The sequence below is a fragment of the Sphingomonas sp. P3_C6 genome (assembly GCF_056402595.1).
On sequence record NZ_JBFUHB010000020.1, the window covers coordinates 1 to 57069 of the forward strand.

Here is a 57069-nt window from a genome sequence, read left to right on the forward strand (position 1 = left end):
ATAAAATACACTAGCTATTTCAACAACTTGGTGGTGCGGACGGCGGGACTCGAACCCGCATACCCAATGGGCGAGGGATTTTAAGTCCCGTGCGTCTACCAATTTCGCCACGTCCGCGTGACCTGCGACGAAGCGCATGGGCGGGCAGGCGTCAAGCCCCAGGAGTCAGGAAAACGCCGGCGCTCAGACGTTCAATCGAACGCGCATTTCCTTGCCGGGCTTGAAATAGGGGACGCGCTTCGCGTCGACCTCGACCACTTCGCCGGTGCGCGGGTTGCGGCCGACGCGGGCATCTCGGGCCCGGGTGGAGAAGGCACCAAAGCCGCGCAGTTCGACCCGGCCGCCTGTCGCCAGGCGTTTCGAAATTTCGTCGAAGAACGTCGTGACGATCGCCTCGACGTCGCGCATCGCGAGATCGGGATTGTCCGCAGCTAGCATTTCGACAAGTTCGGAACGGATCATGGCGTCGTCGACTCCTTAAGACCGATACCTCGAGCGCCCCGCAGGATGCTCGATATTCCCCCCAATTACGATCATTTTCAGGCTTTTATCGCGCCATGGGTAAATGACCGCCTCGGACCTTTTATCTATATCAAGCGCCGGGCGCCGAATAGGATCGAATCGACGCTAAATTGTAAAAAATCGTCATTTTGGGGCAGGCGAGAGGATCCCGCCTGCCCGAAATGCTGTTTTTACTTCTTGGTCTCGTTGCTGCGCGCCTTGAGCGCCTCACCGAGAATGTCGCCCAGCGACGCGCCCGAATCGGACGAGCCATACTGCGCAACGGCCTGCTTCTCTTCGGAGATCTGCATCGCCTTGATCGAGAAGGTCGGCTTCTTGGAACGGTCGAAACCGGTCACCATCGCATCGAACTTCTGGCCGACCTGGAAACGCTCCGGACGCTGCTCGTCGCGGTCGCGGCCGAGATCGGTGCGCTTGATGAAGCCGGTCGCGCCATCGTCGCCGACCTGGACCTCGAGGCCCGCGTCGCGGACTTCGAGAACGGTGACCGTGACGATCGCGTTCTTGTTGAGGCCGCCCGAACCGCCGCCGCTCGACGCGGTCGCAGCACCACCAGCTGCCGGAGCACCGCGCTCGAGCTGCTTCATGCCGAGCGAGATACGCTCCTTCTCGGCATCGATGTCGAGCACGATGGCCTGAACCACCTCGCCCTTGCGGTGCAGGTTGAGCGCGTCCTCGCCCGAAACGCCCCAGGCGATGTCGGACATGTGGACCATGCCGTCGACGTCGTTGTCGAGGCCGATGAACAGGCCGAACTCGGTGGCGTTCTTGACTTCACCCTCGACGGTCGAGCCGATCGGATGCGCTTCGGCGAAGGCCTCCCACGGGTTCGACTGGGCCTGCTTGAGGCCGAGCGAGATGCGGCGCTTGTCGGGATCGACCTCGAGCACGACGACATCGACTTCCTGCGAGGTCGAGACGATCTTGCCCGGATGGACGTTCTTCTTGGTCCAGCTCATTTCGGAGACGTGGACGAGGCCCTCGATGCCCGGCTCGAGCTCAACGAACGCACCATATTCGGTGATGTTGGTCACGCGGCCCGACAGCTTGGCGCCGATCGGATACTTGGCGGCTGCGCCCTCCCACGGATCGCTCTCGAGCTGCTTCATGCCGAGCGAGATGCGCTGCGTGTCCTTGTTGATGCGGATGATCTGGACACGGACGGTATCGCCGATGTTCAGGACTTCGCTCGGATGGCCGACGCGCTTGTAGCTCAGGTCGGTGACGTGCAGCAGGCCGTCGATGCCGCCGAGATCAACGAACGCACCATAATCGGTGATGTTCTTCACGACGCCGTCGATCACCTGGCCCTCGGCCAGCGACAGGATCAGGCCCGAACGCTGCTCGGCGCGGGTCTCTTCCAGGATGGCGCGGCGCGACACGACGATGTTGCCGCGCTTGCGGTCCATCTTCAGGATCTGGAAGGGCTGCGGGATGTCCATCAGCGGGGTCACGTCACGCACCGGGCGGATATCGACCTGCGAGCCGGGCAGGAACGCCACGGCGCCGTTCAGGTCGACGGTGAAGCCACCCTTCACGCGGCCGAAGATGACGCCCTCGACGCGTGCGGTCTTGGCGAATTCGGTTTCCAGCTTGTCCCAGGCGGCTTCGCGGCGGGCGCGGTCGCGCGACAGCATCGCTTCGCCGTGCACGTTCTCGACGCGGTCGACATAGACTTCGACTTCGTCGCCAACCTTAAGATCGGCCTTCTGGCCGGGCATGGCGAACTCGCGGAGCGGCACGCGGCCTTCCGACTTGAGGCCGACGTCGATGACGGCGAGATCGTTTTCGATGGCGGTGACGGTGCCCTTGACGACCCGGCCTTCAAAGCCGTCTGCGTCGCCGAGCGTCTGCTCGAGAAGGGCCGCGAAATCATCGCGCGTGGGGGATGCCGAAGTGGCCATAAATTATTGAATCCTAAACAGTCTGTTTCCGGCCAGCCGGTTGTCTCCGGCGGTCTTGGCCTATATGCCGCGGCGGCCGGGTGCCGGTCGCGACGCCCAGCGTCCATCGCCCTCGCGGAAGTCTGCCGACGAAAGCGAAAAGGGCGCGTAAGCAGGATCGGCGAGTATCCATTCGTCGCCGAAATGGAGCCGTTCCGCTTCGCGCCTCGCCCGGCTAGGGTGTTTCCACCGTCGCCGCTGTCCGAGCCTCCACGAGCGCAATCGCCCGCTGGATGGCGGCGTCTATAGAGAGAAAGCTGGTATCCAGCAAGGCGGCATCGTCGGCTGGTGTCAGGGGCGCGACGCCCCGAGTGCTGTCGCGCAGGTCGCGCGCCCGGATGTCGGCCAGCACCTTGTCCAGGCTGACCTGCGATCCCCGCTCGCGCAGCTCGGCATGGCGGCGCTTGGCGCGGATCATCGGGGTGGCGCGGATGAACAGCTTCGCATCGGCATCGGGTGCGATGACGGTGCCGATATCGCGCCCGTCGAGCACGGCGCCGCCCGGCTGGTGCGCGAAACGGCGCTGGCGATGGAACAGCGCCGACCGTACCAGCGGATGTGCCGAAACGACCGAGGCCAGCTTGCCGATCTCGTCGCTGCGCAGTTCCGGATCGTCGAGCAGATGTTCATCGAAATCGCATGCTGCGACGGCATCCGCCTCGATCGTCGGGTCGAGTTCGAGCCTCTGCAGGTTCGCGGCGACCGCACGATAGAGCAAGCCGGTATCGAGATGCGGCAACCCGTACCGCTTCGCCAGCGCGCGGGCGATAGTGCCCTTGCCCGATGCGGCGGGCCCGTCGACGGCGATGATCATGACCCTGCACCCACTTCCGTGCCCTTCAACGCCTCCAGCGTTTCTAGGAACATAGGGTAAGATGTTGCGATGGGCGAGACATCGTCGATGGTAATCGCCGTTTTCGCGGCCAGACCTGCCACCGCCATGCTCATCGCGATGCGGTGGTCGAGCTGCGAGGCGATGGTCGCGCCGCCGGCGATCGGCCCGCCGCCATTGCCCCGGATCGCGGCACCGTCCTCAAATTCCTCCACTGGCACGCCGCACGCACCCAGCGCCTCGGCCATGGCGGTGATCCGGTCCGACTCCTTGACGCGCAGTTCTTCCGCGCCGCGCGCGATGGTGCGCCCCTCGGCAAAGGCAGCAGCGACGAACAGCACGGGGTATTCGTCAATCATGCTGGGGGCGAGATAGGCCGGCACCTCGATCGCGCGCAGTGCGGCGTGGCGGACGCGCAGGTCGGCAACGGGCTCCCCGCCGACGATCCGCGGATTCTCCTCGACGATGTCGGCGCCCATCATCCGCAGCGCCTCGAACAGGCCGGCGCGGGTCGGGTTGAGACCGACATTCATCACCAGCACGTCCGATCCCGGCACGATCGTGGCGGCGACCACCAGGAAGGCGGCGGAGGAGGGGTCTCCCGGTACGACGATGGATTGCGGTTTCAGGTCGGCCTCGCCGACCAGGGAGATGATCCGGCCCTGATTCGTTTCCTCGACACTCAACTCGGCCCCGAAGCCGCGCAACATGCGCTCGCTGTGGTCACGCGTCGCGACCGGCTCGATCACGCGGGTGATGCCCGGCGTGTTGAGGCCGGCCAACAGGATCGCCGATTTCACCTGCGCGGAGGCCACGGGCAGCGTGTAGTCGATCGGCACGGCTGGGCTCAGTCCGCGCACCATCAGCGGCAGGCGGCCGCCGGGGCTGGCGGTAAACTCGGCGCCCATACGAGACAGCGGCTCGATCACCCGACCCATCGGACGCTTCGACAGCGAGGCGTCGCCGGTGAAGGTGGTGGTGATCGGGTGGCTGGCCACCAGTCCCATCAGCAGGCGGGTGGAGGTGCCCGAATTGCCCATCTCGAACGCAGCGTCCGGCTGAAGCAGCCCGCCGACGCCGACGCCGTTGACGGTCCAGATGCCGTCGTCGCCGCGCCGGATATCGGCGCCCATCGCGCGCATCGCGGCGGCGGTGGCGAGCACGTCCTCACCTTCCAGCAGTCCTTCGATCCGGCTTTCGCCGATCGCCAGCGCGGACAGCATCAGCGACCTGTGGCTGATCGACTTGTCGCCGGGCACGGCGGCCGTGCCGTGCAGCGGGCCGGAGGGATGGATTTCGAGCGGGCGGGGCGAGGGGTGCGACATTGGCGCGGGCTTTTGACAGTGCGCTTGCGCTATGGCAAGGCGCGCCCCACTTTGCGGGTCATCTCGCAAAACTCCCATTTCTTCGAAAGGTCGAATCGGCATGATCAAGCCGGAATGGGGCACGAAACGGTCGTGTCCGAAATGCGCAACGCGCTTCTACGATCTCGGCAAGGACGATCCCGTCACCTGCATCGAATGCGGGTCGACCTGGAATCCCGAGCCAATCCTCAAGTCGAAGCAGCCTCTGCCCTTCGACGCGCCGAAGCCGGAACTCGTCAAGAAGGATGCCGACCTGGTCGGTGACGACGATGAGGATATCGACACCGGTGAAGACGAAGAGCCCTCGCCCGATGACGAGGTCGATCTCGGCGGCGACGACGATCTCGGCGTGGAAGCGCCGACGAATGACGACGAGCATTGATCGCATGAATAGGTGCCCCGGTTTCGGCCGGGGCACTGGTTCGAAGTTTTTAAAAAAATCGACCGGCAGGGTGATCACACCGCTTGCCAAGGTCGAGCTGCCTAGGTAGGGGCAGCGCCTCGCGGGAAATTCCAGCCCCGCGACGATGGGGCCGTAGCTCAGCTGGGAGAGCGCTGCGATGGCATTGCAGAGGTCTGGGGTTCGATCCCCCACGGCTCCACCAATCTTCTTTGATTATGAGTTTTTATCCGACCAGCTGCTTGCAGCCCAATTCGCTGCCTAATTTCGGATGAAATTTTCGCGCCTCAAGACTGCGTAGCCTACCTTCCGCGGCGCGAGCGTTGCCGTGCGCCTCGGCAGCGGTCGCCGCCCCTTCCGCGTCAACCCGATCATGGCCAACGCTTCGGCGGAGATGGGCGCAAAGCGGCAGGCCTGCAGCGCGATATCCTCGATCACATTGGCACCGCCGCCCGGTCAATCGCTACGGCCGATTCGACGTCATCGATAGGACGATGCTGTCTTATTTCGTCGGGCCTCAGCATGTCCTCCAAGAGCCGGTCTTCGTTCCCCGTTCGGTCAACGCCGCCGAGGGTGATGGCTTAGTATTGGGAACCGCGCACAACCTGGTCGAGACGCGCAGCGAACTGGTGTGAACCGCCCCGGGTCTGGCGGAGGCCATTGGTTGTGAGTCACGCTGCCATATCGATGTTATCTGCGGCAGCATAATGTTGCTCTTCGGCTTCGGCAGGCGGGATGTTGCCGATGGGCTCGGATGGACGTGATCAACCCTTGACCCCAAAACCCTCATGTGGGGAGTTGGAGCCTCCGGCAAATCCGGCGCGGTTCAGTTGGTGTCGGCCGGTTTACCTCGATCTCGTCCGCTACGCCGGGAACCGCTCTCCCCGATCATTCGAAAGCCCTTAGCGGAGTTTCCTCAAGCATGGGCTTGCTCCCAAATATCAGAACCGCACACCCGCGCGTATACCGTAGGTGCGGGGGTCTTGCAGGGTGACGCTGCTATACGCCCCCGAGGATGCACCCGAGACGACGATGCTGTTTTCAAGATTTCGGACGAAACCCTGAAGGTAATACCGCTCGCTCGGCGCGTTGTATGTGAACGACAGATCGGTCTTGGTGAAGCTCGGCTGACGAAACTGGTTCAACGTGCCGAGTGCAGACAGATAATAGCTGTCGCTCAAGCGGGTGCGGGCAGACGCTTGCAGGTTACCGCCATTGCCCAGCGGGAAGGTTTGCGTGATACCGGCGGTCGCGGTCCATTCGGGCGAACGGTCGAGCTTGCGACCGGCGAAGCTCAACGTCGGGATCGGAAAGAAGTTGGTATAGCGCGCATTGAGCCAGGATGCGGAAAGGTCGAAGCGGGTATTGCGCCCGGGATTGAGGACCGCCTCCATTTCAACGCCGTCCACCTTCGCCTGGCCTGCATTCGTCGTGACCTGACACGGCCCCCCGCAGATCGTCGACAGCTGGCTCAGCTGGATGCCCTTGAAATCATAATGGAAGGCCGAGAGATCGAGGCGCAGCACGTTGCCGATCAGATGTGTCTTCAGGCCTGCCTCATAAGAGGCGATCGTCTCCGGCTCGTAATAGAGCGCGGTCGCGCTGAGCGTGCAGCCGGCACCGGTGCCGGCCTGGCATCCGTCGTTGAAGCCGCCGGCCTTGTAGCCGGTCGACACCACCGCGTAGAGCAGGCTGCGCGAATTCAGATCGTAATCCACGCCGGCGCGGTAGGTCAGTTTGGAGAAGGTGCGCGCTGCCTGATTAAGCGTTCGGGTGTCGCCGACACCGGTGCAGGCTGGTGTGGCGCACATCACCGTTGCTCCGGTGCGGGCTTTGTCGTCATGCGAATAGCGCAGGCCGCCGGTCACGCGCAGTCGATCGCTCAGCTTCAGCGTCGCCTGGCCGAAGCCGGCAAGGGATTGCGATTTCACATAGCCTTGCGGAAAACCGAAAGTGTAGCCGACAGTGCCCGGCGTCGGCGACAGCAGGCCGAAGATGTAATAGTTCTGGAAGCCGGTTTCGCGGAAATAATAGCCGCCAGCCTGGAGCGCCAAAGGCCCCAGATCGGTTGAGAGGCGGACTTCCTGGCTGTTCTGCTGATATGCCGCGTCGTCGCGCGCGGGGTATACGGTCGCAGACGAGCCGGGGATCAGTGTCAGATCTTCACGACGCTCGAATTTGCGGTATGATCCCAGATAGTTGAGGCGCACGCCTCCGAAATCGTAGCTGAAGTCGGCAACCACGCCGTAAATGTCGTTGTTGCGGCCGAGCGGCGTCGTGACCGGCGCGTTCAGCGTCTGCTGCGCGTCCTTTCCTGCAACCGGATTGTAGATCGGCGCCACGCCGCTGGTATTGAAACCGGTGAAAAAATTGCTGGTCGGGACGCTGTTGATGGTCTGGCCGCCCACATGCGAATAGTCGCCGACGATCAGCAGCCTGGCCGGGCCACTGGTCCACGCGGCGGAGAGCCGGCCCGATATGTTATCGCGATAGGGGCTGAGCGGTGTCCGTTCCTTTGGGCCGGAAATCAGGAAGCTGTCGCGACGATCGTAGTTGAACGCCGCGCGCACCGCGATGGAATCGGTAACGGGCACGTTGAGCATGCCGGTCAGCAAGCGGCTGTCGTAATTGCCGTAGGATGCGTCGAGCGATCCTTCCAACCGGTTGACCGGGTGGTTGGTGATGACGTTGACCAGACCTGCCGTGGTGTTGCGGCCGAACAGCGTTCCCTGCGGGCCGCGGAGCACCTCGACGCGCGCGATGTCGTAGAAACTCACCTCCTGCGTTTGAGGACGCGCGATGTAGATCCCGTCGATCATGAAGGCGGCGGACGGATCACCCTTTTCGGTGCCGTCCGAGCTGGTGATACCACGGATCGTGATCTGCAGGCCATTGCCGCGGTCGATCGACAGATTTGGCACCTGCTCGCCGAGGGTGGTCGGGTTGGTGATCCCGGCGGACAGCAGCGCATCGCCGGTAACGGCGGTGAGGGCGATCGGCGTCTTGGACGCGAGCGTCTCGTTGCGGGTCGCGGTAACGACGATGTCGCCTTCGCCCGCCTGAATCGCGCTATTCGACTCGAGGGTGGTTGTTGTGCCTGGCGTGTCGCCGGGCTGTTGGGCGCTCTGCGCAGACATCGTTGCGGGAGGGCCGACCTGCTGGGCGGCGGTTGGCGTGGCTTGCAATGCGATGGCCGAAACGCCGCACGCGAAAATCAGCTTCTTCATGGAAACTCTCCCCTACTTGTCCGCCTATGGGCGGTACGGCGCGCTTGATCGGTGGCGCCTTTCTTCCGCAGGTTGTGAGCGGTGGGGAGTAATCAGTAAAATACAACTTTCTGATCAATTGATAACGATAGGGTATCGCTGGCATCCGGACGGGGTAGCCGCCAGACCGGGCGGGTCGCCCGGTCTGCGACCCGCCACATCCGCGGCGATGCCGACCAGACCGTCTAGCGGCCCAACATCCGCTTCGCAAAGCGCTGCGAAGCCGTCGAGCCCGCTGCACCGGCCTCCGCTGCGACGGTGAAGGTATAGACGTCACCTGTCAGTTGCCAGCCGCGGGCCGTCCAGTCCGCCAGGACGCGTTGCTCGATCGGCAGCGCCACCCGGCGGCTCTCGCCCGGCGCGAGTTGGACTTTCGCGAATCCGGCAAGGCGCTGCACCGGTGCGCTTCCACGCCGCGTGAGGTAAAGCTGTACCGTATCGGTACCCGCGCGATCCCCGGTGTTGCGCACCGTGACGGTCGCGCTCGGGAGCTTGCCGGCGGAGACGCGGAGGTCCGAATAGGTGAAGCGGGTGTAGCTCAAGCCGTGACCGAAGCTGAAAAGAGGCGTGATGCCTTTCGCAGCATACCGGCGATACCCGACATCGGCGCCCTCGGTATAGGTGATCGTGCCCGCGGTCCCTTCCGGGTCGCCGAAGCCCGGGATTGCCGGACGCGGCAACTGGTTCTCGTCTACGGGGAAGGTGATCGGCAATCGGCCAGACGGGTTGATCTTGCCGGTCAGCACGTCGGCGATGGCGCCGCCGCCTTCCTGGCCGGGATACCACGCCTCGACCACCGCCTTGATCTGGCCGAGCCACGGCATCTTCACCGGGTTGCCGGTTTCAAGAACCACCACCGTATTGGGATTGGCGGCCGCGACCGCGGCGATCAGTGCGTCCTGCCCGTCTGGCAGCGTCATACTGGCGTCGGAGCCCTCGCTGTTCCATTGCGTTGCGAAGACGATAGCGACATCGGCGCGGCGCGCGAAGGCGACGGCGGCATCGATATCGTAGCCGCTGTCATATTCGACCTTGGCTGCCGGCAGCGCGGCAGCAAGCGCCTTGAGCGGTGAGGATGGCATGAACAGCTGGCGGCCCCAGGCGGCCATCATGCCATGGCCGCCGACCGGCACGATGGTGACAGGACCCTTGGGCGTGACCTGGCTCGATCCGCCACCCGACAGCACGCCGGTATCGGCGTGACCGCCGATCACCGCCACCGACTTGGCACCGGCGAGCGGCAGCAGCGCGGCGTCGTTCTTGAGCAGCACGATCCCCGCAGCGGCGGTCTCGCGCGCGGCAGCGGCATGAGCGTCCCAGTCGATCGGCCCCTCCGCCAGCGGCGCATCGGCACCCACCGCATAGAGCGAGCGCAGCACACGCCTGACCGCGTCCGACACGCGTGCCTGCGGCACGCTGCCCGCGGCGACTTCAGAGCGCAGCGGGCCGGCGAAGAACACCTGCTTGTCGAGTTGTGCGCCCGACTGCTGGTCAAGTCCGGCGGCGAAATAGCCGACGTCATGAACCGCCCCCCAATCGGACATCACCCAGCCTGGATACTGCCAGTCCTCCTTGAGCACTTGATTGAGCAGGAAGTCGTTGCCGCAGGCATAGGGGCCGTTCACGCGATTATAGGCGCACATCACCGATCCGGGCTTGCCGATCTCGATCGCGATCTGGAAGGCGAGCAGGTCGCTTTCGCGAAACGGCGTCTCGGCGATCCGCGCGTCGAGCGTCTGGCGTAGCGTCTCCTGGTTGTTGAGCGCGAAGTGCTTGACGGTCGAGACGACGTGCTGGCTCTGGATCCCGCGGATCGACGCGCCCGCGATATGCCCGGCGAGCAGAGGATCCTCTCCGACATATTCGAAATTCCGCCCGTTGCGTGGGTCGCGCGCAAGATTCGCGCCGCCGGCGAGCAACACGTTGAAGCCCTTCTGCCGCGTCTCGTTGCCGATCACCGCGCCGCTGCGCTCCGCCAGATCGACGTCCCAGGTCGCCGCGAGCGCGAGGCCCGAGGGCAGCGCCGTCGAATAATCGTCCTTGCGCAGTTGCAGCGGGTTAGTGACGCCGAGGCTGGCGTCGGTTTCATAGAGGTCGGGAATCCCCAGACGGGGCACTCCCTGTATCCAGCCTGCGGTCGGCTTGAGGTCGTCGCGTGGCAGCGGCGGGGTGCCGGGGAACGCGATCGGCATGATGCCGTGGAGCAGCTGAAAGCGCTCGTCGTCGGTCATGCGTTGCTCGGTCGCCCGCGCCCGCGCATCGGGCGAGCCCTTGGCGGAAGGCATGGCGGTCTGCGCGTGCGCGGTACTGCCGAGCAGCGCGATTAAGGTCAACGTCAAGCGGCGCTTCATGATGATCACTCCCCTGGATTTATGATTTGGCGGGATTCACGAGGTGTGTCCGCGTGATTTGGTGCAGGTAAAACTGGCGGCGCTCGTCGGGTCGCGGCGGTGGTAGACCGCACGCGCCGGATAGGGGCAGAGCGGGCGCGTCGTCCCCCCGACGCCACGGGCGACGAGCGTGTCCGGCTGGACGTTTTGCTCCACCCAGCGCTCGACTGCACCTTGTGCGTCGAAGTCGGTGAGTCCCGGTCCCCCGCCGCAATGGCCCATTCCTGGCACGAGGAAGAGGCGATACCAAGACTGAGCATCGCCGCTCCCGGTCGTCGCCAGCATGGCGCCCCGGTAGGCGAGTGTGTCGAGCGGCGAGACGACGGGATCGGCGAGGCCGTGATATTGCAGCAAGCGGCCCCCCCGCGCGCGGAACGGGCGCAGATCGGGATCGGTCGCGTCGATGATTGGCGACAGATGGGCCATCGCGCGCGGCAGATCGCGGCCATAGTCGAATGTCCACCAGTCCCATTTCGGATCGGCGAACGCCCAGTCACGCCAGAAATTGACCCGCGCCGGCTGGGTCGGTTGGCGTGGGTCGGCCCAATAAGCACTCCAGCCGGGTTCGCTACCGGGCAGCCACGGAAAGGTGAGTCGCGCGCCATGCGCATTCACCACGCCGGCATACATCGCCTTCGCGGTGCGCACCTTTGCTGGCGTGAGACAGGCTTGCGGTCCGCCGGCACGGCAGGTCAGTGCCTCGGGTCGCGGCCGGCACGCCAGCGGATCGTCGAGCCAGCGACCCGCGTCGAGCCCCCCGTCGCGCGCGCCGTTGGCAGTGCTGCACCGCGCCAGCACCGCATCGTGCAGGAGGCTCAGATCATTCTGGTCGAGGATCGCCGCGCGGTCGTCGCCGCGGGGGTGGTTGGAGAGATATTGCCACAGGAAGGCCGCGTTGAGCCGCACGCGGTCAGCGCCCGGCGCTCCGGCAACGATGCCGTCGAAGTCCGCCGGGAAGCGCTGCGCCTCCATCATGGCCTGATGGCCGCCGGTCGAGCAGCCGTTGAAATAGCTGTGCCGTGCGGCATGCCCGTAATAGCGCGCGGTCAACGCCTTGGCGGACACTGCGCTGAGATGTACCGCGCGCCAGCCCCAATCGACGATAGCCTCCCGATGGCCGCGCGCGAAATCGGGATCATCACCATGGTGGCCGGTGTCGGTCGCTACCACCGCGCTGCCGCGCGCGAGCGCCGCGGCCATCTGGGCCAGCGGCAGCGCGGACGAATAGCCGCCATTGCCCAGCATCTGGAACCGGCCGGTCCAGCGCGCGCGTTCGGGCAACCAGAGCTCGAAGCCGATTCGCGACCCCGCGACGGGCTGAAGTACGCCGGTCGCCCTGCAGTACCCCGGCAGCCGGAGTGCCGCGGCATCAGCGCCGCCCGGCACGGACGTGCCCGCTGCGACCACCTGCGTGACGACGGTGTCGGTGGCCAAGGAGGTGCAGGCCTCGCTATCCGATCGTGCGGGTTCGCTCGCGGCCGAGAGCAGCAACAGGATCGCGCCGAGCGCGGCGGTCCTAGCGGAGAACATCGCTCTGTTCCGCTGCCGATATGGTCGCCGCCGCATCATCGGGGAGCAGCCATCCTTGCGCCACCTGGGCGGCAGCGACCGCGCGCACGCGTGCCACGAAGTCCGCATGGTCGCCGTAGCGCTCCTCCAGCGAAGGGCGCGGATCCTGGGCGGCGCGGCGCTCGGCCAGGGTGCGGGTGAAGGGCAGGAAGCCGCCGATGAAACCACAGCCGCCGCCCGCGCCATAGCCCGCGCCGAGCACGTTCCAGCCGGTATAGGTGCCGAGCGGGACGAGCAGTTGTACCGACGGAATGCCGGCGGTTTCGTTGCCGTCGGCATCGACGCGCGGCACGCGCTGCGCGATCATGCGGCGGACGCGTGGCGGCTGTCGCGTCGTGGCGCCGCTCAGGTCGGGATAGTCGAACGTCGGGCCGAAGTCATAGTCGGGCAAGACGTTGATCTTTCCGGTCGGGGAGGGTGCGTGCGAGATGTTCGGCCAGCCCATCGCAGTCGCGTCGGGCGTGACCAGATCGCCCGCTGCCAGCCGCGGATAGCGGCTCGCCGGCGGCATCTTGTCCGAGGTGACCCAGTCGACCAGAGCGCGCAGGATTGCGCGGCGCGTGGGCGCCGACGGATTGGGATTCCACGCGAGAGTACAGCGCGGTGCTCCGGGGATCCCCGGATCACCCCGCACCAGGAAACCGTTTCCGCCGGAACCGCCATGGGTGACGCCTGGAAAGTAATAGCGCCGGACATTGGCGGGCAGGGGGATGTCGGCGCGCGCCTCGGTGCCGACGAGATTGGGGGACATCCGCAGGCCCCAGAACTCCGACGCACCGAAGGTCTCGACGACCTTGGGGCAGGTCGCGGTGGCGGTGCAGCGGTCGAGCAGGCTGTGCGTGCCCCGGCCACGGACGCGATCGTCGTATCGGGTCCACCACAAGGTGCCCTCGCTGCCGGGCTCATAGGCGTTGGCCGCCCCACCGGGCACGCCGAAGCGGATGTTGAGCGGCACCTGGCGCGCGGCGATGTCAGGATTGGCCCCGTCGAACACGCGCGCGCCGTCCTCCGCCGCGTTGAAACCGAGTGCGATCAGGCTGCGGAGGAAATTGCCCGACTGGGACGTCCCGGCCGCGATCGTCCAGCGCACCAGTCCCGCAACCGGATTGGGTGTGCCAGCATCGTCCGCCACGCCGTGGCGCAGGAATGCGGTGAGGTCGCGCACCGCAGCAAAGCCGATGCCGAGCACCAGCGGATCCTTGCCGACATAGACCAGCGTATAGGCCAGCCGCGGATCGAACCCTTTGCGCAGGCACAGTTGCGTCGGATCGGGCGTGCCGGGGAAGGGGCGGGTTCGACAATCCGCGAACGCCCAGTCGGCTGAGGGAACCGGGATAGGCCCCGCATCGTCGTTCGGCTGGTAGGTTAGGCGCGCGCGGCGCGTGTCGAGCGTCAAGGGAATGGGGCGCGGCGCGGGCCGGCCGATCCCGCCCGTGATTCCGATGCTGTGAGAACCCGCGGTGACATCGGTAAAGCGTTGCAGCACCGGCCCGCTGACCGGCCGACCGTCGCGCCCGCGCGCGATGGGAACGCTCAGCGTCTGCACGCCCGGCTGCGGCGCGATGTCGCCCTGCCAGCCGCTCACGACGCGTACATGCCCGTCTGGGTCGGCGGCGACGTCGCCATTGCCGCGATTGGGCACGGTGTAGAAGAGCACCCCGCTCGCGGCCGTCCGCTCGCGCGGCAGTGCGAGCGCGAAGGTGGCGCGATACGCCACGCGCCCGTCGCGCGAGTGCGGCGCGAGCGCGAGATCGGTTATGATGCGGTTGTGCGGATCGGACCTGTCGATCGCGCCGTCATAATGACCTCGCAGGATGCGATAGGCGGTGCCGCCGGGCCGCGCCGGGGCGACGTCCTTGATCTCCTCGACGGTGATGCGGGTCAGGTGCGCCTCGGCCCCAGTCGCACAGAGCAGCCCCAGCGGCACGGCGCAGAGCAATGCGCGCCTCATCGGCCCTCTCCTACATCGTCGTCGATCACCAGGTCGAGCAATTGCGCGCCGAGCGACTTGCCGTGCGCATCGAGCGCCAGCGATCTGGTCACACCGCCGCTGAGCGCACCTTCGAGCACGAAATTAAGGGCGCCGAGCGCCGGCAGTTCGAAGCGATGCGCCTGTCGCACGCGCAACGTCGCCAGATGCTTCAGCACGCGCGCCACTGTCACATGCCGTGCCAACCGAGGATAGTCTTCGGGATCATAGGCGATCACCGAAATCTGCGAAACGTCGCCTTTATCGCCGGTGCGCAAGTGCGCAATGTCGCCGAGCAGCATCATGCCTCCACCATTTCGAAGCTGGGGTGCACACTCGTCGCGGGAACAAGGGTCGAGGCAACCGCCACCACCGAACGCACGTCTTGCGTCGCGCCGCCGCCACCGAACGGACCGTTGGTGTAGAGCGCCCCAACCTCGGCACCGATGCATTTCGCGTCCGCGTGCGTTGCGGTGCGTCCGACGATACGGACGCGGACTTCGCGCGGTTCGATCACCGTGCCGAGCCCGGTGCGGTCGGTCGCGTCGATCCCGATCAGGTCGGCGCGCAGTTCGCGCACCGCGACGCCGATGATATCCAGGCGTTCGCGCACAATCGCGATCGCGAGCCGTGCACGCTCGACCGCGCCGGGGCCGGCATAGGAAATCTGCCCCTCGCCGATGAATCCGTCCTCGTAACCGATCGAAACCTTGAGTGTGTCAGGTCGCGGCCGGCCGGTGCCGCCGCGTACGCGGATTCGATCGGGCGCCAGTTCGTCGAAGCTCACCGAACGGAAATCGGCAATCACGTCGGCCTGATAATATGCGCCGGGATCGAGTATCTCGTAGAGCAGCTGCTCCTTGCAGCTTGCCAGGGACAGGCGGCCGCCCGATCCCGCGACCTTGGTCAGGACGGCGCTGCCATCTGCCGAAACCTCAGCGAGCGGAAAGCCCAGCCGCGCGAGCCCAGGCACCTGCTTGCGACCGCCATCGGCGAAATAGCCGCCGGTCAGCTGTCCCGCGCATTCGAGCAGATGGCCGATCAGTGTGGCGCGGCCCATCATCGGTGCATCCTCGAGCGACCAGCCGAACGTGTGCAGCATAGGTCCGACGAACAATGCCGGATCGCCGACCCGCCCGGTAATGACGATATCGGCCCCCTCCGCCAGCGCGGCCGCGATCGGCGCTGCGCCGAGATAGGCATTCGCCGAGACGATGTTCGGCAGGTCCGCCGAGCTGCCCAATCGGTCGATGAGCGCATGCGGCGCAGCGCGGATCGTCGGCAGCACGTCATCCCCTGTCACAGCGGCGATCTTGAGCGGCGCCAGCCCCAGGTCGCGCGCCAAGGCGGCGACGGCGCGCGCGGCACCGATCGGGTTGGCCGCGCCGGCGTTCGTGACGATCCGTACACCTCGCGCGCGCGCGCCCGGCAGCACGCGCCGCATGCGCTCGAGCAGTAGCGGATCGAACCCTCCGGCGGCATCGCGCGCGAATGCCTGTTGCGCCAGCGCGATCGTCCGCTCGGCGAGGCATTCGAACACGAGGAAGTCAAGGGAGCCGTGCTCGATGAGCTCGATCGCCGGCTCGATCCGATCGCCGGCGAAGCCTGCGCCGGCGCCGAGCCGAAGAGTTGCGGGCGCGTTCACAGCGGCAGCACCCCGAGCAGAACCGCAGCCGCGACCATCACCAGGCTGGCCGCGAACAGCCAGGGAATGGCGAAGCGCTGGTGCGCACCCAGTTCGATCCCGCTGAGGCCAGCGACGAGAAAGGTGGCCGGGGTCAGCGGGCTGATCGGAAACCCCGTCGTCATCTGACCGAGCAAAGCCGCCTGGCCCATCGTGACTGGCGCGACGCCGAACTGCGCGCCGACCTCAGCGAGCACAGGCAGCACGCCGAAATAGAAGGAATCCGGATCGAACAAGAGGCTGAGCGGCATGGCCAGAACGCCCAGGATCACAGGCAAGCGCGGACCAACCGCATCGGGCACATGGTTCGCCGCGGTCCGCGCCATCTCGCCGATCATCCCCGAGCCGGTCATGATCCCGGTGAAGGCACCGGCCGCCAGCAATATCCCCGCCATCAGCAGGGCGGCGCGGGCGTGGGCATCGATCCTGGCGCGCTGCTGCGCGGCGTCGGGATAATTGACCACCAGCGCCAGCGCGGTGCCGATCATGAATACCACTACCGGCTCGACCAGCCCCGTCACCATCGTGCCGACCACGGCGATCGTGAGCACGACGTTGAACGGCATCAGCCGTGGGCGCAGCAGAGCGGTCGTCGCTGTGTCGTGGGCGTCGGGCTGCGCCGGGGTCATGGCCGAGCCGTTCGTGCCTGCTGCGGCCGGAAGCGGCACGCCCGCGGCGAGACGACGCTCCTCGCGACCGCCGAGCCACCATGCTGCCGCGAAGACAAAGGCGAGTCCGACGATCTGCACGCCGATCATCGGCGTGAACAAGGCGGATACCGGGACCTTGAGCGCGGCCGAGGCGCGCAGCGTCGGCCCGGTCCAGGGCAGGAAATTGACCCCCGCGGCGAGCGAGGCGGTGCACGCCAGCACGCGGCGGTCCATCCCGAGCCGGTCGTACAACGGTCGCAGCGCCGGGATGGTCACCACGAAGCATACCGCCCCCGAGCCGTCGAGATGGATCAGCAGCGCCAGCAGCGCGGTGCCGATCGCGATCCGTCGCGGCCGCTCGCCGGCGATGCGCAGCACCAGCCCGACCAGCGGTGCGAGAAGGCCTGCATCAGTCATAATCCCGAAGAACAGGATCGCGAATACGAACATGCCCGCTACAGGCGCGATCTTCGCGATGCCTGCGACGACATAGCCGGGGATCGCCGGCCCGAGACCGGCGAGCGTCGCCGCCACGACCGGCACGAGGATCAACGCGGCGAGCGGCGACACCCGGTTCGACAAAATGATGGCAAGCAGCGTGACGACTGCCAGAGTGCCGATGATCGCGAGCATGATCCTCCCCACCGGTCGGTGCCGGGTCGCTCGATCATGCAGACGGCGACCATATTCATCAATCTCAATTGTCTGATCGATCTATCAGCAATTTGGATTGATCGTATCGAAGAGCCGTCCTAGTCTGCTGGCTTGTTCCGCAGCAGGTGCCGCAACATGGCGTCGGCGGCGGGGGATAGAGAGCGCGTCGCCAGCCGCGCAATCCCTATCGTCCGCTCAACCACGGGATCGGCGAGCGAGCGGGCCGCGATCCGCCCGCGCTGCAACATGTCGAGCGTCGAGCGCGGCAAAGCGGAGATCCCAAGACCGGCTTCGATCAACGCGCCGACCGTGGATAGCTGGACACATTCGTAGAGCGGTTTGACGGTGATGCTGGCCTTCGCCATCGCCACATCGGTCATCTCTCGCACGCTGCTGCGCGGTGCCATCGCGATGAAGTCATGGTCCGCGAAGATCGACCACGTCGCCGCAGAGCCGTCATCCAGCGCGCCGCCGGCTGGCACCACCAGCATCATTTCGTCCTGCAGCAGCGGGGTGAAGGTAAATTCAGCGCCGATCACCGGCGTGGTCAGCGCAAGGTCGATCTGCCGCTCCTTGAGTTGCTGGGTCAGCGTGCCCGAGATGCTGTCGCTCAGCACGATCTCGACCTGAGGGTTGGTGGTGCGGAAGCTCGCGAGGATGGGGGGCAGCAGCCCGGCGGCGACCGAAGGCAGCGCACCGATCACGACGCGCCCGCGCGCGCCGGCGAAGCTCTGTTCCAGTTCGGAAAAGGCGTGGTCGAAATCGGCGGTGAGCCGTTCGACGATCGGCAGCAGCGCCTCGCCGGCGCTGGTCAGTTCGACGTTGCGCGAGGTGCGGTCGAACAGACGTACCTCGAGTTGTTCCTCGAGCAGGCGGATCGTGCGGCTGAGCGCGGGTTGCGAGACGTTGGCGAGACGGCCGGTCTCACTGAAGCTGCGATTGTACGCAACCTGCATGAATAAGCGCAGGCTGCTCAGACTCGGTTTCCGCCGCACGGTCGCTCCCCATCGGTGATGGCCTGCACATCCGCCAAGGGACGGCACGCATGCCCTGTGCGATCATGCGGCGCGCGCCGCCGCCTGCCAAGCGCTGCCTTGCTTCAAGGATGCCAACTCGCCGGCAGCGTTCGCGCCGCGACCTGCACAGCTACGGGTTGGCCCAGCGCATCAGAGCTACTCCCGACCATTACTTTATAATCGCCGGCGGCGATCCGCCAGACGCGCTGGCGCTCATCGAAGGTCGCGAGCAGCCGCGGATCGACGCGAAGGTCCAGTGTAGCCACTGCCCCGGCGGCCAGGTCGATCTTGCGGAACGCGCCGAGCCGCTTGGGAGCCTCCCATCCCGCGCCGGAAACGTAGAGCTGCACGACCGCCTTGCCGGCGCGTGCACCGACGTTGCTCACGCTGACGCGCGCGGCGATGCCGCCGCCGGCCGCGCTGGCGCGCAAGCCGCTATACTGGAAATCGGTATAGGACAGGCCATGTCCGAACGCGAAGGCGGGATGCTGCTGCTTGAGGTCGAGCCATTTGTATCCGACCGCCGCCCCTTCTCTATATTGAACGTCGCCGGCGGCAGGCTCACCCGGCCGCGGCAGTTGCGCAACGCTCGTCGGAAAACTGATCGGCAGATGCCCGGAAGGGTTGACCCGCCCGAACAACAGGTTGGCGATCGCCGCGCCGCCCGCGGTCCCAGGATACCAGGCGGCGAGCAGTCCAGCCACCTTGCCCGCCCAGGGGGTCAGCACCGCGCCGCCACTTTCCAGCACCACCACCGTGCGCGGATTCGCCTTGGCGACGTTCTCGATCAGGACGTCCTGACCGTCGGTCAGCGCGAGCGGCACGTCGAAGCTTTCACCGGCCCATTGCGTCGCGAACACGATCGCGACATCGGCATCGCGCGCGGCGGTCGCGGCCGCTTGCGGATCCGTGCCATCGACGAACGTCACGCGCGCGTTCGGCGCCTGGCGCCGAATCGCTTCGAGCGGCGCCGACGGGTAGTACATGATCGGACCCGGCCAGAATGTCGGCTTGATCCCCGGTACGGCGTTGCCGCCGACCGGGTACACCAGCGACGACCCGCCGCCAGCGAGAACGCCCTTATCGGCATGGCCGCCGATCACCACGATCGAGCGGATCGCCGGCGAGAGCGGCAGGATCTTGCGCTCGTTCTTCAGCAGCACGATCGACTGTTCGGCGGCTTCGCGGCTGATCGTGGCGTGCTCGGCGAGCATCGCCGCGGACAGGTCCATCGGTGCGGCCGTGATCGGATGGTCGAACAATCCCTTGTCGAACATCGCGTACAGGATGCGCGAGACCATCCGGTCGAGTGCCGCTTCGCTTACCTCGCCCGAGGCGAGCGCGGATTCGAGATTCTTGCCGAAATAGGGTTCCTTGTCGAAAGGATAACCCGATTGCTGGTCGAGTCCCGCGGCGATCGCCGGCGCCGTCGAATGCGTCGCGCCCCAATCCGACATGACATAGCCTTTCCAGCCCCAGTCGCGTCGCAGCACGTCGTTTAGCAGCCAGGGACTTTCGCACGAGAACGGCCCATTGACGCGATTGTACGAACACATCACGGACCCCGGGTCCGACCCCTCGATCGCGAATTCGAACGCAAGCAGGTCGGACATCCGCGCCGCCGCCGGGTCTATGACCGCGTTGCCGGCGTTGCGATCGGTCTCCTGGTCGTTGATGGCATAATGCTTGACGGTCGAGATGATGTGGTTGGACTGAATGCCGGCGATCTGCGCACCCACCAGTGTGCCGGCGAGCAGCGGATCCTCGCCGCCATATTCGAAGTCGCGGCCGTTGCGCGGCTCGCGGGTCAGGTTGACGCCGCCGGCCAGCATGACGTTGAACCCTGACGCGCGCGCCTCCGCGCCGATCATCGCGCCACCGCGATGACCCACCGCCGGGTCCCAGCTTGCCGCGATCGCGAGATTGGAGGGGAGGGCGGTGCGCTCCCGCTTGCGTGTTGCGCCGCCCTGCGTCGCGACGCCGATCCCGGCATCGGTCTGCCATTGTGCGGGAATGCCGAGCCGGGGAATGCCCGGCACATAGCCGGCCGACCCGGCGCGCCCGGCTTCGGGGGCCTTGAACTGGCGCGGCGGGAAATCGGTCGCGAAATAGCCAAGGACCAGCGTCAGCTTTTCCGTACGCGTCATTTGCGGAACGAGCAGGGCGACACGGCGATCGGCGTTCAGGCGGGGATTTTTCCAGGGCTGCGTGCCAGCGGTGCGTAATGGAGGCGCCGGCGCGGCCGCCATCGTAAGGCATCCGGCGACCAGCAACGCGCCGCTCGTAAGGGCCAGTGCGCGGATATATGCCGTCATTTCATCTTCTCCCCGATCATCCGTCGCTCGTCATGGTCTCCCGGAACGTCCGACCTGGACCAGACGCATGGGGAGCAACGCGAGCGCGTGTTGGCATCGGATCATCAGTAAACCGAATGATGCGTCCAAGAGAATATTCTTATGGATCGATAAGAAATTTACATCGATAACCATATGTAGATCGATAACGCATGTGAATAGGTCGATCGGCAAATTCTATTTTATTATTACATTCCCCTGTCGCAAACCGAAATCGGGACGGTGACCTGATTGTTCGGACAGTAGAAGCGCCGCCAGCGCGGACGACGCTACCGAGCCTGTTTGCCGGCTGCCATAGAGGAGGTGCGTGACACCTCCCATGCGCTCAGGGGGAGGGTTTGATGAATTTCGATACTCGGTTCGTTCGCGTTGGCGCCAGCACAACCGCGCTTGGCATTGCTCTCGGCCTGGCGCTACCCGCACTGGCGCAGCAGGCGCCGGGGAATACCGCGCCGCCCGGGAACGTCGAGCAGGCGCAGCCCACCCCCGATGAGCAGGCCGCGCCGACTGCCGCCGATCCGGCTGTGGCATCGCAGGGCGCGTCCGAAAGCGCGGACGATCAGGCCAAGGATATCATCGTCACCGGCACCAACATCTCGGGCGTCAAGCCGGTGGGGTCGCAAACGATCGCGATCGACCGGGCGCAAGTGCTGGCGACTGGTTATACCAACGTAAACGACGTGCTGCAGACCCTGCCCCAGGTGCAGAACAATCCCAATTCGGGTGGAGGCGGCCCGGTATATCGCCAGGGTGGTACGTCGGGCTATGGCGGCAACGCGACCCAAGGTACCGCGATCAATCTGCGGGGCCTCGGCACGGCGGCAACGCTGACGCTGGTCGATGGGCGGCGCGTCGTGCCGAGCGGTGCGGCGAGCACGTTCACGGAATCGATCCAGATCCCGGTCGCGGCACTCGAACGGATTGAAGTTGTCAGCGACGGAAATTCGGCGATCTATGGATCGGACGCTATTTCCGGCGTAATCAACTATGTGCTGCGCAAGCGGTTCGACGGCTTCGAGGTTTCGGGGCGCGACACGTTCGACCGGTACCACAATGTCTGGGGCGCCTCCGGCACGGCGGGCAAGAGCTGGGAAACGGGCAGCCTGATCGCCACCTACGATTACGAACGACGCCAGCCGTTCGCCAATGGCCGGTCCAAGTTCCTGCGCAACGACCTTTCGCCGCTGGGCGGCGTCGATGCGCGCGCCAACAACGCCACCATCGGCGTCTCGACGCCCACGCTGATCGTCGGCGGCAACGGTGTGCCGTACAGCTATTACACCATCCCGACCAATGCCGCGCCGGGTACGACCTTCGCGCAGCTCACTCCAGGCGCCAATCTGGTCGACCAATCCTATTACAACGATTACCTCGGCCGCCAGACGCGCCATCAAGCCGCGGTCTTCTTCAACCAGGAGCTGGCGCCGACGCTGTCGGTCTATCTCGAGTCCTTCTATACCAAACGCGACACGCAGAGCCGCAGCTACGGCAATTCGCGCGTCGGCAACAACATCCAGGTGTGCCAGGGCAGCCCCTATTACATCGCCGGCGCGCCTGCTTCGGCGTCTGCCGCGACCGCCGACTGCGGCGGCGCGCTCGCTCAGACTATCGCGGTCAATCCTCTGACCTTCTTCGGCGGGCAGGCGATCACGTCGAACCCGACCGAAACGATCAGCGTCACGGGCGGGATCACCGGCCATTTGCCGCACAGATGGAAACTCGACACCTATTTTACCTACGGCCACGATTCGACCTGCGGTATTTGCAATCTTACCGGCAACGCCAATGGCGCGGCGCTCTACAAGCAGATCACTGCCGGCAATATTAATCCCTACACCCCGAGCCAGCTAACCAGCGCCCAATATGCCACCTTCTACGGTGYCAATACGCAATATTCGTACAACACATTCTACGACTCGGTGATCAAGCTCGACGGTCCGCTTTTCCGCCTTCCGGCCGGGGACTTGCGTGCGGCGTTCGGCGGCGAGCTCGCCTATAACCGGCAGCATCTCGTCAACGGCAGTAACAACGCCTTCGAGAATGATCGCACCAACAATAGCTTCGCGGTCACCAACAACAGCACGGTGCACCGCAGCACGGCATCGCTGTTCGGCGAACTGTTCGTGCCACTGATCGGCGCGGACATGCACATCCCCCTGGTGCAGGAACTGAACATAGACGCGGCATTCCGCTACGACAATTATTCCGATTTCGGCAGCACCACCAACCCGAAGATCGGCGGCACCTGGACGGTCAACGATTTTCTCTCGATCCGCGGGTCGTGGGGTACGTCGTTCCGCGCGCCGGCGCTGACGGACACCAACCCCAACAATTATTCCTCGGCGGTGAGCGGGTTGCCCTTCGCCAATAATTCGGGGCGAGCTGATATCGGGTTTCTCTATCCCGGCAATAGCAGCACCTATCTGCTGCTCGGCGCGAACCGCGATCTCAAGCCCGAAACGGCGACGACCTGGTCGGCCGGCTTCGACGTAAAACCGCGTGGCTCGGGCTTCAGCTTCTCGGCGACATATTACAACACGCGCTACGCCAACCAGATCGTCGGTCAGAATGTCGGCCTGTTCCTGTCGAGCCCGGCCAATGCCGCGCTCTATAGCAAATATATCATCCCGGTGAACAACCCGGCGACTTGTGTGAACAACAATCCCGCGACCTATGACCCGGTGCTGGCGCGGTTCATCGCGTCGAACCCCGCGCTCTACAACACGCCGATTCTCAGCACGTGCACCGTCAACGTGATCCTCGACGCGCGGTCGGCAAATGCGTCGACCACCTTTCAGGATGGTCTCGATTTCCAGTTGGCATATCGCTTCACCACCGGTGTCGGCACCTGGAATGTCGGCGGCGGCGTGACCAAGATCCTCGACCAGACGCTGCAGACGGTTCCCGGCGGAGCCACCATAAGCGTGCTCGATACCTATTATTATCCGGTGAGCCTGCGCGGCCGCGCGCAGCTCGGCTGGAGCCATGGCCGGATCGGCGCCAATCTCTTCGCGACCTATGTCGGCTCTTATACCAACACCATCCCCATCACTGGCCGGCCTCAGACCAAGGTCCCGTCCTGGACGACGGTTGATCTCGGCCTCACCTATGCGATTCCCAAGGACAGCGGTATTCTCGGCGGCGTACGGCTGAGCGCCAATATTCAGAACATCGCCGATCGCGACCCGCCGCTGGTGCTGACCCAGCCGGGCAACAATTATGGCGCCTATGATCCGTCGAATGCCAATATCTTCGGCCGCATCGTCACGTTTCAGGTTACAAAGGTTTTCTGACTTTCCGGCGACCGCCCGCCCCGCGGTCGTCTTTCTCTTCAACGCGGAGCGTTCGACATGACATCGCAGCATCGACTTATCGTCCTGGCAGCAGCGCTCGCACTGAGCGTGCCGGCAACGCTTCCCGCGCAGCCCAACGCGGCGCCGATCGTCCAGACCGACACCGGCCTCGTGAGCGGCGCGACGACCGACGGCATCGATAGCTGGAAGGGCATTCCCTTCGCCGCCCCGCCAATCGGCGCGCTGCGCTGGCGCGCGCCGCAGCCCGCCGCCGCCTGGCAAGGCGTGCGCGACGCGACCGCCTATTCGCACGACTGCATGCAGGTGCCGTTCGGGGGCGATGCCGCGCCGCTCGGGACCACGCCCGCGGAGGATTGCCTGTACGTCAATGTGTGGAAGCCCGCTGCCGCCAAGGCGAAACTGCCGGTGATCCTGTGGATCTATGGCGGCGGTTTCGTCAACGGCGGCGCCTCGCCGCCGACCTATTCGGGCGCCAACATCGCCAGGCAAGGCGTGATGTTCGTCAGCTTCAACTACCGTGTCGGTCGCTTCGGCACCTTCGCGTTGCCGCAATTGACCAAGGCCAATCCCGATGGTGGCCGGATCGGCAATTACGGGATCATGGACCAGATCGCCGCGCTCCAATGGGTGCAGAAAAACATTGCCAAGTTCGGCGGCGACCCGTCGAACGTGACGATTATCGGCGAGAGTGCGGGCGGCATGTCGGTCCATGCGCTGGTGACGTCGCCACTCGCGACGGGCCTGTTCCAGAAAGCGATGGTGATGTCGGGCGGCAACGGCAAGTCCGATCCGAGCAAAACACTCGCCTCGGTCGAGCAGATCAGCATGGATTTCGCCAAATCGCAGAACATCGATCCGAACGCGTCCGACGCCCTCGACAAGCTGCGCGCGCTCAGCGCCGAGCAGGTGACCGACGGGCTCAGCATGATGCAGATGTTCCGTCCCAAGCCGGGGCCCGTGACCTATAGCGGCCCGTTCGTCGACGGCACGGTGATCGTCGACAACGGCGCGGCCTATGCGTCGGGGCGCTTTGCGAAGGTGCCGATCGTGATCGGCGCGACCAGCGCCGACATGGGCGGCAAGGGCGGCTTCATGATCGCCGGCGCGCGCGATGCTTCCGCCGCGATCGCGCAGAAGGGCGTGCCGGTGTGGGAATATCGCTTTTCCTATGTTGCTGATTCAGTCGGCCAGCCGGGCGCACAGCATGCCACCGACATCCCGTTCTTCTTCGACACGACCGCGATCAAATATGGCGACAAGACCACGCCGAAGGATATCGCGATCGGCAAGACGATCAGCGGTTACGTCGTCAACTTCGCCAAGACGGGCAATCCCAACGGGGCGGGGCTGCCGGCATGGCCGCGCTACGCCCGTGCCACCGACATGCTGATGGACTTCGGCGCTGACGGTAAGGCGACGCCGCAGCGCGATCCATGGGGTGCACAGATCGACGGCGAGCAAACGCGGATGCAGGCGGCGCTGCAATCGGGGCATTATAATACGCTGACTACCCCGCTCGGCACGTTGCTCGACGATCCCGCGGCCCACGCCGTACTCGCCCGGCAGCTGCCCGACCTGCTCAAAAGCCCGCAGCTCGACATGGGGCGTGGCATGACGCTCGCGGCGCTGCAGGCCTATATGCCGCAGCAACTCACAGACGCGAAGCTGAGCACAATCGATGCCGATCTGGCCAGCGTACCTGTGCAGAAAAAATAGTCTGCCATCATCGGCCAAAATTGAAGAAATGGCTCAGGAACAGGTTCTGAGAAATGGATAAGACGTCGGTTTTTTCGTTGAACAATAGCGGCTCGACGGCGGTCGAGGCATGTCGCCAGATCGGGATTGCCGAGCAGACGCTGTCGATCCACTCAGCGTCATCCCCGAAGGACGAGCAGCGGCTGACGGCCGACATTCGGCTGCGCCCGCATCATCGCGGGCATGTTTAGTCCTATGACTTCAGTCAAGGTTTCTGGTGTAAGTTCAATGGCTTAAAAATAGTGGAGCCGAGAACCACGGCTCCACCACTTTTTCAAAAAATTCTAGAAACGCCCGGATTTCCGGGGCACCAACCCCGACGCGGCCAATATGGCGTCCGCGAGGGGCAGCCGCTCAGCGATCGAGCCGGTTATCTCGGTGTAGGGCACACCTTCGGCCGCTAGCGCCTGCGCATAATGGTCGTGCTGGCGCTGCCTGAACGCTGCGTCACGGCGTGTTCCGTCCTGCACGAAATCGAAGTCGGGCGCGCAAAGCAGGATATGGTCGTACCGCCGCTTTGCCATCGTGCCGAGCGCCGGGTCGACCCGCCCAAACATCGCCTCGCTGTAAAAGGCGGTGACCAGCGGCGTTGTATCGCAGAACAACCAACGCCTTGCGGATAGCGCCGCCGTCTCTTCGCGGGCGATCTGTTCGACCGCGATGGCGTGCAGGTCCTCGAACAGCAGGGCGCCGTCGCGTGCGATCCATAGCTCGCGGCCATATTCCGGCACCCAGATCGTCTCGTGCCGCTCGGCCAGCAACCGGGCCAGGGTCGTCTTCCCGCTCGATTCGCCGCCGATGATGCCGATCCGCTTGATCAGGGAGGACCGCACGGGGCCGGGAAGGAAGTCCGATAGCGCATCAGGGTCATGTCGAATCGCGCTGCCGGACACCGGCGTCGTCGCGCGGGCCGGATCATAGGCGAGGTGCTCGATATGATGATGCGGGGCGGCATGCTCGCGGAAATAGCGTGTCAGGCTGGCGGCAAAGCCGTCGCCATAGGATTCGCTGGTGAACACCCGGTCGATCGAGAGCCCGAGCATCCGGTGGCAGACCCAGGCGCAGAATTCGCGGTGGACTTCCTCCGGCGCATCGTTGGTGGGGAGTACGCGCGCACTGCTACCAGTCCGCAGTGCGAAATCGGAAAGCACCGAGTCGTCAAGCACCAGCCGAATCGCCTCGGGGAAAAGCGCCTCGAGCCAGCTGGCCCTCAGTGCCGGCGGATAAGCGGGAAATTCCGGCCTGGTGTAGCTCAGGATGACCAGTCGGTCGCACTGCGCTCCGGCAAATTCGATCAGCCGTTGATGGCCGAGATGCAGCGGGCAGAATTTGCCGACGACCAGGCCGGTCAGCACGCCGCCATCTCCCGGCGCCAGCGCCAATAGCCGTACAGTGCGTTGACCCAATAGGCCGCATAGAGCGCGGCGGTGAGGTACAGGCCGCGCGAGGCATAGAGCGGAACGGCGATCGTATCGACTGCAAGCCACACCAGCCAGGTCTCGACCCTGCGCCGCACCAGCAGCAATTGCGCGACGAGGCTGAGCACCAGCACGGCCGAGTCGACGAAGGGCGCATAGGCATCGGTGAAGCGGTGCAGCACAGCCCCGTAGCCGAAAGTGACGACCACCCCGAGAACAGCCATCCAGGCGAGATCGGGGAGTGGGGCATGGCTGATCGGCAGCGGTGCACCCGTCATGCCGCGCACCCATAGTCGCCAACCGGTCACGCTGGTCACGATAAAGACCAGTTGCAGCGTAACGTCCGCGTAGAGCTGGGTCGTGTAGAACAGCATTGCGAACAGCAGGCAGCCGATTATTCCGGTCCACCAGGTATGCACGCTGTTGCGGCCGGCCAGAAGGATCGAGACGGTCGCAGCCAGATTGGCGGCTACCTCGAGCGGCGTCATGCCGCGCCGCTTCCGGGCAGATCCGACGTATATTGCAGGATCTTGCTCTCATCGCCGAGGGGCTCGACCGAGATCGGAAGGTCACCCAACACGCCGCGGAGAAGCGTCTCGGCAGTGGGCGCCTCCGGCAGGGCGTGGTGTGAAAGGCGCAGGGTCACGAAACCGCTCGCCGCCTGATGCACGCTGAATTGTGCCGCGGTGATGGGCTTCAGCGCATGGCTGATGTCGATATTGTTGATCCAGCCACCATCGCTGGTGCGGAACCGGATCGGACGCCGCCCTGACAGTCCGATCAGGACCGGCTCGTCGGCAACCCGGGCGAGGGATGCAGTGTCACCGGTTCGATACCTTACCAGCGGAAGGCAGAAATTGAACCCGCCCGTCACGCACACCTCGCCTCGCTCTCCCTCGGGCGCCACATGGCCGTCGTCATCGACGATCTCGACATGAAGCTTGGGCTGGAGCAGTACATGGCCGCCCGCAGCCCGATCGGCCACCGCGATCGGACCGACCTCGTTCATCGAATAGAGATCTAGCACCGGGCAGCCGAAACGACGTTCCAGCGCCGAGCGCAGCCCGTCGGTCAGCATCATCGCCACCGACAGCAGCGCGCGGGGCCGGGTATGCACCGGCAGGTCGAGCAGGCTGGCAAAGGATATCGGGTCGCCGGCGATCACCTCCGGCGCCAGCGCGTCGAGATAGCGCGCCCGGTCGTCCGGATCGCGCCAGTCGTCAGGATGCAGATTGATCTTCGCTAGCCCGGCCTCGTCCATCGTCGGCGTCACCGAGACATAGGTGAAGCAGCGTTGCTGATGGCCGAGCAGCACTACCCCGATCTCTCCGCGGCCGGCCCTCAACGTCACCCCGAACCGACGTAGCGCGCGCTTGTGGAAGGCGAGATAGCGCGCGGCGACCACAGGGTGCGACGCGATCAGGAGCGGATGACCGGTGGTGCCGGTCGTGCGGAAATTGATCAGCCGGTCAACCGGTACGTCATCGGGCACGAACGCAGCGATGTCATGCGCCAGATCGGCACGCGAGGTCGTTGGAACATCGGCCAAGCTTGCGGGCGCCGCGCCGCGCGCCCTGAAGAACGGAACGTGGCGATAGGTGTCGGCAAGGAACGGCGCGACCCAGGCGGGGGGGCGGCCGGGGAGTCCGTCGATGGTCGCGGCCAGCGTCTCCCGTTCGAACGCCGCCAGGCCTGCCAGGTCCTCCGCAAGCAGGCGGTTGCCGCTGCGGTTGCGGTAGATCGGGGCGGCGGGGTGCTCGGTCATCCGCAGCAGCAGAGCGCGCCCGGCGTCGCTCAGCATCGGATAACGTTCGGCATCGGTCGGGTCGCTCATTCTCGGGTATATTTGTCGGCCGACTCTTCGGCCGCCTTGCGGATCAGTGCCTCGCGGACCAGCCGGGCGCGTTCCTCGGCCGCGCGGCTGGCGCTGATCAACCGTTGCCGTTCGGTCGCGCTGACCGACGACAACCGGTCGGCCGCCTGTCGTTCATCCTCGCCCTCAGGTAGCAGGTTCAGCACTGCCAACGCTGTCCGCGCCAGTTCCTCGCGCCGCTCGGCGTCCTCGACAAAAGCCTGTGCAAGGGCGGTCGCGGCAAGCTCGGTCACCGTGTCGCCGAGCAGGTCTGTCATCGCGCCGGGCGTCGGCGCATGGCTGACCCAGTCGTCTGCGAGCAGCCAGACGACGACGGCGGCCAGCATCAGCCGGTTCCGCTCTGCCGGACGTTGCGTCGAGAAACGGTCGAGCACACTCCGGTCGGCCGGTACGCCGGCGCTGCGCAGCAGGTCGCCCACCAGCGCAGATGTCACGACGGTACCGGTGCCGCCGATGCGCGGTTCGGCCAGGAACTCGCCGGGCGTTTCGGCGATCCTGCGCATCAGGCGTTCGAGTGGTGGTCCCGGCGTCATGCGGCGAACTTTGCAAAGCGTTGGGTGGAAGGGCAATCGTTACACGCGGCACAGCGCGCGGCCGCGTCCGCCGCGACGAACCGGTCATGCAGTCCGTCGATATCGCCAGTCGTGCGAAGCGAGGCGAGGGGAACGCCATAATCGCCGGTGCTGAAACTGCATGGCGACAGGCGACCCCGTTCGTCGATGAACAGGAAGTCGCGGCCGAGTTCGCAATCGCCGACAGACAACGGCTCACCAACGGCACTCGCGCGTAACCGGTGGAGATAGAGCGGGTCGGCGCATAGTCGTACGCCGCGCGCGGCCAGCCGATGCACCAGTTCGGGCAGTTCGGCCGAAAGCGTCGCGATATCGACTGGCTGGAGCCGCTGTGCGGGGAAGAATTCCGGGCGATCGCGCCCCCCCAGCTGATTGAAGGTGATTTCGTCGACGCCCCAGTCGCAAAGCGAATCACACAGCGCGGCGAAATGGGGGCGGGTCTCGCGCATCAGCACGACATTGACGCGCAGTCTGAGCGACGATCCGCTGGCCCGCCGCTCCTCGACCAGCCGCTCTACCCCATGCTTTACCCGCGCAAAGGCCGAATTTTCGCCGCGCATCCGGTCGTGTATCTGATCAGGACCATCGACACTCACCGTCAGTTCGGCAAAATTCTTCAGGATGGCCGCGCGCGCTTCGGGGCGATGCAGCGTGCTGCCATTGGTCGTTGCGCTGATCCGGAGGTGCGGCCCGGCCAGCGCAGCGGACAATGGCAGGATCGGTTTCCAGAGCAACGGTTCGCCGCCGAGCCAGCTCAGCAGCACGCGACGGTCCCGGGCTTGCGCCCATTGGCCGAGCAGGCGCCCGAAACGCTCCGCCTCGCCTGCGGCGACATCCTCCCGGAAGCCGCCGGTGCTGCGATCATAGGCGCAGAACCCACAGGCATAATTGCACCGCGTGGTGACCCGCCACAGCACGATCACGCTGCGACATCCGCATAACGTCGCCGCGCGAAGCTGCGCGCGAAATCGACCAGGTCCTGCAACTGCGTGACCGCATGGATGTCCCAGCCCTGTTCGTCGCGCGCACGATCCAAGACCAGCCGGTCCGGATGATCGGCCTTCATTCCCGGATACAGGTTCAGCGCCATCGTACCGCCGGCCCGGCCCTTGGCGAGGGCCATGGCGGAGACGTCCCATCCGCTCGTACCGCGTTCGTCGCTGTCGAACATGGTGGTGATACCGTCGTCGGATATCATCAGGATATGCGCCGGCCGCGACGTCTTGCTGCGTGTGGCGAAGGTGTCGCGCAGACGGTGGATCGGGAAAGCGGTGGCGCCGCCATAGTAACCGACCAGGATCGAGAGGATCGCCTTCTCGTCGCGCACGAAGCCGGTGGTCCCCGTCCACTGGTTCTTGCCGCTCCACAGCGTCGCCTGGACACGTGACCCGGCCTTGAGCGCGGACAATGCGATCACCGCGCCCGCCAACGTCAGGTAGGACGTGAAGCGCCGCGGATCGGGCATCGATCCCGAGCTGTCGACATAGAGATCGAGATCGACCGGCTCGGGCCGTCCCGGCGGACCCGGCTCGCGGCCATAGACCCGGCGGACGGTCGTCACCCCCGGTACCACGACCGGCGACTGGGCGGCCGTCTGCAGCCAGTCGATCTCGTCGAGTGGATCGCCCAGCGACCATGGCTCGACCCCTTCGAGCTGGGGCTCGTCGGACATGGTGCCGGGGCGTGTCGGGAAAGGCACGAGCAACGGCAGCGCGCGCTCGCGATAATAACGGATCGCAATCTCCTCGTCCGACAGGTCGAGTCCCGCGGCGCGCAATATCTCGCCATAATCGAACGGCTCGCGCGCCTGGCCAGCGGCGCGGCGCTGAACGTCCGAAGGTTCGGCGGGCTTGGAGCGTTCGCCATCAGCCTCGGCCTCGATGCCGCCTGTCACCTTCGCATCGCGCGAGGGATGAACGACGCCATCGGCCTCGTCCCTCTCGACCTGCTGCGCCCCCGTCGGGTCGGCGCCCAGCGCCGCGCTTCGCGTGTCGTGCAAGCGGCGCAGCGCCGAGTCCTTCTCCACATCCTCGGCGAGATAGGGTAGCACCAACGTCGCGAAACGCCCCGCCGCATACATCCAGTCGCGTGCGTAGACGCGAATCAACCGCGCGCCGAGCCAGGCGTCGCCCTCGATCTCGGCATCGCCGCGCGGCCCGCCAAGGCTGCCCTTGTCGAGCGACCAGAGCGATTCGTAGATGCCGACATACAGCGTCCACAAGCGGCTTCGCGCGCCGCGCTCGGCCTGGGCCATCCGGTGATAGACACCCGCCATGTCGAGCCCGGCCTGTCGCTGCAACCGGTCGTTAATCAGCAGGTCCGTGTAAAGATTGGCGACCATCGGCGCGTGGCGCTCGAGCGTCGGCAGGGCACGGCGCAGGCGAGCGATGAGGCGGAAACTGTCGGTTGCGCTCGCCGGGGCCAGCACATGATGGCCGATCTCATGCGCCAATATCTCGGTCGCGTGATCGTCGAGCCCAAGCGACGCGATTGCCTCCAGGTCGATCACCACGCTCTTGTCGACCAGCCGGATCATGGCGAAGGCACCCGCCAGGCCCTCCTTTGCCGCCATCACGCTGGAATCGCAGAGCTGCGGGTTCCGCAGCCGGGTAAACCGGCTCCACGCTGCAAGGGCCTCGGGCCAGGCTGACTGCCACAGCGCGATGCGGTCGGCGGTGCTCAGGGCAGCCGCCACGGCAGGATCTGCACGAAATGGCTATAGGGCGAGACGATCGCTATCCCGTTTCGGGCGATCGCGGCGCTCAGTCCCTCCGCCGGCAGGTCTATCGGGATGGTGCGGTCACCGGCGACAACGGCGCCGCCCCGAATCTCCGCGCCCGTCGCATCGGCGCCGTCGAATTCCTCCTTCGCTGCGGGATGCAGCGTCGCGCCCCAGGCGTCGGCCACCAGCAATCCGGTGCGCTCGCCCGAGCGCACGAAGAAGCCCTGCGTCCCGGCCCTGACACGGGGCGGCTCGGCGAACGGTCCGCCGAAACCGGCAAAGCCGCCAAAGCGGATGCACGGGGTATCCTCATCGGGCGTCCACCATGGATTCGCGACGAGTGCTGCCCGGACCTCAGCCCATCTGCCGGAGGCACCGATCGCCGCCAGCGCCAGCGCGTCGGGTAGCCCGTCGGCCGCGGCAAGGGCACCTTCACGAAAATGCGCCATGCCGGATCGCCAGGCGATCACCTGCCCGGTCGCGGCGAGCGTATCCGCCTCGATCATCGGTGCGACGGCGATCATGCGCTCGATCCACTCGTCGGCGCGTGCGCCGGCAGTCGCCGCGATCGTCAGGGCAGCGTTGGTCAGCATGCCGAGTGTCGCGAAGGGCCGCCCCGCGACCGGAGCGGCAAGCCGCGGCGCCACCTCGCTCCACACGCGATCGAGCAGCGCCTTGCGACTTGCCGCCATGGCCTGGCCGGCGAGCATAACCAGCAGGTCGAACCCTGCCTCGACCGTAGCACCTACCCGATCGGGCGAAATCGCCTCCACCGCCGCCGCCACCGGATCGAGCCGCACCCGGATCATGTCGCTCAGCGCGTCGGTGTCGAATCCCGACCGCGCCCGTCGCGCCGCCGCAATCCGGGCGTTGAACTGCGGGCGTCCGGCCGCCAGCGTCCGGGCGAGCACAGGCGACAGGGGCATCAGCGATTGCCGAGCCAGGCGAGGTAATTGGTGTAGCGCTGGTGCAGATATTTCAGGTGGAGCAGCTCGTCATAGAGCGGCCCGTAAAGCTTGCGCCCCACCGTCCGCTCTGTCACCAGCCGCTCGATCCGGGTCAGCCGGGCGCGCACCTCGCGCGCGCCGAGCCCTTCCAGCCCGACTGCGAACTCGTCCGCCAGCGCCCGCACGGGATCGTCGCGATCGAGGTCGAGCCTGTCATATTCCTCGCACGACATGTCGAACAGTCGCCGCAGCCAACCGACCAGATCGGTGCGATAGGCCGCATTCTCGGGCAGCGCGAAGAAGGGCGCGTCGGGGTCGGGGCGCAATTTGTCGCGAAGCACGAAGGGCAGGATCTGACGCACATCCTCGAGCGACACCGAATCCTCACCCCGGAAAAAGGCGAGCGCCTTGGCGAAATTGGCGAGCGTCATCAGATTGCGCACCGACAGGCCGTTCATGGTCTGCGTGCCGATATCCTTCAGCCGGTCGCGCCCCGAATCCGCCGCGGTCACCTGCACCCAGTCGACACCGGAAAGGCGCGCTGTGTCCTTGGTCATATGCTCGGCCGCCGCCCCCGCGGTCTCAAGAAACTCGAACTGGCTGGCGAAGAATTCGATGCGCCGGCGCACCTCGGGGGGCACCGCTACGCCGCGCACCGCCTCGATCATCTGCTTGATCTCGGCTTCGTCGAACACGATCTCGCGCGGTACGACATCCTCGGGCCGGACATTCTCCTCGATGCGCAACAGCAGATCGTCGAGGAAGCGTGGGTTGAACGCCAGCGCCTGGACGATCACGTCGACCCGGTCGCGCAAAGCCTCGATCACCTGGTAGGTGCCGCCGCCCGCGTCGTCGTTCGCCGTCAGATACCAGGCGGCCGGCGGACATTCGTAGATCTGGCCCAGCACCTCGGCATAATTGTCGCCCATCACCGTCAGCAACGCGCTCTGCGTGCGGGTGGGGATCCGGTTATATTCGTCGACGATCTTCACCCGCATGCCGAGCCAGGGCCGCCACGCGATGCGGATCGCATCGACGCTCTGCGCAGAAACGAGATCGGCGGGCAGGGGATTGCCGAGCAGATCGGCGATCGTCATCTGCGGGTGGCCGTGCTGCATCGCCCGGCGCACCTCGCGCACCGGATATCCGGCCAGTACCCCCATCAGGATCGCGCTTGCCGTCTTGCCGCGGCCGGGACCGCCGACGAACAGGCATTTGCCCTGTGCTGCAAAGGCCAGCAGGGGTAGCAGGGCATAGCTGGAATAGCTTTGTGCAGAGGGCAGGGTGAGCAGCGTGCGGCTGTCGCCGATGCGGAATTCCGGAGACGGCCCGTCCTGATATTCGATGTCGTAATGCGGGCTGATGATCGCCGTGTTGACGATCCAGAAATAGGCCTGGCGCAGTTTCTCGTCGAGCCGTGCCTGGCCCGGCTCGGCCGCCGGTTTGACGGTGATGGGCCCGTCATAAAGCTCGGCTATGTCGAAGACGCGCGCCGCCGGCGCGACCTGGGGCGCAGTCGGCGACTGGGACACCCGCTGGAAGAATGGAAAACGCGCCACGCGCCGACGATACCGCCACCGCGCGACGACGCAAGGCGACATCGCCGGGTCGGATCGTGCGACGGAGGGAAAAAGTGGCGGCCCGGCACCCCGGAGGCACCGGGCCGCAGTTTACGTTCTGCTAGGGAGCATCAACGCCCGCCCTATGTAATCCCTACTCGTTGAGTAGGAAATGCAGGCCTGCTTTGCTTTGCGATAGTCCGCCTTTGTCGTCGGACGAAAATCCAGGCCGGGCCGAAATGAAAAGGCGAGCGGAAATAAAAAGGGCCGCGCGACCCGATGGTCGCGCGGCCCCGTTTCGACGCTGCTTAGGTAACGTCGAAAGTCAGGCTTACTTGGCCGTGACGTTCTCGACGCCGTCGAGGACGGCTGCGTTGTCGACTACGGTCGCATTGTCGGTCAGGTTCAGCGCGCCTTCGTCGGTCGCGTTCACGTCCAGCGTGTCTTCGCTGTTCAGCGTGATCTCGCTTGCGTTCGCGGTGTTGTCGACCGGCTTCTCGCCGCCGCATGCGGTGAGGCCGAGGGTGGCAACGGCGATGAGCGGCAGGATAACGAACTTCTTCATGGACGATTTCTCCGTAGGTTGTTCAGGACATCGCGGAGAGACGTCTGTCGTCACCGTTTCATCCTGTCGTGTGTCCGGCGTCTCCATGGATCAATTCCTATGCGTTTGATAGGAAAAAATGCGATGGGCCGGGTATGAAACCCGCCGCGCCGACGGCCGTTGGAGGGACATGGCCCGGATCGCACAATTGTCTGACATTCATTTTGGGGCACACGACCCGCGAATCGYCGCGGCGACGGAGGCATGGCTGGCCGACCACCGCCCCGACCTCGTCATCATAAGTGGCGATTTCACCCAGCGCGCCCGCGTCGCGCAATTCCGCGAAGCCTCCGCCTATCTCGACCGACTGCGGGCGGCAGGCCATGCGCTATTGGTCATTCCCGGGAATCACGACGTGCCGCTTTACGATGTCGCGCGCCGCTTCCTGGCCCCGCTCGACCGCTACCGGCGCTATATCGACCGCGATCTCTGCCCATGGTTCGAGAATGAAGAGGTTGCCATCCTCGGTATCAACACGGCGCGGTCGCTGACCTTCAAGGACGGGCGGATCAATCGCAAGCAACTGGCGCTGATCCATGACCGCTTCGGCCCGGTGCCACCCCAGAAGACGCGGATCCTGGTCACGCATCATCCGCTCTTCGCCATGCCGATCGGCGAAGGCGGCGAACTTAGCGAAGCGGTCGGCCACCACCGCGATGCCGTCGCCGCGGTGCGAGAGGCAGGGGTGCATATCGCGCTCGCCGGCCATTTCCATCGCACCTATGCCGAGGCGGCGCGCAGGATGGTGGAGACTGGCGGCGGCGCCCTGGTCATCCAGGCCGGCACCGCCACCTCGACCCGGCTGCGCAACGACGAGTTGCAGAGCTTCAACTGGATCCATGTCCATCGCAACGACGATATCGAACTTCAGGTGATCGCCTGGGACGGCGCTGCGTTCCAGCGCGGAGATCATGTCCGCTTCACCTGGCGCAACGATGGCTGGACGTCACGAGAAGTGGCCGACGACATCTTTGCCGAACAAATCACCAAGGCGATCTGAACAAGCGCGGCAATCGATCGTTACGCCCCTGTGTCGAAATTGCCGCTTCCCGTTCTGGTCAACCGCAAGGGGGGTGCAGCCGCTTCGGCGGGCGAAAACCTCGAAGATCAGCTGACCGGCGCGTTCGCCAAGGCGGGCGCCGGTATCTCGCTTCAGCTATTGGAGGGGCCGGACACGGCGGATGCGGTGCGGGAGGCGGCGTCTGCCAATCCCCGCGTCGTCGTCGGTGGCGGCGACGGGACTGCCGCCTGCGCCGCTGCGATCCTGGCCGATGACGATGTCGAGATGGGTCTGTTGCCGCTCGGCACGCTCAATCATCTGGCCCGCGATCTCGGCATCCCGCCAAACCTCGAAGAGGCGGCGGTGCTCGCGGTACGGGGCAAGGCGAGGCCGATCGATCTGGCCGAGGTCAACGGACATGTCTTCGCCAACAATGCCTCGATCGGCCTGTACCCGACCATGGTCCGCCGGCGGGAGGCGTATCGCGATCGTCTGGGCGTGCCGAAATGGCTCGCCGCGATCCCGGCCTCGTGGCACGCCTGGAGCAGGATGCGGCGCTACCGGCTCAGCGTGGACATGGGTGATGGACGCAAGCCGCTGGTCACCGCGCTGCTATTCGTCGGCAATAATCTCTATTCGCTCGAACGCGGACAGATCGGGGAGCGGGCGGCACTGGACCGGGGTAAGCTCTCGGTCTTCGCGCTTGCCGCGCCGGGGCGGTTCGCGCTGCTCTGGTTCTCGCTTCGGGCGGTTACCGGCCGTGCCGACCACGACAAGGATTTCGTCGAATATGGGGAGTGCGAGTCACTGACCGTCCGTGCGGATCGCAAGTGCGTGGATGTCGGTCTGGACGGCGAGGTCCAGGAACTCGAATTCCCGCTTGAGTTCAGGATCAGGGCAGGGGCCTTGCGGATTGTCGCGCCGCCAAAGAAATGAGCTTCAGCGCCAGCTAGGTTCGACCAGCCGCCAACGGGAAGAGGGTGAAAGGGCATCGCCCGAAGAAATCGGGCCTAACCGAACGCCCAGCGCAGGGTCCGCGCGATCCCGAAGGTCCCGGCGCGTACCAGCGGTCGGGTCAGGCGTGGCGCCGAAAGGCCGTGCATCCTGCGCGCCCAGTCGGGCAACAGGTCCACCGCCGCCTGGAAAGTGATCGCCTGCACCGGTCCGGCGGAAAGGCTGCGGGCGGGCTGGTTCAGCACCAGCGCCGCGACCTCTCGTGTCCGAGCGTCGACCGCCAGCTCAGGCCGCATTCCGGCGATCAGCGCTTCTGCCTCGGCTCGGCTGCGCGGCACCGGATCTGCGCCAAGCGCCTCGGGGATACGCGCGAACTCGGCGAAATACCGGTCCTGGTCGGCGGCCGACATGTCCGGTTCGCTGTACCGGATCCAGGCGTCGAGGAAGCAGATTGCCTCGCTGACATGAACCCAGGCAAGCAGCTTCGGATCGCCCGCGCGATAAGCCGTGCCGTCTGGCAACAGGCCATCGACCGCGTCATGGATGCCGCGCACCCGGGCGATGGCAGCCTCGGCATCCGCCCGAGCGCCGAAACTGGTCATCGCGATGAACCGAGCTGTGCGCCGCAGCCGCCCGAGCATGTCGGTGCGGAAGTTCGAATGATCCCACACGCCTGCCAGCACTGCGGGATGCAGCATCTGCAACAGCAGGGCAGCGACGCCGCCGACCATCATCGTCGTCACATCGCCGTGCACGCGCCACACCACCGAATCCGGCGCGAACAGCGCATCGTCGCTGCGCATTACCGGACGCTCGCCTTTCTTCGCGTCATTGAACACGGCCCGCACCTGCCGGACGAGCCCGCGCCGCAGGCCCTGGGAGATCGCGTCGCCGATCTGTGCGCCCGCGCTGGAAATCTTCATCAGCCTTCCTCGATCGTGCGGACGCCCTCGGGCCCGACTGCAAGCTCACGCCAGTCGAGTTCCTCCTGCAGCACCTCATAGGCATCTTCGCCGACCTTCTCCTCGTCACGAAGCGCAAGGAGACTGTCGCGCTGCGCCGCAATGGCAATGCGTTTCAGATTCTGGCGTTCCTCGAACACCTGGCGGGCGTCGGAATCAGTCAGCGAATCGCGGTCGATCTGCAACTGTCGGCGAGTCTCCTGCGCGACCGGGCCACTAGCATCGGCGATCGCCTCCAGCGCCACCTCCGCCAGGGCAACGCGCGCAGCCGCCATCTCGCGTTCCTCGGCACCGCCGTCGTGCAGCTTCAGCAGCCTGATCAGCGGGGTCAGCGTCAGTCCCTGCACCACCAGGGTCGCCAGCACCACGCCGAACGCGGCAAGCAGGATCATGTCGCGGTGCGGGAAATCGGCGGGCAACGCGAAGGCAGTGGCCATCGTTACCAGCCCGCGCATGCCGCACCAGCCGACCACGATGCTCTGCGCCAGGCTCGGCGCCTTTAGCGGCCCCCGGATCACCGCGAAGCGCTTCGCCATCTGGTTGTAGAACAGTACCCAGGCGATGCGCGTGATGACCACGCCGGCGATGACGACACCGGTGAAGTGCAATGCCTCTTGCAGCCGCTCAGGCCGCATGTCGCCGATGATGGCGCTCACCTGCATGCCCATCAGCAGAAAGGCGAGCACGTTGAGCAGGAAGACGACGCCGCCCCATACCGCGAAGGACTGGATGCGGCTGCGGGCGCTGGCACGCCCCGTCGGGGAATTGGCGAGGTACATTGCCATCGCGACCACGCACAGCACCGCCGACAAGCCGAGGCGGTCGGCGACGATCCACACCAGGAAGGTGTTGACGAATTCGAGCAGGTTGCCGCCGAGCGTGCCACGCGTGAAGGGTGTGATAAACCGGTTGAGCCAGGCAAAGAAGATGCCGAGCAGGATGCCGCCCGGCACGGCGAGCGCCAGGCGCACACCGACGCCGCCGTCGATTCCCCCATGGCTCTGGATCGCGAGGGCGGCGCTGAACAGCAATAGCGCGGATGCGTCGTTGAGCAGGCTCTCGCCGGTCAGCACCTCGACCGTACGGCGTGGCAATTTGGCGGAGCGCAGCACGGTGGTGGCGGCCGCGGCATCCGGTGGCGCGACGATTGCGCCCAGGGTGATCGCCGCCGCGATGGGCAAGCCGGCGAACGCCCACCCTATCCACGCGACCACTGCCGTCGTCAGCAGCACGGCGCCGACCGCGAGCGCCAGTAACGGGCGCCACAGCGCGCGTATCGCGGCGAGCGGGAAGTCGAAGGCCGCATCGACCAGTACCGGCGCGATGAACAGCGCGAGCGCGGTGTGCCCGTCGAGCCGGATCACCGGGCTGCCCGGGATCAGCGCGACGACCACGCCGGCCGCGGCAAGCATGGTGGGGTAGGGAATCCATGTCCGTCGCGCCACCTGCAGCAGCAGGATCGCCATCAGCAGCAGCGCGATCAGGCTTTCGAAGAATGTCACGACAGGCATCCTAACCGGTACGGGAGGCTATCGTCCAACCCGGTTTTGGTTCCCGGCTGCGCGCGTGCAAATCGCGTTCTGGCCTGTCCCGCGATCGGACGTGCATTAACCTAAATCCGTGCTGGCCCGAATCGTAAACGCGGCGTTAACTGTCGCACATGGCTCAGCACCTCGCCCTTCCGGCTACCGCCGCCCGCCACCCGTTCCGTCGACGCCTTGCAATGGCGCAGCCCAAGAAGCTGACTCCGCCGCGTAACGACGATCAGGATCTGACGCTGTTTGTGCTGAGCTTCACCGCCTTCTTCATCTGCATCTACACGTTCATCTTCTGACGACCCGCCCTGCGGGGGGCGGGTTGATTCAACGATGCCGACAATCGTTGCAGCATGGTGGCGGAGCGGGCTCATGGCGTCCGCTCCTGCTGATTCTCATCGCCGCACGAATGGGCAATTCCCTGTTGGCCAGGGAGTTTTCCCTGTTATCCGCGATTGAATTCCCTGTTACGAAGAACAGGGAATTTCCAGGCAAGGTACTGTGATCGCAGTGAAACATCACCGCTAAAGGCGTCCTGATCTGGGCAAAAAAACAAAATTCCCTGATAATTCCCTGTTCCGTCGGCGATAACAGGGAATTCCACATCTTCCGCGAATAGCGCCTCAGTCGCAGACCATGTGCAGTTTCTGCGCCAGCCAGGCCGAGATCAGGCACATGCCGGCGACCAGGAACAGCATGTTCTCCGGCGTCACGCCAAGCGCCGACACCGCCTGCACCAGCAGCGCACCGAACACCATCGCGCCCGAATTGACGACATTGTTGGCGGCCACCGTGCGCGCGGTCTGGTCCTTGGTCACCGTCGTGGTCAGGAAGGTGTAGAGCGGCACCACGAACATGCCGCCGGTGATGGCGATCGCCATCAGCACCAGGACCACCGGAATAGCCCGCGGAAGCTGGAAGAAGGATGCCATGTTGTAGAGGGTGCCGTCCGGCGCCTCGGGCCAGACACGCACCAGCAGGGAGAAGACGACGACCAGCACGCCCATCGCGATCACCGACGCCGGCGCGTATTTCGCCGATACCTTGCCCTTCAGCATCGTGTTGATCACCACCGATCCGACGGCGATCCCAATCGAGAACAGGGCGATGACCATGCTCGAGACGCGCGGATCGGCGTGGAGCACGTTCTTCACCAGCGGTGGGAAGATGATGATCAGCACCGCGCCGATCGTCCAGAAGAAGCTGATCGCGCAGATCGCCATGAACAGCCGCGGAATATGCATCGTTGCGCTGATCAGCCGCCAGGACGCGGTGAAGGGGTTGTAGTTGATCTTGAGCACCGCCCCGGCGCGCGGCGCGGGCGGTACCATGCGCCCGGTAACCCAGCCGACGATTGCCACGCAGATGCCGGTGATCGCCGCGCCCTCGACCGAAACCCAGCCCGCGACGACCGTGCCCAGCAGGATGGCGAGATAGGTCGCCGCTTCGACCAGCCCGGTGCCGCCGAGCACTTCGTCGGGTTTCAGGTGCTGCGGCAGAATCGCGTATTTGATCGGGCCGAAAAAGGTCGAATGCACGCCAAGGCACAACACGGCGCCGAGCATCAGGCCAAGGCCGAGCGTAACGAAGCCGGCCCGGGCCACCATCAGCCCGACGCCGCCGAAAATCATGATCAATATCTCCGCCGTTTTCACGATCCGAATGATTTTTGCCTTATCCGTCGTGTCGGCGAGTTGGCCCGACAGGGCGGACAGCAGGAAGAAGGGCAGGATGCCGATCGCGGTCGCCAGCGCATTGAAATTCTGCTCGACCTTCGGGTCGTTGAAGACCTGGTAGGTCGCGAACAGCACCATCGAGGTCTTGAAGAGATTGTCGTTGAAGGCACCGAGGAACTGGGTGACGAAAAGCGGCATGAACCGGCGCTCTTTCAGCAAGCCGAGCGCATTGAGCATGATGGGAAACGGCCTCACATGTGGCGAAATAGGGGCATCGCATAGCCGACCGGATGACGGGGCAGCAACCGAATAGTCGGCAGGCGCTGTTCTGCCGCCGAACGATGATCCCGGATACTGCCCGCGTCTAGCGCCGACTCCAGCATTGCGGGGAAGGGCGCTGGACCCTAGGGTCGGCGCCGATGCTGACCTTGCCCAATATCCTGACCCTGTCGCGGATTCTCGCGGTCCCGCTGCTCGTGGGTTTTCTGTGGTGGCCCGCCTGGGCGGCGGGCTATGCGGTCGCCTTCGCGCTCTACTGCCTGATGGGCATCACCGATTATTTCGACGGTTATCTCGCCCGGTCGAAGGGCACCGTGTCGAAGCTCGGCATCTTCCTCGATCCGATCGCCGACAAGATCATGATCGCGGCGGTCGTGCTGATGCTGGTCGCGACGCGCGATATCGCTGGCTGGTCGCTGATTGCCGGCATCATCATCCTGCTGCGCGAGATCGCCATTTCCGGCCTGCGCGAGTTCCTGGCGCAACTCCAGGTCTCGGTGCCGGTGTCGAAGCTCGCCAAATGGAAGACGACGTTGCAACTCGTCTCGCTCGGCGGCCTGATCCTCGCCGGCGCGCTGCCCGGCTGGCCCTGGGTGCAGACGGTGAGCATCGCCGCTTTGTGGGGCGCAGCGGTGCTGACCCTGATCACCGGCTGGGACTATCTGCGGGTCGGTCTGAAGCACATGGATTGAGCGCCGTCATGGCGATCGACATTCTCTATTTCTCCTGGGTACGCGAGGCGATCGGGACCGGCGGCGAAACGCTCGATCCACCCGAGGGACTGGCCAGCGTCAGCGATCTGATCGACTGGCTCGCAACGCGTAGCGAAGGCCATGCCCGCGCGCTGGCCGATCGGGGCCGGCTGCGTGCCGCGGTGGATCAGGTGTTCGTCGGGCTCGACGCGCCGCTCGGCCGGCCGCGGGAGGTGGCGATCTTCCCGCCGGTGACCGGCGGATGATCCGCATCGCCGTCCAGCAGCAACCGATCGACCAGGCCGCCGAGTTCGCCGGGATCACCGAATCCGGTGTCGGCGGCATCGCGACCTTTGTTGGGGTGGTGCGCGCCGATGACGGGGTCAGCACGCTCGAACTCGAACATTATCCGGGCGCGACCGAGGCGGCGCTCCGCAGGCTGGCTGATCACTCGGTCGAACGCTGGGGCCTTGCAGCGGCGACTATAGTGCACCGTATCGGGTTGATGCATCCGGGCGATCTGGTGGTGTTTGTCGGTACGGCAGCGACGCACCGTGCTGCCGCGCTCGACTCGTGCGCGTATCTGATCGACCGCCTCAAGACCGACGCGCCCTTCTGGAAACGTGAGACTCGTGGCGACGAGGCCCGCTGGGTCGAACCGCGCGGCAGCGATTCGCAGGCCGCGGCGCGGTGGGACAAATAGCGCCGCACTGATTCAACCCGCCCCTCGCGCCGGATAGCCATTGGGCAGACCCGGCACGAAGGGCGGCGATCATGATTCAGGCGTGTCTTGCCTCAACCCAGCTTCGGCAGCAGCACGCCGTTGACGACATGCACGACGCCGTTCGATTGACGGACATCGGGCACCTCGACATAGCTCTTGTTGCCATTGACGTCGGTCAGCTGGATCGCGCCGTTGACGTCGGTTACCGTCAGGGGTGTTCCCTCGACCGTGGTGAGCTTGGCGGTCCCGCCGCCGGCTGTCATCTGCGCCTTGAGCTGCTCGAGCGTGATCGTGCCCGGTACGACATGATAGTTCAGCACCTTGACCAGCGTCGCCTTGTTCTCGGACTTCATCAGCGTATCGACCGTGCCGGGGGCGAGTCGCCCGAACGCGTCATTGGTCGGCGCGAACACGGTGAAGGGCCCAGGGCCTGCCAGCGTCGCGTCGAGGCCGGCTGCCTTCACCGCACTGACCAGCGTCGTCAGGTTGGGCGCGGCGGCCGCATTCTCGGTGATCGGCTTGGCGGCATCCATCGCCGCACCGCCCACGGCCGGGTTCGGCGTGGCGGCGGCTGCAGGGGCAGCCGCGGTTGGGGCGCCGGCGGCCGGAGCAGGGGTATTTTGCGGGGTACGAGCTTCGGTGGCGGATGCGACCATCAACAGGCCGGACATCGCCACAACCGGAAGCTTGGTGGAAAATTTCATCAGTCTCTCCAGCTATCTCGATTGCACGCGGGAAAACGCACAAGACAAGTACGGTCCGGCGGCTGAATGGTTTCATGGCCGCAGGCTACTGCGCCTCGGCAAGTACCTCGGCGAGCAGGTGGAAATCCTTTTCGCGGGGGGATGCGCGGCGCCAGACCAGCGCGATACGGCGTGCCGGATTTGCGGCATCCAGTGGCCGCGCGGTCAATCCCGTGTGGTCGAGGATGCCCGCCTTCAGCGCCATCTCCGGCAGCATCGTGACGCCCAGGCCATTGTCGACCATCTGGACGATGGTGTGGAGCGAGGTGCCCATCATCGTTGCTTCGGTGCGCAGCTCCGGCCGGTTGCAGGCGGCCAGCGCATGGTCCTTCAGGCAATGCCCGTCCTCGAGCAGCAGCAGCCGGTCCTCGTTGATGTCGTTGGCATGCATCGCCCCGGTCGCGTTGCCGATCTCGCCCTCGGGGCCTGCGACAAACAGCCGGTCCTCGAACAGGAACTGCGACGCCACCTCGCCACAGGCATAGGGCAGGGCGAGCAGCACGCAATCGGTCCGGCCATGGTGAAGCCCCTCGCACGCAGCACCGCTCGGCTCCTCGCGCAGGAACAGCTTCAGGTCGGGATAGTCGCGCCGCAACCGCGGCAGGATTCGCGGCAGCATGAAGGGCGCGATGGTCGGGATCACGCTCATCCGCATTTCGCCCGACAGCGGGCGCCCGGCGGCGCGGGCGATGTCGCCCAGTTCCTCAGCCTCGCGCAGCACCCGGCGTGCCTTGTCGGCGATCCGGTCGCCCAGCGGTGTGAAGCGCACCACGCGGCGCGTGCGCTCGACCAGGGTTACCCCGATCAGCGTCTCCAACTCGCGAATGCCGGCGGACAGGGTGGATTGGGTGACGAAGCACGCGTCCGCCGCACGGCCGAAATGGCCATGGTCCTTCAGTGCGACCAGATATTGCAGCTGCTTCAGGGTAGGTAGGTAAGTGGCCATAATCGCCTCACTCGATCAACGCGGCCTAAATAACCTGTTGGATCGATCAAACGCCAGCCTTATATGCAGCGCAGCACAGACGGCGAATCAATCGTCGCAGGGCGAGGATGCCGAAGGCCGACCCATTCTTGAGGAGGCCATCAAATGCTTACTGTCGGAGACAAGCTCCCCGAATTCACCGTTCCCGTCCAGCAGGGCATCGACGCGCTCCCGGCCGGCGAAACGCTCAGCCACGACGCCTTCCCGGGCCGTTGGAAGGTCCTGTTCTACTGGCCGAAGGACTTCACCTTCGTCTGCCCGACCGAGATCGTCGGCTATGCCGCGCTCAAGGACGATTTCGCCGATCGTGACGCCGTGTTGATCGGCGCCTCGACCGATACCGCGCACGTCCACCTGGCCTGGCGCAAGTCGGATCCGGACCTGGCCGCTGCCGATTTCCCCTGGCTGGCGGACAATGGCGCGGTTCTCGCGTCGCAGCTCGGCATCCTCGATGCCAATGAGCATGTCGCGTACCGCGCGACCTTCATCATCGACCCGGACAATGTCATCCAGGCGGTGCAGGTCAACGGCCTGAACGTCGGCCGCAACCCCGCCGAGACGCTCCGCGTGCTCGACGCGCTGCAGACCGACGAGCTCTGCCCGTGCAACTGGAACAAGGGCGACGACGTCCTCCAGGTTGCTGCGTAACTGACGATTGAACCCCCTCCCGCTTGCGGGAGGGGCAGGGGGTGGGCTCCCGCCCTCCGTAAACGTTCGGCTTGCGGTAAGCGCGAGCCCACCCCTCAATCCCCTCCCGCAAGCGGGAGGGGAAGCGGAAGGATTCATATGTCGCTCAAGGAATTCGCGGGCACGCTGCCCGATTACGCCAAGGACATCCGCCTGAACGTCGGATCGCTGCTGAACGAGGCACACCTGCCCGACCAGCAGAAATACGGCCTGCTGCTCACCTGTGCGCACGGATCGGGCTACAAGCCGCTCGTTGACGCGACCGAGGCCGAAGTCGCCGACAAGCTCTCGCCCGAGGCAGCCAATGCGGCCCGCGCCGCGGCGGCGGTGATGGCGATGAACAATGTCTATTACCGGTTCACCCATTTGGCGGGGAACAAGGAATATCTCACCATGCCGGCCAAGCTGCGCATGAACGTGATCGGCGCGCCCGGTATCGACAAGGTCGATTTCGAGCTGTTCAGCCTCGCGGTCTCGGCGATGAACGGTTGCGGGATGTGCATCGACGCCCACGAGAATGTACTGAAGAAGGCCGGCGCCACGGCTGAGGCGATCCAGACTGCGGTCCGCATCGGCGCCGTGATGACGGCGGTCGCGACTGTGCACGCAGCGGTGAACTGACTTCTTCACCCCTCCCGCTTGCGGGAGGGGCAGGGGTGGGCTCGCGCTCTCCTCTACTGCTTGCGCGGGGGGAAGCCGGGCACCCACCCCCGACCCCTCCCGCAAGCGGGAGGGGAGTGAGGAGCTACTTCGTCACCGCCGCCCAGATCGTATAGGCACTGGTCAACGTCAGCAGTACGCCGACCATCGCCATCAGGAACCGGGCCGGCACACGCTTCGCCAGCAACCCGCCGAACGGTGCAGCGATCAGCCCACCGATCAGCAGCCCCACCGTCTGCAGCGTGAAGGCCGCAAATCCCATCGTCGCGATAAAGGTCGCGGAGATGGTCGCGGTCAGGAAAAATTCCGAGGTGTTGACCGTGCCGATCGTGCTGCGCGGGCTCGCGCCCTGCACCAGCAGGTTGGACGTCACCACCGGTCCCCAGCCCCCGCCGCCTGCCGCATCCAGAAAGCCGCCGACAAGGCCGAGCGGTTCGATGATCTTGGGCTCGCGCGGTTCCACCCGGCCACGCCACGCGCGGTATAGCAGATACAGGCCGATCGACGCGAGATAGGCCATCACGAATGGCTTCGCGACGGCGGCATCGACGTTGCTGAGCACATAGGCGCCCAGCGCACCGCCTATCACGCCGGGAATGACGAGCCGGCGGAACAGCTTCCAGTTGACGTTCTTGTGATAGATATGGCTCGCGCCGGAGGCTGCGGTGGTGAAGGTTTCGACTGCATGGACGCTGGCCGAGGCCAGCGCGGGCGATACGCCGAGGAAGCTCACCAGCAGGGTATTGTTGATGACGCCAAAGGCCATGCCCAACGCCCCGTCGATCATCTGCGCGGCAAATCCGACCGCAATGAAAGGCAGGACGGTCTCCAGGGTCGCGAGCGTAACGTCGAACATGAAGGCTGAACTCTCCGCGACCGGTTTCCGACGAATTCGCCGTTTCAGCGAAATCCTACAAGCAAGATAGGGTTTATGCTTCGAAAGCTGACAACCGGCCGGTCCTTTAATTCGCCCGAATGTGCGCCTAGATACGGGTCCAGAAAAGGGGACGCGAGATGATGGAGCGGATGATCGCTTATCTCGATTCGATCAAGGCGCGCGATCCCGCGCCACGGTCTCGGCTTGAGATTCTCACCTATCCGGGTGTGTGGGCGCTTGCCTGGCACCGAGTGGCGCATCGCCTGTTCAAGGCGCGCTTCTATTTCCTCGCACGGCTGGTGAACCATTTCTCGCGCGCCTGGACCGCGATCGATATCCATCCCGGGGCGAAGATCGGCCGCAACTTCTTCATCGATCATGGCTTTGTCGTGATCGGCGAGACGGCGGAGATCGGCGACAATGTCACCATCTACCAGTGCGTTACGCTCGGGGGCACCAGCCCCGACAATGGCGTCGCCGGCAAGCGTCATCCGACCATACAGGAGGGCGCGATCATCGGATCGGGCGCTCAGGTGCTCGGACCGATCACTGTCGGGCGCGGTGCGCGCATCGGTGCCAATGCGGTGGTGACCCGCGACGTCGTCGAGGGCGCGGTGATGGTCGGTATCCCGGCCCGCGCGACCATGGTCGAGGGCGGACAGAAGCCACAGGAATTCCTCGCTTACGGCACGCCGTGCAAGGATATGTTCGATCCGCAGACCCAGAAGGTCGAATTGCTCCGCTGCGAGCTGGAGACGATGCGCAAGCGGCTCGACGCGCTGCTTGCCGAATCATCGGAACCTGACCTTAAGCGCAAGGTCGTCCGCGACCGTGCCTGACGGCAGGGCGACCAGAGCCTGATGGGGACTGTCACCCCCTTTCCGTTGCCGCAGGGCCGCGCGAGCCAGGTCGGCTTCGAGCGGCTCGAACTCAACCGGATCCTCGATCTCTACGGCCGCATGGTCGCCGCGGGCCATTGGCGCGATTATGCGATCGAGCTTGGACGAGACGCGGCGGTGTTCGCCGCGTTCCGCCGCGCGACCGAACGTCCCGAATACCGCATCCAGAAGCATCCGGCATTGCGCAACCGTCAGGGTATGTGGTCGTTGGTCAACGAAGCGGGTGTCGTGCTGAAGCGCGGGCATGAACTCGCACCGGTGCTGGCGCCGTTGGAGCGGCGACTGATGAAGCTGGTCGATCAATAAGAAACCCCCGGCGGCCAATGGGCTGCCGGGGGTCGTTCGTTTAGCGTCGCGGATCAGGCGGTCGCCATTGTCCCGACAGGGGGGAGCTTATCGCTCAGTCCGCCGAGTGTGCCGATCACCATTCCACGCATCGGATGCCAGAAGGCGGAGAGAGTCAGCAGGGCCGATCCGATCACCAGCGCGGTGAACGCCCAGGCAAGCTCGACCGCACCTGCCGTGTGGAACAGCGAGTACATCGCATAGAGCACATAGGCGAGGCTGGAGACGAGCAGCGCCCGCCGGTCGACCGCCAGCGCCACGAAGGCGAAGACGAGATAGAGCGCGAGGACGATCCCGGCGATTTCGAGTGTGATATTCTCGTTGAACACGCCGAGCATATGGAACACCGGATGCGCGATCAGCGGCGCGGCGGCGAGGTGAAGCCAGAATGCGACGTCCGACCGGCGCGTGCGGCGCTCCCGGTCCGATATGTCCCACCACATTGCCAGTGCGAACACGGCGAGGCCGCCGACGAACAGGATGGGATAAATCGCCCCCTCTGCTGCCGGGACTGCGGCGACGGTCAGGCCGACGGCGACAGCGACCAGTGACGCAGCGCCAGCCGCCACCGTGATCGGCACCATGAAACGCTTCCAGTGCAGCCAGGCCGCGCCCGCTGCGACCAGGCCGATGCCGGCGCCGATCATCGCGTTGGTGCGATCGGAGAAGTTGGGGTCCATCTCGACCAATACCCCGATCAGCGTTGCGGCAACCCCACCGACAAAGGCGATCAACAGCAGAATGCTGGGCAGGGCCATGCGGCGCTGTCTGATGAAATACTCCGCGAGCCCCCACGCGGCAATGGCGACCAGCGCGCCGGCGAGCGGTGTCGTGATCGACTGGCCGATCCAGGCCAGCGCGACCAGCACCAACCCGACGGCGATCGCGACGAAGATGTCGTTGAATCCGCTCAGGAGCTTGAAATGCTCCTCGTCGACTGCCGGGGCCGAATGGCTCCGGGCAACATGGCTTCGCAGTGCCGCGGCAGCTTCGCGGGAGATGGCCCCCGCCGCTACGGCGTCGTCGAGATCGCTTTCGCTATACATGGCATTCCTCCTGTTTGTGACAGAAGGAATATCATGAGTGTATTGCCATGACAATACACTGGTACGGATCAGCCGCCTTGGAGCTTCTTGAGGATCGACATGGCCTGCTCGCCACCCGACTGAGGGGTCATCTCGTCGGTACGGTCGACGATCTCTGCCCAGTGTGCGGCAATGCCCTCGGGGCTCAGCTCGTCACCAGTCAGCAGCTTGCCCTGGGTCAGCGTGACATAGGCCGCCTGGAATACACCTGCGCCGGCGCCGACGATCATGTTGGTCGGTGCATCCTCGGACACGAGATAGAGTGCTGCCGGAACGACCTTGTCGGGAGAGAAAGCCTGGAATGCCTCGGGCGGGAACAGGTCCTCGGTCATGCGCGTGCCCGCCGTCGGGGCGATCGTGTTGACCTTGATGTTGTTCTTCGCGCCTTCGAGGTAGAGTGTCTTGGCGAAGCCGGCGAGGCCGAGCTTGGCCGCGCCATAATTGGTCTGGCCGAAATTGCCGTACAGGCCGGTCGAGGATGCGGTCATCAGGATGCGGCCGTAATTCTGCTCGCGCATCGTCTCCCACACCGCCTTGGTGACATTGGCGGAACCGATCAGGTGGACATCGACCACGAACTGGAAATCGGCCGGCTCCATCTTGGCGAAGCTCTTGTCGCGCAGCACGCCGGCATTGTTGATCAGGACGTGGACGCCGCCCCATTTCTCCTGCGTCTTCGCGACGAGCTCGACCATTTGGGCATATTCGGTAACGCTGCCGCCATCCGACATCGCCTCGCCGCCGGCCGCCTCGATTTCCTCGACGACTTTCAGCGCGGCGTCGGAATGCCCGGTGCCGTCACGCGAACCGCCCAGATCGTTGACGACGACCTTCGCGCCACGCTTCGCGAGTTCGAGTGCATAGGCGCGACCAAGCCCGCCGCCTGCACCGGTGACGATGGCAACGCGATCCTTGAAACTGATGGTCATCTCGGGCGCTCCTGAAAACTGTTCGGAGCGGTTCCTATTCCATCGCGCAGCCAAGGCAAGGGTGACGCAACGGAAGGTGGCATACGAAATTGGAGGTGGGAAGAGGCGGGCGCTCCCGGCCGCCCGCCGATCAGCTTAGCGGCCGCCGCGCTGCATGCACTTGTCGAACTGGCCGCGCTTGCAGATCGGATATTTCGCCAGCGGCGGGGGCGGTGGGAATGCCTGGTCCGGCGACGGCGCCTGTACGAAGGTCGGCTTCACGCCGGGCTGGGGCGTCCCCGACATTGCCGGCTGGCTCGGTTGATAGCCGCCGACCGGATCGGGCGCCGTCGCCGCATCGGTGGTGGCTGCCGTCTGCGGGGCGGGCGTTTCCTGGGCCACCGCCGGCATCGCGACCGCAAGAGCGGCCAAGAGCATGAGTTTCATCACTGTCTCCTGCATAATATGCGCCGGCTTTCACCGCGCCCGAGCCCAACGCGCGGACAGGCGCATGGCTCCACTGTTTCGCAGGCGATTCGTTTTTTCTTTCCCCTCCCCGTTCAGGGAGGGGAAGGAGGTCAGGCGCCGGAATCCAGCGCGTAGCCGGCCGACCGGACCGTGCGGATGATATCAGGCCGGTTCGCGCCGTTGATCGCCTTGCGCAGGCGCCGGATGTGTACGTCGACGGTGCGCGATTCGATGTCGGAATCATGCCCCCACACCGCATCGAGCAACCGCTCGCGCGAGAAGACCCAGCCCGGATGTTCGAGGAAATGCTTGAGCAAACGGAACTCGGTCGGGCCGAGCGGCACGACTTCGCCCGCGCGGCGGACCTTGTGACCGACGGTGTCCATCTCGACATCGCCATAGGTGAGCTGCTCGCCGGCCAATGCCGGCCGCACGCGGCGCAGCACCGCACCGACACGCGCCACCAGCTCACGCGGGGAGAAAGGCTTGGTCACATAGTCATCGGCACCGGTCTCGAGCCCGCGCACGCGATCCTCCTCTTCACCGCGCGCGGTGAGCATGATGATCGGCACGTTCGCCGTCTCCGGCATACGGCGCAGACGGCGGCATACCTCGATGCCCGACAGGCCCTCGACCATCCAGTCGAGCAGCACGATATCGGGGGTCTGTTCCTTGGCGAGCAGCAGGGCTTCTTCGCCGTCCGGGGTCTGCTTGACCTCGAAATCCTCGCGCTTGAAATGATAGATCAGGAGTTCGGCAAGCGCCGCATCATCCTCTACCAGCAGCATTTTCGCTCGGGCCATCGGTCTTGCTCCTTAGATCGTTTCGATCGTCGCGCGGTCACGCTCGGCCATGTGCGTGCCCGTTGCGGCGTAATATACCATTTCGGCAACATTGGTCGCGTGGTCGCCGACGCGTTCCAGGTTCTTGGCGATGAACAGCAGGTGGGCGACCTGGCCGATCGTCTTCGGGTTCTCCATCATGTGCGTCACGAGCACCCGGAAGAGGCTGTTGTAGAAATCGTCGACTGCCTTGTCGCGCTCGCACACCAGCACGGCGGCTTCGGCATCGCGCGCGGCGAAGGCGTCGAGCACGTCATGGACAAGCGCGGCGGCCAGCGTCGCCATTGCCGGCAGCACCGATAGCGGCTCGATATCGCCATGGCTGTCGATCAGCGGCACGCGCTTGGCGATGTTCTTGGCATAATCGCCGATCCGCTCGACCACGCCGGCGATCTTCAGCGCCGCGACCACTTCGCGCAGGTCGACTGCCATCGGCGCGCGCAGGGCGATGATGCGCACGGCAAGCTGCTCGACCTGCATTTCAAGCGCGTCGATCTTCTTGTCCTCGGCGACGATCCGCGCGGCGCCTTCAAGGTCGTGGCGCTGCAGCGCCTCGATCGCGGCGCCGATCGCCTGCTCGGCAAGCCCGCCCATCTCCGCGATCAGGCCGCGGAGCTGGACGATATCGTCGTCGAAAGCCTTTACCGTATGTTCGCTCACTGCATCTGTCCCGTGGATCAGCCGTACCGGCCGGTGATATAGTCCCTGGTGCGCTCCTCGCGCGGGTTCGTGAAAATGTCCGAGGTCGCGCCATATTCGATCAGCGTGCCGAGATGGAAAAACGCCGTGCGCTGCGATACGCGGGCTGCCTGCTGCATGTTGTGCGTCACGATCACGATCGCATAGCGACCCTTCAGTTCGTGGATCAGCTCCTCGATCTTGGCGGTGGCGATCGGGTCGAGCGCCGAACAGGGCTCGTCCATCAGGATCACCTCGGGGTCGACCGCGATGGCGCGGGCGATGCACAGCCGCTGCTGCTGGCCGCCCGATAGCGCGGTACCGCTGTCCTGAAGCCGGTCCTTCACTTCCTCCCACAGGCCGGCGCGCTTCAGCGACTGCTCGACGATGCCGGAAAGCTGGGTCTTGCTCGAGGCGAGGCCATGGATCCGCGGACCATAGGCAACATTCTCGAAGATCGACTTCGGGAAGGGGTTGGGCTTCTGGAACACCATGCCCACCCGCGCGCGGAGCTGCACCACGTCCATCTCGGGGGCATAGATGTCCTCGCCGTCGAGCCTGATGTCGCCGGTCACCTTCGCGCTGGCGACGGTGTCGTTCATGCGGTTGAGCGTGCGCAGAAAGGTCGATTTGCCGCAGCCCGACGGGCCGATGAACGCCGTGACGAGATCCTGGTCGATGTCGATCGAGACGTCGCTGATCGCCTGTTTCTTGCCGTAGAAGACGTTGACGTTGTGGGCCGTCATCTTGAGATGTTGGGTCATTACCAGCGGGTCTCGAATTTATTGCGGAGGTAGATCGCGATGCCGTTCATCGCGAGCAGGAAGGCCAACAGCACGATGATCGCCGCACTGGTTTTCTCCACGAAGCCGCGATTGACCTGATCGGACCAGAGGAAAATCTGCACCGGCAGCACCGTCGAGGGATCGGTCAGTCGCTCGGGCGGTGAGGCGATGAAGGCGCGCATGCCGATCATGAGGAGCGGCGCCGTTTCGCCCAGCGCGCGCGCCATGCCGATGATCGTACCAGTCAGGATGCCAGGCAATGCGAGCGGCAGCACATGGTGGAATACCACCTGCACCGGCGACGCGCCGACGGCGAGCGCCGCATCGCGGATCGAGGGCGGCACGCTCTTGATCGCGTTGCGCCCGGCGATGACGATTACGGGCATGGTCATCAGTGCGAGGGTGAGGCCGCCGACGATTGCCGCCGAGCGCGGCAGGTGGAAGGTATTGAGGAAGACGGCCAGCCCAAGCAGCCCGAAGATGATCGAGGGGACTGCGGCGAGGTTGTTGATCGAGACCTCGATCAGGTCGGTCCAGCGATTCTGCGGCGCATATTCCTCGAGGTAGAGCGCGGCAAGCACGCCGACGGGAAAGGCGAGCAGCAGGGTGACGATCATCGTGTAGATCGATCCCTTCAGCGCGCCCCAGATGCCGACCATGGTAGGATCGGTCGAATCGGCTTCCTGGAGGAAGGACAGGTTGAAACCGGTGGTCAGCACGCCCGCCGCTTTCAGCTTCGCGACCTTGGCCTCGGCATCGGGCGATCCCTCGCCCTTGGCGGCGATGTCGATCGGGTCCGATGCCGGGACGGCGATCGTCGCCCGGCCACGCAGCAGTTTCGGATCGGCCTTCACCGCAGCGCGCACGCTCAGCCACGCGCCGTCGGAGATCAGCCGGTCGCCATCCTTGCCGAAAGCGGCGATCGCGGCGCCGTCCGTCGCGCCCTGGATGCCGGCGCCAGCCAGTGCGAGGTCGGCACCCGGCCCCGACAGGCGCGACGCATCCAGCGTCAGGCCGGCTTTGGGGAAATCGACGGGCAGCTTGATCTCGGTCCGGCTGAAGCCGCCAATGCCGTTCGATAGCATCGTCGCAAGCAGGAAAACGAGGAAGCCGGCGGACATCAGCACGGCCGCCAGCCCGAGCAGCTTGAAGCGGCGTTCCGCGCGGTAGCGGCGGCGGATGCGGCGCTGCATCGCGTCGCCGCGCCAATCGGTCGGCGTCTTCTCGGCCTGGGTCTCATTGGCTGTGGCGCTACTCATTCATAAGCCTCGCGGTAACGCTTCACCACGCTGAGCGCGATGATGTTGAGCAGCAGCGTCACGACGAACAGGGTCAATCCCAGCGCAAAGGCGGCGAGGGTCTTGGGGCTGTCGAATTCGGCCTCGCCGGTCAGCAGGTCGACGATTTGCTTGGTGACGGTGGTCGCGCTGGCAAAGGGATTGAGCGTCATGGTCGCGACACCCGATGCGGCCATCACCACGATCATCGTCTCGCCGATCGCGCGACTGACCGCGAGCAGGACGCCGCCGACCACGCCGGGCAGGGCGGCGGGCAAGAGCACGCGCCGGATCGTCTCGGATGAGGTCGCGCCCATCGCCAGGCTGCCGTCCCGCATCGAGGAGGGCACGGCTGCGATCGAATCATCGGCCATGGAAGAGACGAACGGGATGATCATCACCCCCATCACCAGCCCCGCGGCCAGCGCGCTTTCCGAAGACGCCCAGGTCACGCCGAGCGACACGGCGAGATCGCGCACCGCCGGCGCCACGGTCAGCGCGGCGAAATAGCCATAAACCACGGTGGGCACGCCAGCGAGCACTTCGAGGATCGGCTTCATCCAGGCGCGCACCCGCGGTGCGGCATATTGGGTCAGGTAGATCGCACTCATCAGGCCGAACGGGATCGCGACGATCATCGCGATCACTGCGCCGATGAAGAAGGTGCCCCAGAACAGCGGCACCGCGCCGAGCGAGGCGCCCGGATCCTCGGCGGAAATGACTTGCGGGCTCCAATGCGTGCCGAACAGGAAATCGCCGATCGGCACCATGCGGAAGAAGCGCGCCGACTCGAACAGCAACGAGGCGACGATGCCCAGGGTCGTCAGGATCGCGATCAGCGAGGCGCCGAGCAGCAACACCATCACTACCCGCTCGATCTGGCTCCGCGCGCGGAACGCCGGGCGCACGCGGGTGAACGCCCAGGCGCCGGTCGAAAAGGCGAGCAACAGTGCCGCCGCGCTGCCGATCCAGTCATACCGCTTCTGAGCCGAGGCATAAGCGGGCGCGAGCGTCTGCGAGAGCGGGTTGAAGGTGCCGAAGCTGCGTCCGGCGGCGAGATTGCGCGCTTCCGACAATATCGACGCGCGTTCGAATTTGTTGGCGGGCAACTGAGCCGCGGCGGGCGTCTCGAGCACCGAGTCGGTGACGAGCGCGGGCGATACCGACGACCAGACCGCGAGGAACAGGGCGGCCGGCAAGATCGTCCACATCGCGACATAGGTGCCGTGATGCGATGGCAGCGAACTGAACCGCGCCGTGCTTTCGCGCCGGAAGCTGACCGCTCGTACGCGCGCGGTAAGCCAGCCGATCAGGCCGAGCCCGGCGATCAGGAAGAGAAGGGCGAGTGCCGACATCTCAGTGAAGCTTTCTCGGGTCGAGCAGGATCTCGTTCTTGATGATGGCGGCGGCCTGTCCGCGAATCTCGGGCGGGGAAGCGATCAGCCCGCGCTTCACCAGCGGGCCGCTCGGGTCCCACAGCTTGGAATATTCGATGAGGAAGCGGCGAAGACCGGGGATCGCGTTGAGGTGCGCCTTCTTCACATACAGGAACAGCGGGCGCGATCCGGGGTAACGGCCCTGAGCGATCGTTTCATAGGTCGGCTCGACGCCGTTCAGCGGCACGCCGTTCACCTCGTCGCGATTCTCCTCCAGATAGGAATAGCCGAAGATGCCGATCGCGGTCGGATTGGACTGCAGCTTCTGGACGATGAGATTATCGTTCTCGCCGGCGTCGATATAGGCGCCGTCCTCGCGCACGCGGCTGCAGACCTTGTCGTACGCGTCCTTGTCGGTCTCCTTCAGGGCCTTCATCTGCGGCATCGCCGTCTCGCAGCCCTTGTTGAGGATCAACTCGGTCAGCGCGTCGCGCGTGCCGCTGGTCGCCGGAGGACCGTATATCTGGATCGGCGAAGCAGGCAGCGCGGGGTTCACGTCGCGCCAGGTGCGGGCGCTGTTCTTCGCGCCCATCGGCGTCGCCGCCATCGCCTTGAACAGGTCGGCCGGCGTTAGCTGGAATTTCGGCCCGTTATTCGCCTCGGCAAAGGCGATGCCGTCCATGCCGACCTGGATTTCCAGAATGTCGCCTGCGCCATTGGCCTTGCAGGTGGCATATTCGGATGCCTTCATCCGGCGCGACGCCGCCTCGATATCGGGGTGCGCGGCACCGATGCCGGCGCAGAACAGCTTCATGCCGGCGCCGGTGCCGGTCGATTCGATCACCGGCGTGCGGGCGTCGGGGCTGCTGTTGATGAACTGTTCGGCCACCAGGGTGGTGAAGGGATAGACCGTCGAGGAGCCGACCGCCTTGATCTGATCGCGCGATCCGGCGCCGCCGCCATTCGCCTGGTCCTCGCACGCCGATAGGGCGAGCGCGGAGAAAGCGAGAATCAGGGCAGTCCGTTTCACTGGGGCGTTTCCTCGGAGGAGCAATTCCTGAGTCGCGCTAGCAGCGCGATCCAAGCGCCTGTGTGACAGTCCTGTTACCGTTTGATGACAGCGGTCCCGTGAGCAGGCAGAAGGACCGTGACCGTCGTGCCCTTGCCGACCGCACTGGCGATGTCGAGCCGGCCACGATGCCGCTCGACGATATGCTTGACGATCGCGAGGCCGAGGCCGGTACCGCCCGCCGCG

General features: G+C 65.4%; 52 protein-coding genes and 2 tRNA genes (1 of these 54 only partly in view). 14 read left to right on the top strand and 40 right to left on the bottom strand.

Going from position 1 to position 57069, the window contains the following annotated elements:
• Positions 1-31: 31 nt before the first annotated feature.
• From AC1DT7_RS17150 to aroA, 5 genes are all read right to left on the bottom strand, one after another.
• A tRNA-Leu gene (locus tag AC1DT7_RS17150) sits at positions 32-117 on the bottom strand.
• 66 nt (positions 118-183) lie between these two features.
• Complete coding sequence (locus AC1DT7_RS17155) at positions 184-462, bottom strand: integration host factor subunit beta (protein WP_478037251.1); 279 nt, start codon at positions 460-462, stop codon at positions 184-186.
• A gap of 230 nt (positions 463-692) precedes the next feature.
• On the bottom strand, positions 693-2426 hold the full coding sequence (rpsA, locus tag AC1DT7_RS17160; protein WP_478037252.1) for a 30S ribosomal protein S1: 1734 nt from the start codon (positions 2424-2426) through the stop codon (positions 693-695).
• Positions 2427-2640: 214 nt separating this feature from the next.
• Positions 2641-3279, bottom strand: a complete 639-nt coding sequence (gene cmk / locus AC1DT7_RS17165) for a (d)CMP kinase (RefSeq protein ID WP_478037254.1) — start codon at positions 3277-3279, stop codon at positions 2641-2643.
• Positions 3276-4622: a 3-phosphoshikimate 1-carboxyvinyltransferase gene (aroA, locus tag AC1DT7_RS17170; RefSeq protein ID WP_478037256.1), complete on the bottom strand. Its 1347-nt coding sequence runs from the start codon at positions 4620-4622 to the stop codon at positions 3276-3278. The genes cmk and aroA overlap by 4 nt, the downstream gene beginning before the upstream one ends.
• A 100-nt stretch (positions 4623-4722) precedes the next feature.
• On the opposite strand from aroA, the gene AC1DT7_RS17175 reads away from it, so the two are divergent.
• The 3 genes from AC1DT7_RS17175 to AC1DT7_RS17185 all read left to right on the top strand — a co-directional run bounded on the left by AC1DT7_RS17175 (position 4723) and on the right by AC1DT7_RS17185 (position 5696).
• A complete protein-coding gene (locus tag AC1DT7_RS17175; RefSeq protein WP_478037258.1) occupies positions 4723-5043 on the top strand; it encodes an FYDLN acid domain-containing protein in 321 nt (106 codons plus the stop codon).
• Between the two features lie 147 nt (positions 5044-5190).
• Positions 5191-5266: transfer RNA gene (locus tag AC1DT7_RS17180), tRNA-Ala, on the top strand.
• A gap of 118 nt (positions 5267-5384) precedes the next feature.
• Positions 5385-5696: a carotenoid oxygenase family protein gene (locus AC1DT7_RS17185; RefSeq protein WP_478037260.1), complete on the top strand. Its 312-nt coding sequence runs from the start codon at positions 5385-5387 to the stop codon at positions 5694-5696.
• A 306-nt stretch (positions 5697-6002) separates the two neighbouring features.
• Here the strand turns inward: AC1DT7_RS17185 and AC1DT7_RS17190 are convergent, their stop codons facing one another.
• The 9 genes from AC1DT7_RS17190 to AC1DT7_RS17230 form a co-directional block, all read right to left on the bottom strand.
• Positions 6003-8288 (bottom strand): TonB-dependent receptor, encoded by a 2286-nt coding sequence (locus AC1DT7_RS17190; RefSeq protein ID WP_478037262.1) that lies wholly within the window; start codon positions 8286-8288, stop codon positions 6003-6005.
• 224 nt (positions 8289-8512) lie between these two features.
• Positions 8513-10678, bottom strand: a complete 2166-nt coding sequence (locus tag AC1DT7_RS17195) for a beta-glucosidase (RefSeq protein WP_478037264.1) — start codon at positions 10676-10678, stop codon at positions 8513-8515.
• Between the two features lie 36 nt (positions 10679-10714).
• Positions 10715-12247: a tannase/feruloyl esterase family alpha/beta hydrolase gene (locus AC1DT7_RS17200; RefSeq protein ID WP_478037266.1), complete on the bottom strand. Its 1533-nt coding sequence runs from the start codon at positions 12245-12247 to the stop codon at positions 10715-10717.
• Positions 12234-14237: an alpha/beta hydrolase domain-containing protein gene (locus AC1DT7_RS17205; RefSeq protein WP_478037267.1), complete on the bottom strand. Its 2004-nt coding sequence runs from the start codon at positions 14235-14237 to the stop codon at positions 12234-12236. Before AC1DT7_RS17205 ends, AC1DT7_RS17200 begins: the two co-directional genes overlap by 14 nt.
• The gene (locus AC1DT7_RS17210) at positions 14234-14560 is read right to left on the bottom strand and encodes an AtuA-related protein (protein WP_478037269.1); all 327 of its coding nucleotides are present in this window, start codon (positions 14558-14560) and stop codon (positions 14234-14236) included. The genes AC1DT7_RS17205 and AC1DT7_RS17210 overlap by 4 nt, the downstream gene beginning before the upstream one ends.
• Entirely contained in the window at positions 14557-15900 is a 1344-nt protein-coding gene (locus AC1DT7_RS17215; protein WP_478037271.1) for an acyclic terpene utilization AtuA family protein, read from the bottom strand. Before AC1DT7_RS17215 ends, AC1DT7_RS17210 begins: the two co-directional genes overlap by 4 nt.
• Positions 15897-17222, bottom strand: a complete 1326-nt coding sequence (locus tag AC1DT7_RS17220; protein ID WP_478037273.1) for a CitMHS family transporter — start codon at positions 17220-17222, stop codon at positions 15897-15899. Before AC1DT7_RS17220 ends, AC1DT7_RS17215 begins: the two co-directional genes overlap by 4 nt.
• A gap of 119 nt (positions 17223-17341) precedes the next feature.
• Positions 17342-18238, bottom strand: coding sequence for a LysR family transcriptional regulator (locus AC1DT7_RS17225; protein ID WP_478037275.1), 897 nt, complete (start codon positions 18236-18238; stop codon positions 17342-17344).
• A gap of 104 nt (positions 18239-18342) precedes the next feature.
• Positions 18343-20574: a beta-glucosidase gene (locus tag AC1DT7_RS17230; protein ID WP_478037276.1), complete on the bottom strand. Its 2232-nt coding sequence runs from the start codon at positions 20572-20574 to the stop codon at positions 18343-18345.
• Between the two features lie 380 nt (positions 20575-20954).
• On the opposite strand from AC1DT7_RS17230, the gene AC1DT7_RS17235 reads away from it, so the two are divergent.
• Both AC1DT7_RS17235 and AC1DT7_RS17240 read left to right on the top strand, forming a co-directional pair.
• The gene (locus AC1DT7_RS17235; RefSeq protein ID WP_478037278.1) at positions 20955-23906 is read left to right on the top strand and encodes a TonB-dependent receptor plug domain-containing protein; all 2952 of its coding nucleotides are present in this window, start codon (positions 20955-20957) and stop codon (positions 23904-23906) included.
• A 57-nt stretch (positions 23907-23963) separates the two neighbouring features.
• Entirely contained in the window at positions 23964-25643 is a 1680-nt protein-coding gene (locus tag AC1DT7_RS17240) for a carboxylesterase/lipase family protein (protein WP_478037280.1), read from the top strand.
• A 7-nt stretch (positions 25644-25650) separates the two neighbouring features.
• Here the strand turns inward: AC1DT7_RS17240 and AC1DT7_RS17245 are convergent, their stop codons facing one another.
• From AC1DT7_RS17245 to AC1DT7_RS17290, 10 genes are all read right to left on the bottom strand, one after another.
• Positions 25651-25839, bottom strand: coding sequence for a hypothetical protein (locus tag AC1DT7_RS17245; RefSeq protein WP_478037282.1), 189 nt, complete (start codon positions 25837-25839; stop codon positions 25651-25653).
• 127 nt (positions 25840-25966) lie between these two features.
• Entirely contained in the window at positions 25967-27037 is a 1071-nt protein-coding gene (locus AC1DT7_RS17250) for an AAA family ATPase (RefSeq protein ID WP_478037283.1), read from the bottom strand.
• Entirely contained in the window at positions 27031-27588 is a 558-nt protein-coding gene (pnuC, locus tag AC1DT7_RS17255; protein ID WP_478037285.1) for a nicotinamide riboside transporter PnuC, read from the bottom strand. The genes AC1DT7_RS17250 and pnuC overlap by 7 nt, the downstream gene beginning before the upstream one ends.
• A complete protein-coding gene (locus AC1DT7_RS17260; RefSeq protein WP_478037286.1) occupies positions 27585-28934 on the bottom strand; it encodes an AMP-binding protein in 1350 nt (449 codons plus the stop codon). The genes pnuC and AC1DT7_RS17260 overlap by 4 nt, the downstream gene beginning before the upstream one ends.
• Positions 28931-29506, bottom strand: a complete 576-nt coding sequence (locus tag AC1DT7_RS17265) for a hypothetical protein (RefSeq protein ID WP_478037287.1) — start codon at positions 29504-29506, stop codon at positions 28931-28933. The genes AC1DT7_RS17260 and AC1DT7_RS17265 overlap by 4 nt, the downstream gene beginning before the upstream one ends.
• Complete coding sequence (locus AC1DT7_RS17270; RefSeq protein WP_478037288.1) at positions 29503-30468, bottom strand: radical SAM protein; 966 nt, start codon at positions 30466-30468, stop codon at positions 29503-29505. Before AC1DT7_RS17270 ends, AC1DT7_RS17265 begins: the two co-directional genes overlap by 4 nt.
• Positions 30465-32240 carry a hypothetical protein gene (locus AC1DT7_RS17275; protein WP_478037289.1) on the bottom strand — a complete coding sequence of 592 codons (1776 nt, stop codon included), beginning with the start codon at positions 32238-32240 and terminating at the stop codon, positions 30465-30467. The genes AC1DT7_RS17270 and AC1DT7_RS17275 overlap by 4 nt, the downstream gene beginning before the upstream one ends.
• Positions 32225-33193 carry a hypothetical protein gene (locus tag AC1DT7_RS17280; protein WP_478037290.1) on the bottom strand — a complete coding sequence of 323 codons (969 nt, stop codon included), beginning with the start codon at positions 33191-33193 and terminating at the stop codon, positions 32225-32227. The genes AC1DT7_RS17275 and AC1DT7_RS17280 overlap by 16 nt, the downstream gene beginning before the upstream one ends.
• Positions 33193-34773: an AAA family ATPase gene (locus AC1DT7_RS17285; protein ID WP_478037291.1), complete on the bottom strand. Its 1581-nt coding sequence runs from the start codon at positions 34771-34773 to the stop codon at positions 33193-33195. The genes AC1DT7_RS17280 and AC1DT7_RS17285 overlap by 1 nt, the downstream gene beginning before the upstream one ends.
• Before the next feature lie 331 nt (positions 34774-35104).
• A complete protein-coding gene (locus tag AC1DT7_RS17290) occupies positions 35105-35338 on the bottom strand; it encodes a hypothetical protein (RefSeq protein ID WP_478037293.1) in 234 nt (77 codons plus the stop codon).
• A gap of 169 nt (positions 35339-35507) precedes the next feature.
• Between AC1DT7_RS17290 and AC1DT7_RS17295 the strand changes: the two genes are divergently transcribed.
• Together AC1DT7_RS17295 and AC1DT7_RS17300 are read left to right on the top strand one after the other, a co-directional pair.
• Positions 35508-36377: a metallophosphoesterase family protein gene (locus AC1DT7_RS17295; RefSeq protein ID WP_478037294.1), complete on the top strand. Its 870-nt coding sequence runs from the start codon at positions 35508-35510 to the stop codon at positions 36375-36377.
• A 30-nt stretch (positions 36378-36407) separates the two neighbouring features.
• Entirely contained in the window at positions 36408-37313 is a 906-nt protein-coding gene (locus AC1DT7_RS17300) for a diacylglycerol/lipid kinase family protein (protein WP_478037296.1), read from the top strand.
• Positions 37314-37387: 74 nt separating this feature from the next.
• Here the strand turns inward: AC1DT7_RS17300 and AC1DT7_RS17305 are convergent, their stop codons facing one another.
• The 3 genes from AC1DT7_RS17305 to AC1DT7_RS17315 form a co-directional block, all read right to left on the bottom strand.
• A complete protein-coding gene (locus tag AC1DT7_RS17305) occupies positions 37388-38254 on the bottom strand; it encodes an oxygenase MpaB family protein (RefSeq protein WP_478037297.1) in 867 nt (288 codons plus the stop codon).
• Complete coding sequence (locus AC1DT7_RS17310) at positions 38254-39795, bottom strand: cation:proton antiporter (protein ID WP_478037298.1); 1542 nt, start codon at positions 39793-39795, stop codon at positions 38254-38256. Before AC1DT7_RS17310 ends, AC1DT7_RS17305 begins: the two co-directional genes overlap by 1 nt.
• A 656-nt stretch (positions 39796-40451) precedes the next feature.
• Complete coding sequence (locus AC1DT7_RS17315; protein WP_478037300.1) at positions 40452-41741, bottom strand: MFS transporter; 1290 nt, start codon at positions 41739-41741, stop codon at positions 40452-40454.
• 182 nt (positions 41742-41923) lie between these two features.
• Between AC1DT7_RS17315 and pgsA the strand changes: the two genes are divergently transcribed.
• From pgsA to AC1DT7_RS17330, 3 genes are read left to right on the top strand one after another with little or no spacing between them, the layout of a single operon-like run.
• On the top strand, positions 41924-42475 hold the full coding sequence (gene pgsA / locus AC1DT7_RS17320) for a CDP-diacylglycerol--glycerol-3-phosphate 3-phosphatidyltransferase (protein ID WP_478037302.1): 552 nt from the start codon (positions 41924-41926) through the stop codon (positions 42473-42475).
• 8 nt (positions 42476-42483) lie between these two features.
• Positions 42484-42741, top strand: a complete 258-nt coding sequence (locus tag AC1DT7_RS17325; protein WP_478037304.1) for a MoaD/ThiS family protein — start codon at positions 42484-42486, stop codon at positions 42739-42741.
• On the top strand, positions 42738-43178 hold the full coding sequence (locus AC1DT7_RS17330; RefSeq protein ID WP_478037306.1) for a molybdenum cofactor biosynthesis protein MoaE: 441 nt from the start codon (positions 42738-42740) through the stop codon (positions 43176-43178). Before AC1DT7_RS17325 ends, AC1DT7_RS17330 begins: the two co-directional genes overlap by 4 nt.
• Positions 43179-43270: 92 nt before the next feature.
• Here the strand turns inward: AC1DT7_RS17330 and AC1DT7_RS17335 are convergent, their stop codons facing one another.
• Both AC1DT7_RS17335 and AC1DT7_RS17340 read right to left on the bottom strand, forming a co-directional pair.
• Complete coding sequence (locus AC1DT7_RS17335; RefSeq protein ID WP_478037307.1) at positions 43271-43903, bottom strand: fasciclin domain-containing protein; 633 nt, start codon at positions 43901-43903, stop codon at positions 43271-43273.
• Between the two features lie 85 nt (positions 43904-43988).
• Positions 43989-44888, bottom strand: a complete 900-nt coding sequence (locus tag AC1DT7_RS17340) for a hydrogen peroxide-inducible genes activator (RefSeq protein ID WP_478037309.1) — start codon at positions 44886-44888, stop codon at positions 43989-43991.
• Positions 44889-45032: 144 nt separating this feature from the next.
• Here AC1DT7_RS17340 and AC1DT7_RS17345 point away from each other — a divergent pair, with 144 nt between their 5' ends.
• Together AC1DT7_RS17345 and ahpD are read left to right on the top strand one after the other, a co-directional pair.
• Positions 45033-45575: a peroxiredoxin gene (locus AC1DT7_RS17345; protein ID WP_478037310.1), complete on the top strand. Its 543-nt coding sequence runs from the start codon at positions 45033-45035 to the stop codon at positions 45573-45575.
• A 138-nt stretch (positions 45576-45713) separates the two neighbouring features.
• Entirely contained in the window at positions 45714-46235 is a 522-nt protein-coding gene (gene ahpD / locus AC1DT7_RS17350) for an alkylhydroperoxidase, AhpD family (RefSeq protein ID WP_478037312.1), read from the top strand.
• 124 nt (positions 46236-46359) lie between these two features.
• Here ahpD and AC1DT7_RS17355 read toward each other — a convergent pair whose 3' ends face one another.
• Positions 46360-47130, bottom strand: coding sequence for a sulfite exporter TauE/SafE family protein (locus tag AC1DT7_RS17355; protein WP_478037313.1), 771 nt, complete (start codon positions 47128-47130; stop codon positions 46360-46362).
• Between the two features lie 158 nt (positions 47131-47288).
• On the opposite strand from AC1DT7_RS17355, the gene epsC reads away from it, so the two are divergent.
• Both epsC and AC1DT7_RS17365 read left to right on the top strand, forming a co-directional pair.
• Positions 47289-47990, top strand: a complete 702-nt coding sequence (gene epsC / locus AC1DT7_RS17360; protein WP_478037315.1) for a serine O-acetyltransferase EpsC — start codon at positions 47289-47291, stop codon at positions 47988-47990.
• 21 nt (positions 47991-48011) lie between these two features.
• Entirely contained in the window at positions 48012-48356 is a 345-nt protein-coding gene (locus AC1DT7_RS17365; RefSeq protein WP_478037317.1) for a DUF2794 domain-containing protein, read from the top strand.
• A 53-nt stretch (positions 48357-48409) separates the two neighbouring features.
• On the opposite strand, the gene AC1DT7_RS17370 is transcribed toward AC1DT7_RS17365, so the two are convergent.
• From AC1DT7_RS17370 to AC1DT7_RS17415, 10 genes are all read right to left on the bottom strand, one after another.
• Positions 48410-49441: a hypothetical protein gene (locus AC1DT7_RS17370; protein ID WP_478037319.1), complete on the bottom strand. Its 1032-nt coding sequence runs from the start codon at positions 49439-49441 to the stop codon at positions 48410-48412.
• Between the two features lie 68 nt (positions 49442-49509).
• Positions 49510-50409, bottom strand: coding sequence for an SDR family NAD(P)-dependent oxidoreductase (locus AC1DT7_RS17375; protein ID WP_478037320.1), 900 nt, complete (start codon positions 50407-50409; stop codon positions 49510-49512).
• Between the two features lie 135 nt (positions 50410-50544).
• Positions 50545-50835 (bottom strand): hypothetical protein, encoded by a 291-nt coding sequence (locus AC1DT7_RS17380; RefSeq protein ID WP_478037321.1) that lies wholly within the window; start codon positions 50833-50835, stop codon positions 50545-50547.
• 131 nt (positions 50836-50966) lie between these two features.
• On the bottom strand, positions 50967-51659 hold the full coding sequence (phoB, locus tag AC1DT7_RS17385; protein WP_478037323.1) for a phosphate regulon transcriptional regulator PhoB: 693 nt from the start codon (positions 51657-51659) through the stop codon (positions 50967-50969).
• Between the two features lie 12 nt (positions 51660-51671).
• Positions 51672-52358 (bottom strand): phosphate signaling complex protein PhoU, encoded by a 687-nt coding sequence (gene phoU, locus AC1DT7_RS17390; protein ID WP_478037324.1) that lies wholly within the window; start codon positions 52356-52358, stop codon positions 51672-51674.
• A 17-nt stretch (positions 52359-52375) separates the two neighbouring features.
• Positions 52376-53140: a phosphate ABC transporter ATP-binding protein PstB gene (pstB, locus tag AC1DT7_RS17395; RefSeq protein ID WP_478037326.1), complete on the bottom strand. Its 765-nt coding sequence runs from the start codon at positions 53138-53140 to the stop codon at positions 52376-52378.
• Positions 53140-54354, bottom strand: a complete 1215-nt coding sequence (gene pstA, locus AC1DT7_RS17400; RefSeq protein WP_478037374.1) for a phosphate ABC transporter permease PstA — start codon at positions 54352-54354, stop codon at positions 53140-53142. The genes pstB and pstA overlap by 1 nt, the downstream gene beginning before the upstream one ends.
• Positions 54355-54416: 62 nt before the next feature.
• Positions 54417-55793, bottom strand: a complete 1377-nt coding sequence (pstC, locus tag AC1DT7_RS17405; protein WP_478037328.1) for a phosphate ABC transporter permease subunit PstC — start codon at positions 55791-55793, stop codon at positions 54417-54419.
• Position 55794: 1 nt separating this feature from the next.
• A complete protein-coding gene (locus AC1DT7_RS17410) occupies positions 55795-56844 on the bottom strand; it encodes a substrate-binding domain-containing protein (protein ID WP_478037329.1) in 1050 nt (349 codons plus the stop codon).
• A gap of 74 nt (positions 56845-56918) precedes the next feature.
• Positions 56919-57069: the 3' portion of an ATP-binding protein gene (locus AC1DT7_RS17415; RefSeq protein ID WP_478037331.1), read on the bottom strand. It continues 1076 nt past the right edge of the window; the window shows 151 of its 1227 coding nt (coding positions 1077-1227); the start codon falls outside the window, past its right edge; it ends in the stop codon at positions 56919-56921.

What these genes read in the sequence shown, in the direction of transcription:
- AC1DT7_RS17155 (WP_478037251.1), bottom strand. Translation starts at nt 462, where the DNA reads ATGATCCGTTCCGAACTTGTCGAAATGCTAGCTGCGGACAATCCCGAT.
- rpsA (WP_478037252.1), bottom strand. Translation starts at nt 2,426, where the DNA reads ATGGCCACTTCGGCATCCCCCACGCGCGATGATTTCGCGGCCCTTCTC.
- cmk (WP_478037254.1), bottom strand. Translation starts at nt 3,279, where the DNA reads ATGATCATCGCCGTCGACGGGCCCGCCGCATCGGGCAAGGGCACTATC.
- aroA (WP_478037256.1), bottom strand. Translation starts at nt 4,622, where the DNA reads ATGTCGCACCCCTCGCCCCGCCCGCTCGAAATCCATCCCTCCGGCCCG.
- AC1DT7_RS17175 (WP_478037258.1), top strand. Translation starts at nt 4,723, where the DNA reads ATGATCAAGCCGGAATGGGGCACGAAACGGTCGTGTCCGAAATGCGCA.
- AC1DT7_RS17190 (WP_478037262.1), bottom strand. Translation starts at nt 8,288, where the DNA reads ATGAAGAAGCTGATTTTCGCGTGCGGCGTTTCGGCCATCGCATTGCAA.
- AC1DT7_RS17195 (WP_478037264.1), bottom strand. Translation starts at nt 10,678, where the DNA reads ATGAAGCGCCGCTTGACGTTGACCTTAATCGCGCTGCTCGGCAGTACC.
- AC1DT7_RS17200 (WP_478037266.1), bottom strand. Translation starts at nt 12,247, where the DNA reads ATGTTCTCCGCTAGGACCGCCGCGCTCGGCGCGATCCTGTTGCTGCTC.
- AC1DT7_RS17205 (WP_478037267.1), bottom strand. Translation starts at nt 14,237, where the DNA reads ATGAGGCGCGCATTGCTCTGCGCCGTGCCGCTGGGGCTGCTCTGTGCG.
- AC1DT7_RS17210 (WP_478037269.1), bottom strand. Translation starts at nt 14,560, where the DNA reads ATGATGCTGCTCGGCGACATTGCGCACTTGCGCACCGGCGATAAAGGC.
- AC1DT7_RS17220 (WP_478037273.1), bottom strand. Translation starts at nt 17,222, where the DNA reads ATGCTCGCGATCATCGGCACTCTGGCAGTCGTCACGCTGCTTGCCATC.
- AC1DT7_RS17230 (WP_478037276.1), bottom strand. Translation starts at nt 20,574, where the DNA reads ATGACGGCATATATCCGCGCACTGGCCCTTACGAGCGGCGCGTTGCTG.
- AC1DT7_RS17240 (WP_478037280.1), top strand. Translation starts at nt 23,964, where the DNA reads ATGACATCGCAGCATCGACTTATCGTCCTGGCAGCAGCGCTCGCACTG.
- AC1DT7_RS17245 (WP_478037282.1), bottom strand. Translation starts at nt 25,839, where the DNA reads ATGTCGGCCGTCAGCCGCTGCTCGTCCTTCGGGGATGACGCTGAGTGG.
- pnuC (WP_478037285.1), bottom strand. Translation starts at nt 27,588, where the DNA reads ATGACGCCGCTCGAGGTAGCCGCCAATCTGGCTGCGACCGTCTCGATC.
- AC1DT7_RS17260 (WP_478037286.1), bottom strand. Translation starts at nt 28,934, where the DNA reads ATGAGCGACCCGACCGATGCCGAACGTTATCCGATGCTGAGCGACGCC.
- AC1DT7_RS17265 (WP_478037287.1), bottom strand. Translation starts at nt 29,506, where the DNA reads ATGACGCCGGGACCACCACTCGAACGCCTGATGCGCAGGATCGCCGAA.
- AC1DT7_RS17280 (WP_478037290.1), bottom strand. Translation starts at nt 33,193, where the DNA reads ATGCCCCTGTCGCCTGTGCTCGCCCGGACGCTGGCGGCCGGACGCCCG.
- AC1DT7_RS17290 (WP_478037293.1), bottom strand. Translation starts at nt 35,338, where the DNA reads ATGAAGAAGTTCGTTATCCTGCCGCTCATCGCCGTTGCCACCCTCGGC.
- AC1DT7_RS17305 (WP_478037297.1), bottom strand. Translation starts at nt 38,254, where the DNA reads ATGAAGATTTCCAGCGCGGGCGCACAGATCGGCGACGCGATCTCCCAG.
- AC1DT7_RS17315 (WP_478037300.1), bottom strand. Translation starts at nt 41,741, where the DNA reads ATGCTCAATGCGCTCGGCTTGCTGAAAGAGCGCCGGTTCATGCCGCTT.
- pgsA (WP_478037302.1), top strand. Translation starts at nt 41,924, where the DNA reads ATGCTGACCTTGCCCAATATCCTGACCCTGTCGCGGATTCTCGCGGTC.
- AC1DT7_RS17325 (WP_478037304.1), top strand. Translation starts at nt 42,484, where the DNA reads ATGGCGATCGACATTCTCTATTTCTCCTGGGTACGCGAGGCGATCGGG.
- AC1DT7_RS17330 (WP_478037306.1), top strand. Translation starts at nt 42,738, where the DNA reads ATGATCCGCATCGCCGTCCAGCAGCAACCGATCGACCAGGCCGCCGAG.
- AC1DT7_RS17335 (WP_478037307.1), bottom strand. Translation starts at nt 43,903, where the DNA reads ATGAAATTTTCCACCAAGCTTCCGGTTGTGGCGATGTCCGGCCTGTTG.
- AC1DT7_RS17340 (WP_478037309.1), bottom strand. Translation starts at nt 44,888, where the DNA reads ATGGCCACTTACCTACCTACCCTGAAGCAGCTGCAATATCTGGTCGCA.
- AC1DT7_RS17345 (WP_478037310.1), top strand. Translation starts at nt 45,033, where the DNA reads ATGCTTACTGTCGGAGACAAGCTCCCCGAATTCACCGTTCCCGTCCAG.
- ahpD (WP_478037312.1), top strand. Translation starts at nt 45,714, where the DNA reads ATGTCGCTCAAGGAATTCGCGGGCACGCTGCCCGATTACGCCAAGGAC.
- AC1DT7_RS17355 (WP_478037313.1), bottom strand. Translation starts at nt 47,130, where the DNA reads ATGTTCGACGTTACGCTCGCGACCCTGGAGACCGTCCTGCCTTTCATT.
- epsC (WP_478037315.1), top strand. Translation starts at nt 47,289, where the DNA reads ATGATGGAGCGGATGATCGCTTATCTCGATTCGATCAAGGCGCGCGAT.
- AC1DT7_RS17365 (WP_478037317.1), top strand. Translation starts at nt 48,012, where the DNA reads ATGGGGACTGTCACCCCCTTTCCGTTGCCGCAGGGCCGCGCGAGCCAG.
- AC1DT7_RS17370 (WP_478037319.1), bottom strand. Translation starts at nt 49,441, where the DNA reads ATGTATAGCGAAAGCGATCTCGACGACGCCGTAGCGGCGGGGGCCATC.
- AC1DT7_RS17375 (WP_478037320.1), bottom strand. Translation starts at nt 50,409, where the DNA reads ATGACCATCAGTTTCAAGGATCGCGTTGCCATCGTCACCGGTGCAGGC.
- AC1DT7_RS17380 (WP_478037321.1), bottom strand. Translation starts at nt 50,835, where the DNA reads ATGAAACTCATGCTCTTGGCCGCTCTTGCGGTCGCGATGCCGGCGGTG.
- phoB (WP_478037323.1), bottom strand. Translation starts at nt 51,659, where the DNA reads ATGGCCCGAGCGAAAATGCTGCTGGTAGAGGATGATGCGGCGCTTGCC.
- pstB (WP_478037326.1), bottom strand. Translation starts at nt 53,140, where the DNA reads ATGACCCAACATCTCAAGATGACGGCCCACAACGTCAACGTCTTCTAC.
- pstA (WP_478037374.1), bottom strand. Translation starts at nt 54,354, where the DNA reads ATGCAGCGCCGCATCCGCCGCCGCTACCGCGCGGAACGCCGCTTCAAG.
- pstC (WP_478037328.1), bottom strand. Translation starts at nt 55,793, where the DNA reads ATGTCGGCACTCGCCCTTCTCTTCCTGATCGCCGGGCTCGGCCTGATC.